This is a genomic window from Bacillus sp. FSL R12-0074 (assembly GCF_038005725.1).
In the GTDB taxonomy this organism is placed as follows: domain Bacteria; phylum Bacillota; class Bacilli; order Bacillales; family Bacillaceae_G; genus Bacillus_A; species Bacillus_A mycoides.
On the sequence record NZ_JBBOTR010000001.1, the window covers coordinates 753,874 to 811,544 of the forward strand.

Annotated in this window: 54 protein-coding genes, 20 tRNA genes, 3 rRNA genes, 1 pseudogene and 5 riboswitches (2 of these 83 only partly in view); of the genes and pseudogenes, 59 read left to right on the plus strand and 19 right to left on the minus strand. The window is 37.6% G+C overall.

Annotation, left to right across the window (positions count from 1 at the left end; translation table 11 throughout):
* From NSS97_RS03775 to NSS97_RS03790, 4 genes and pseudogenes are all read left to right on the plus strand, one after another.
* Positions 1-472: the 3' portion of a phosphate ABC transporter substrate-binding protein PstS family protein gene (locus NSS97_RS03775; RefSeq protein WP_000245113.1), read on the plus strand. It extends 428 nt beyond the left edge of the window; 472 of the gene's 900 nt are visible here — the last part of the coding sequence; its start codon lies off the left edge, out of view; it ends in the stop codon at positions 470-472.
* Between the two features lie 71 nt (positions 473-543).
* Positions 544-1,434 (plus strand): phosphate ABC transporter permease subunit PstC, encoded by an 891-nt coding sequence (pstC, locus tag NSS97_RS03780; protein ID WP_002090872.1) that lies wholly within the window; start codon positions 544-546, stop codon positions 1,432-1,434.
* A gap of 2 nt (positions 1,435-1,436) precedes the next feature.
* Complete coding sequence (gene pstA, locus NSS97_RS03785) at positions 1,437-2,357, plus strand: phosphate ABC transporter permease PstA (RefSeq protein WP_107887558.1); 921 nt, start codon at positions 1,437-1,439, stop codon at positions 2,355-2,357.
* Positions 2,358-2,406: 49 nt separating this feature from the next.
* Positions 2,407-2,811, plus strand: a pseudogene (locus tag NSS97_RS03790) (AAA family ATPase); the annotation flags it as partial.
* A gap of 49 nt (positions 2,812-2,860) precedes the next feature.
* Here NSS97_RS03790 and NSS97_RS03795 read toward each other — a convergent pair.
* Positions 2,861-5,905, minus strand: a complete 3,045-nt coding sequence (locus NSS97_RS03795) for an efflux RND transporter permease subunit (protein ID WP_107887557.1) — start codon at positions 5,903-5,905, stop codon at positions 2,861-2,863.
* Between the two features lie 673 nt (positions 5,906-6,578).
* Between NSS97_RS03795 and NSS97_RS03800 the strand changes: the two genes are divergently transcribed.
* From NSS97_RS03800 to NSS97_RS03920, 25 genes are all read left to right on the plus strand, one after another.
* Positions 6,579-8,130: ribosomal RNA gene (locus NSS97_RS03800) — 16S ribosomal RNA — on the plus strand.
* Between the two features lie 146 nt (positions 8,131-8,276).
* A 23S ribosomal RNA gene (locus NSS97_RS03805) occupies positions 8,277-11,198 on the plus strand.
* 100 nt (positions 11,199-11,298) lie between these two features.
* Positions 11,299-11,414: ribosomal RNA gene (gene rrf, locus NSS97_RS03810) — 5S ribosomal RNA — on the plus strand.
* Together the 16S, 23S and 5S rRNA genes with 20 tRNA genes alongside form the textbook arrangement of a ribosomal RNA operon.
* Before the next feature lie 5 nt (positions 11,415-11,419).
* Positions 11,420-11,495 (plus strand) — tRNA-Val (locus NSS97_RS03815).
* An 8-nt stretch (positions 11,496-11,503) separates the two neighbouring features.
* Positions 11,504-11,587: transfer RNA gene (locus NSS97_RS03820), tRNA-Tyr, on the plus strand.
* A gap of 12 nt (positions 11,588-11,599) precedes the next feature.
* A tRNA-Gln gene (locus NSS97_RS03825) sits at positions 11,600-11,674 on the plus strand.
* Between the two features lie 4 nt (positions 11,675-11,678).
* Positions 11,679-11,754: transfer RNA gene (locus tag NSS97_RS03830), tRNA-Lys, on the plus strand.
* 16 nt (positions 11,755-11,770) lie between these two features.
* Positions 11,771-11,851 (plus strand) — tRNA-Leu (locus NSS97_RS03835).
* 29 nt (positions 11,852-11,880) lie between these two features.
* A tRNA-Gly gene (locus NSS97_RS03840) sits at positions 11,881-11,955 on the plus strand.
* 16 nt (positions 11,956-11,971) lie between these two features.
* A tRNA-Leu gene (locus NSS97_RS03845) sits at positions 11,972-12,060 on the plus strand.
* A gap of 3 nt (positions 12,061-12,063) precedes the next feature.
* A tRNA-Arg gene (locus NSS97_RS03850) sits at positions 12,064-12,137 on the plus strand.
* Between the two features lie 10 nt (positions 12,138-12,147).
* Positions 12,148-12,221, plus strand: a tRNA-Pro gene (locus NSS97_RS03855).
* 15 nt (positions 12,222-12,236) lie between these two features.
* Positions 12,237-12,309 (plus strand) — tRNA-Ala (locus NSS97_RS03860).
* An 18-nt stretch (positions 12,310-12,327) separates the two neighbouring features.
* A tRNA-Ser gene (locus NSS97_RS03865) sits at positions 12,328-12,420 on the plus strand.
* A gap of 61 nt (positions 12,421-12,481) precedes the next feature.
* A tRNA-Ser gene (locus NSS97_RS03870) sits at positions 12,482-12,574 on the plus strand.
* A gap of 24 nt (positions 12,575-12,598) precedes the next feature.
* A tRNA-Met gene (locus tag NSS97_RS03875) sits at positions 12,599-12,675 on the plus strand.
* Between the two features lie 2 nt (positions 12,676-12,677).
* Positions 12,678-12,753 (plus strand) — tRNA-Asp (locus NSS97_RS03880).
* A gap of 9 nt (positions 12,754-12,762) precedes the next feature.
* Positions 12,763-12,838: transfer RNA gene (locus tag NSS97_RS03885), tRNA-Phe, on the plus strand.
* A gap of 20 nt (positions 12,839-12,858) precedes the next feature.
* A tRNA-Thr gene (locus tag NSS97_RS03890) sits at positions 12,859-12,931 on the plus strand.
* 6 nt (positions 12,932-12,937) lie between these two features.
* Positions 12,938-13,008: transfer RNA gene (locus NSS97_RS03895), tRNA-Trp, on the plus strand.
* An 8-nt stretch (positions 13,009-13,016) separates the two neighbouring features.
* A tRNA-Ile gene (locus NSS97_RS03900) sits at positions 13,017-13,093 on the plus strand.
* A 7-nt stretch (positions 13,094-13,100) separates the two neighbouring features.
* Positions 13,101-13,175, plus strand: a tRNA-Asn gene (locus NSS97_RS03905).
* A gap of 1 nt (position 13,176) precedes the next feature.
* A tRNA-Glu gene (locus NSS97_RS03910) sits at positions 13,177-13,248 on the plus strand.
* Positions 13,249-13,379: 131 nt separating this feature from the next.
* Complete coding sequence (locus tag NSS97_RS03915) at positions 13,380-13,799, plus strand: CBS domain-containing protein (protein WP_002125317.1); 420 nt, start codon at positions 13,380-13,382, stop codon at positions 13,797-13,799.
* Positions 13,800-14,222: 423 nt separating this feature from the next.
* Positions 14,223-15,374, plus strand: coding sequence for a DUF3965 domain-containing protein (locus tag NSS97_RS03920; protein ID WP_002125318.1), 1,152 nt, complete (start codon positions 14,223-14,225; stop codon positions 15,372-15,374).
* 241 nt (positions 15,375-15,615) lie between these two features.
* On the opposite strand, the gene NSS97_RS03925 is transcribed toward NSS97_RS03920, so the two are convergent.
* The gene (locus NSS97_RS03925; RefSeq protein WP_002010638.1) at positions 15,616-15,948 is read right to left on the minus strand and encodes a hypothetical protein; all 333 of its coding nucleotides are present in this window, start codon (positions 15,946-15,948) and stop codon (positions 15,616-15,618) included.
* A 5-nt stretch (positions 15,949-15,953) separates the two neighbouring features.
* Positions 15,954-17,114 (minus strand): SH3 domain-containing protein, encoded by a 1,161-nt coding sequence (locus tag NSS97_RS03930; RefSeq protein WP_002010641.1) that lies wholly within the window; start codon positions 17,112-17,114, stop codon positions 15,954-15,956.
* 259 nt (positions 17,115-17,373) lie between these two features.
* A riboswitch (TPP riboswitch) is annotated at positions 17,374-17,486 on the plus strand.
* A gap of 60 nt (positions 17,487-17,546) precedes the next feature.
* Positions 17,547-17,650: riboswitch (TPP riboswitch) on the plus strand.
* Positions 17,651-17,739: 89 nt separating this feature from the next.
* On the opposite strand from NSS97_RS03930, the gene tenA reads away from it, so the two are divergent.
* The 21 genes from tenA (at position 17,740) to NSS97_RS04035 (ending at position 34,841) form a co-directional block, all read left to right on the plus strand.
* On the plus strand, positions 17,740-18,435 hold the full coding sequence (gene tenA / locus NSS97_RS03935) for a thiaminase II (RefSeq protein WP_107887838.1): 696 nt from the start codon (positions 17,740-17,742) through the stop codon (positions 18,433-18,435).
* On the plus strand, positions 18,404-19,153 hold the full coding sequence (locus tag NSS97_RS03940; RefSeq protein WP_341111634.1) for an ABC transporter ATP-binding protein: 750 nt from the start codon (positions 18,404-18,406) through the stop codon (positions 19,151-19,153). Before tenA ends, NSS97_RS03940 begins: the two co-directional genes overlap by 32 nt.
* Positions 19,153-19,905 carry an ABC transporter permease gene (locus NSS97_RS03945; protein ID WP_341114600.1) on the plus strand — a complete coding sequence of 251 codons (753 nt, stop codon included), beginning with the start codon at positions 19,153-19,155 and terminating at the stop codon, positions 19,903-19,905. The genes NSS97_RS03940 and NSS97_RS03945 overlap by 1 nt, the downstream gene beginning before the upstream one ends.
* Positions 19,902-20,903, plus strand: a complete 1,002-nt coding sequence (locus NSS97_RS03950) for an ABC transporter substrate-binding protein (RefSeq protein WP_002140427.1) — start codon at positions 19,902-19,904, stop codon at positions 20,901-20,903. Before NSS97_RS03945 ends, NSS97_RS03950 begins: the two co-directional genes overlap by 4 nt.
* Positions 20,904-20,913: 10 nt before the next feature.
* Complete coding sequence (gene tenI, locus NSS97_RS03955; protein WP_044444600.1) at positions 20,914-21,534, plus strand: thiazole tautomerase TenI; 621 nt, start codon at positions 20,914-20,916, stop codon at positions 21,532-21,534.
* Positions 21,527-22,636 (plus strand): glycine oxidase ThiO, encoded by a 1,110-nt coding sequence (gene thiO, locus NSS97_RS03960; RefSeq protein ID WP_107887840.1) that lies wholly within the window; start codon positions 21,527-21,529, stop codon positions 22,634-22,636. Before tenI ends, thiO begins: the two co-directional genes overlap by 8 nt.
* Positions 22,637-22,651: 15 nt before the next feature.
* Complete coding sequence (thiS, locus tag NSS97_RS03965) at positions 22,652-22,855, plus strand: sulfur carrier protein ThiS (RefSeq protein WP_001049509.1); 204 nt, start codon at positions 22,652-22,654, stop codon at positions 22,853-22,855.
* Positions 22,856-22,857: 2 nt separating this feature from the next.
* A complete protein-coding gene (thiG, locus tag NSS97_RS03970) occupies positions 22,858-23,628 on the plus strand; it encodes a thiazole synthase (RefSeq protein ID WP_107887841.1) in 771 nt (256 codons plus the stop codon).
* Positions 23,621-24,640 carry a thiazole biosynthesis adenylyltransferase ThiF gene (thiF, locus tag NSS97_RS03975; RefSeq protein ID WP_107887842.1) on the plus strand — a complete coding sequence of 340 codons (1,020 nt, stop codon included), beginning with the start codon at positions 23,621-23,623 and terminating at the stop codon, positions 24,638-24,640. Before thiG ends, thiF begins: the two co-directional genes overlap by 8 nt.
* Positions 24,641-24,646: 6 nt before the next feature.
* Positions 24,647-25,468, plus strand: a complete 822-nt coding sequence (thiD, locus tag NSS97_RS03980; RefSeq protein WP_107887843.1) for a bifunctional hydroxymethylpyrimidine kinase/phosphomethylpyrimidine kinase — start codon at positions 24,647-24,649, stop codon at positions 25,466-25,468.
* Positions 25,469-26,025: 557 nt separating this feature from the next.
* Positions 26,026-26,173, plus strand: a riboswitch (cyclic di-AMP (ydaO/yuaA leader).
* Positions 26,174-26,266: 93 nt separating this feature from the next.
* Entirely contained in the window at positions 26,267-26,653 is a 387-nt protein-coding gene (locus NSS97_RS03985) for a hypothetical protein (RefSeq protein WP_131929383.1), read from the plus strand.
* Between the two features lie 16 nt (positions 26,654-26,669).
* On the plus strand, positions 26,670-26,900 hold the full coding sequence (locus NSS97_RS03990) for a hypothetical protein (protein WP_061675212.1): 231 nt from the start codon (positions 26,670-26,672) through the stop codon (positions 26,898-26,900).
* A 262-nt stretch (positions 26,901-27,162) separates the two neighbouring features.
* Positions 27,163-27,308: riboswitch (cyclic di-AMP (ydaO/yuaA leader) on the plus strand.
* Between the two features lie 95 nt (positions 27,309-27,403).
* Positions 27,404-27,508 (plus strand): SipW-dependent-type signal peptide-containing protein, encoded by a 105-nt coding sequence (locus NSS97_RS03995; protein ID WP_000887888.1) that lies wholly within the window; start codon positions 27,404-27,406, stop codon positions 27,506-27,508.
* Positions 27,505-27,585, plus strand: coding sequence for a K(+)-transporting ATPase subunit F (kdpF, locus tag NSS97_RS04000; RefSeq protein ID WP_000972378.1), 81 nt, complete (start codon positions 27,505-27,507; stop codon positions 27,583-27,585). The genes NSS97_RS03995 and kdpF overlap by 4 nt, the downstream gene beginning before the upstream one ends.
* Positions 27,586-27,604: 19 nt before the next feature.
* Positions 27,605-29,272 (plus strand): potassium-transporting ATPase subunit KdpA, encoded by a 1,668-nt coding sequence (gene kdpA / locus NSS97_RS04005; RefSeq protein WP_088294126.1) that lies wholly within the window; start codon positions 27,605-27,607, stop codon positions 29,270-29,272.
* A gap of 13 nt (positions 29,273-29,285) precedes the next feature.
* Complete coding sequence (kdpB, locus tag NSS97_RS04010) at positions 29,286-31,376, plus strand: potassium-transporting ATPase subunit KdpB (RefSeq protein ID WP_341111643.1); 2,091 nt, start codon at positions 29,286-29,288, stop codon at positions 31,374-31,376.
* Between the two features lie 16 nt (positions 31,377-31,392).
* On the plus strand, positions 31,393-31,974 hold the full coding sequence (gene kdpC / locus NSS97_RS04015; protein WP_016101775.1) for a K(+)-transporting ATPase subunit C: 582 nt from the start codon (positions 31,393-31,395) through the stop codon (positions 31,972-31,974).
* Between the two features lie 56 nt (positions 31,975-32,030).
* A complete protein-coding gene (kdpDN, locus tag NSS97_RS04020) occupies positions 32,031-33,185 on the plus strand; it encodes a KdpD-like non-kinase potassium sensor (RefSeq protein WP_100248418.1) in 1,155 nt (384 codons plus the stop codon).
* Positions 33,186-33,334: 149 nt separating this feature from the next.
* Positions 33,335-34,189, plus strand: a complete 855-nt coding sequence (locus tag NSS97_RS04025; RefSeq protein ID WP_044444609.1) for a patatin-like phospholipase family protein — start codon at positions 33,335-33,337, stop codon at positions 34,187-34,189.
* Positions 34,190-34,316: 127 nt separating this feature from the next.
* Positions 34,317-34,520 carry a hypothetical protein gene (locus NSS97_RS04030; RefSeq protein ID WP_000432819.1) on the plus strand — a complete coding sequence of 68 codons (204 nt, stop codon included), beginning with the start codon at positions 34,317-34,319 and terminating at the stop codon, positions 34,518-34,520.
* 48 nt (positions 34,521-34,568) lie between these two features.
* Entirely contained in the window at positions 34,569-34,841 is a 273-nt protein-coding gene (locus NSS97_RS04035; RefSeq protein ID WP_107887849.1) for a sugar ABC transporter ATPase, read from the plus strand.
* Positions 34,842-34,868: 27 nt separating this feature from the next.
* Here NSS97_RS04035 and NSS97_RS04040 read toward each other — a convergent pair whose 3' ends face one another.
* The 4 genes from NSS97_RS04040 to NSS97_RS04055 form a co-directional block, all read right to left on the minus strand.
* A complete protein-coding gene (locus tag NSS97_RS04040; RefSeq protein ID WP_001054978.1) occupies positions 34,869-35,864 on the minus strand; it encodes an ABC transporter permease in 996 nt (331 codons plus the stop codon).
* On the minus strand, positions 35,848-37,335 hold the full coding sequence (locus NSS97_RS04045) for a sugar ABC transporter ATP-binding protein (RefSeq protein ID WP_107887915.1): 1,488 nt from the start codon (positions 37,333-37,335) through the stop codon (positions 35,848-35,850). Before NSS97_RS04045 ends, NSS97_RS04040 begins: the two co-directional genes overlap by 17 nt.
* Positions 37,332-38,444 (minus strand): substrate-binding domain-containing protein, encoded by a 1,113-nt coding sequence (locus NSS97_RS04050; RefSeq protein ID WP_107887850.1) that lies wholly within the window; start codon positions 38,442-38,444, stop codon positions 37,332-37,334. Before NSS97_RS04050 ends, NSS97_RS04045 begins: the two co-directional genes overlap by 4 nt.
* 87 nt (positions 38,445-38,531) lie before the next feature.
* A riboswitch (SAM riboswitch) is annotated at positions 38,532-38,637 on the minus strand.
* Positions 38,638-38,729: 92 nt separating this feature from the next.
* Positions 38,730-40,031 (minus strand): NCS2 family permease, encoded by a 1,302-nt coding sequence (locus tag NSS97_RS04055; protein WP_002029878.1) that lies wholly within the window; start codon positions 40,029-40,031, stop codon positions 38,730-38,732.
* Between the two features lie 224 nt (positions 40,032-40,255).
* Here NSS97_RS04055 and NSS97_RS04060 point away from each other — a divergent pair, with 224 nt between their 5' ends.
* The 3 genes from NSS97_RS04060 (at position 40,256) to NSS97_RS04070 (ending at position 42,520) form a co-directional block, all read left to right on the plus strand.
* Positions 40,256-41,122 carry an SDR family oxidoreductase gene (locus NSS97_RS04060; RefSeq protein WP_044444677.1) on the plus strand — a complete coding sequence of 289 codons (867 nt, stop codon included), beginning with the start codon at positions 40,256-40,258 and terminating at the stop codon, positions 41,120-41,122.
* Positions 41,123-41,343: 221 nt separating this feature from the next.
* Entirely contained in the window at positions 41,344-42,105 is a 762-nt protein-coding gene (locus tag NSS97_RS04065) for a L,D-transpeptidase family protein (protein ID WP_107887851.1), read from the plus strand.
* 163 nt (positions 42,106-42,268) lie between these two features.
* Entirely contained in the window at positions 42,269-42,520 is a 252-nt protein-coding gene (locus NSS97_RS04070) for a hypothetical protein (RefSeq protein ID WP_002029881.1), read from the plus strand.
* Positions 42,521-42,551: 31 nt separating this feature from the next.
* Here the strand turns inward: NSS97_RS04070 and NSS97_RS04075 are convergent, their stop codons facing one another.
* The 9 genes from NSS97_RS04075 to NSS97_RS04115 all read right to left on the minus strand — a co-directional run bounded on the left by NSS97_RS04075 (position 42,552) and on the right by NSS97_RS04115 (position 49,353).
* A complete protein-coding gene (locus tag NSS97_RS04075; RefSeq protein ID WP_002029883.1) occupies positions 42,552-42,767 on the minus strand; it encodes a DUF1540 domain-containing protein in 216 nt (71 codons plus the stop codon).
* Positions 42,768-42,840: 73 nt separating this feature from the next.
* Entirely contained in the window at positions 42,841-43,293 is a 453-nt protein-coding gene (locus NSS97_RS04080) for a thioredoxin family protein (protein WP_002201704.1), read from the minus strand.
* Positions 43,294-43,305: 12 nt separating this feature from the next.
* Complete coding sequence (locus NSS97_RS04085) at positions 43,306-43,725, minus strand: disulfide formation protein C (protein ID WP_002140448.1); 420 nt, start codon at positions 43,723-43,725, stop codon at positions 43,306-43,308.
* A gap of 165 nt (positions 43,726-43,890) precedes the next feature.
* Positions 43,891-44,139, minus strand: a complete 249-nt coding sequence (locus NSS97_RS04090) for a YhdB family protein (RefSeq protein ID WP_107887852.1) — start codon at positions 44,137-44,139, stop codon at positions 43,891-43,893.
* Positions 44,140-44,260: 121 nt separating this feature from the next.
* Entirely contained in the window at positions 44,261-44,770 is a 510-nt protein-coding gene (locus tag NSS97_RS04095) for a PCYCGC motif-containing (lipo)protein (RefSeq protein WP_044444610.1), read from the minus strand.
* A gap of 45 nt (positions 44,771-44,815) precedes the next feature.
* The gene (locus NSS97_RS04100) at positions 44,816-45,925 is read right to left on the minus strand and encodes a GerAB/ArcD/ProY family transporter (RefSeq protein WP_044444611.1); all 1,110 of its coding nucleotides are present in this window, start codon (positions 45,923-45,925) and stop codon (positions 44,816-44,818) included.
* 12 nt (positions 45,926-45,937) lie between these two features.
* Complete coding sequence (gene gerYC, locus NSS97_RS04105; RefSeq protein WP_044444612.1) at positions 45,938-47,020, minus strand: spore germination protein GerYC; 1,083 nt, start codon at positions 47,018-47,020, stop codon at positions 45,938-45,940.
* Positions 47,017-48,522, minus strand: a complete 1,506-nt coding sequence (locus NSS97_RS04110; RefSeq protein ID WP_044444613.1) for a spore germination protein — start codon at positions 48,520-48,522, stop codon at positions 47,017-47,019. Before NSS97_RS04110 ends, gerYC begins: the two co-directional genes overlap by 4 nt.
* A 234-nt stretch (positions 48,523-48,756) precedes the next feature.
* Positions 48,757-49,353 carry a hypothetical protein gene (locus NSS97_RS04115; RefSeq protein WP_078176285.1) on the minus strand — a complete coding sequence of 199 codons (597 nt, stop codon included), beginning with the start codon at positions 49,351-49,353 and terminating at the stop codon, positions 48,757-48,759.
* A gap of 231 nt (positions 49,354-49,584) precedes the next feature.
* Here NSS97_RS04115 and NSS97_RS04120 point away from each other — a divergent pair, with 231 nt between their 5' ends.
* From NSS97_RS04120 to NSS97_RS04130, 3 genes are all read left to right on the plus strand, one after another.
* A complete protein-coding gene (locus NSS97_RS04120) occupies positions 49,585-50,145 on the plus strand; it encodes a nitroreductase family protein (RefSeq protein WP_044444615.1) in 561 nt (186 codons plus the stop codon).
* A gap of 117 nt (positions 50,146-50,262) precedes the next feature.
* Complete coding sequence (spoVR, locus tag NSS97_RS04125) at positions 50,263-51,678, plus strand: stage V sporulation protein SpoVR (protein ID WP_044444616.1); 1,416 nt, start codon at positions 50,263-50,265, stop codon at positions 51,676-51,678.
* Positions 51,679-51,784: 106 nt separating this feature from the next.
* A complete protein-coding gene (locus NSS97_RS04130; RefSeq protein ID WP_044444617.1) occupies positions 51,785-53,047 on the plus strand; it encodes a neutral/alkaline non-lysosomal ceramidase N-terminal domain-containing protein in 1,263 nt (420 codons plus the stop codon).
* 277 nt (positions 53,048-53,324) lie between these two features.
* Here the strand turns inward: NSS97_RS04130 and NSS97_RS04135 are convergent, their stop codons facing one another.
* From NSS97_RS04135 to NSS97_RS04145, 3 genes are all read right to left on the minus strand, one after another.
* Entirely contained in the window at positions 53,325-54,152 is an 828-nt protein-coding gene (locus tag NSS97_RS04135; protein ID WP_044444618.1) for a permease prefix domain 1-containing protein, read from the minus strand.
* Positions 54,139-54,489, minus strand: coding sequence for a PadR family transcriptional regulator (locus tag NSS97_RS04140; protein WP_044444619.1), 351 nt, complete (start codon positions 54,487-54,489; stop codon positions 54,139-54,141). The genes NSS97_RS04135 and NSS97_RS04140 overlap by 14 nt, the downstream gene beginning before the upstream one ends.
* Positions 54,490-54,676: 187 nt before the next feature.
* Positions 54,677-55,150 carry a MarR family winged helix-turn-helix transcriptional regulator gene (locus tag NSS97_RS04145; RefSeq protein ID WP_044444620.1) on the minus strand — a complete coding sequence of 158 codons (474 nt, stop codon included), beginning with the start codon at positions 55,148-55,150 and terminating at the stop codon, positions 54,677-54,679.
* A 152-nt stretch (positions 55,151-55,302) separates the two neighbouring features.
* On the opposite strand from NSS97_RS04145, the gene NSS97_RS04150 reads away from it, so the two are divergent.
* From NSS97_RS04150 to cdr, 3 genes are all read left to right on the plus strand, one after another.
* A complete protein-coding gene (locus tag NSS97_RS04150; RefSeq protein WP_002140455.1) occupies positions 55,303-55,887 on the plus strand; it encodes a DUF3238 domain-containing protein in 585 nt (194 codons plus the stop codon).
* 136 nt (positions 55,888-56,023) lie between these two features.
* Positions 56,024-56,608, plus strand: coding sequence for a DUF3238 domain-containing protein (locus NSS97_RS04155; RefSeq protein WP_107887854.1), 585 nt, complete (start codon positions 56,024-56,026; stop codon positions 56,606-56,608).
* A gap of 267 nt (positions 56,609-56,875) precedes the next feature.
* Positions 56,876-57,671 carry the start of a CoA-disulfide reductase gene (gene cdr / locus NSS97_RS04160; RefSeq protein ID WP_107887855.1) on the plus strand. 869 nt of this gene lie beyond the right edge of the window, so 796 of the gene's 1,665 nt are visible here — the first part of the coding sequence; it begins with the start codon at positions 56,876-56,878; the stop codon falls past the right edge of the window.

The window sequence follows — 57,671 nt, forward strand, 5'->3', positions numbered from 1 at the left end:
ACAAGTGCAAGATATCTTCACTGGAAAAGTGACGAACTGGAAAGAAGTAGGCGGAAAAGATGAAAAAATCAATGTAATTAACCGACCAGCTTCATCTGGTACACGTGCTACTTTTGAAAAGACAGTGATGAAAGACGCGAAGATTAATGATGGAACTGGTACAACACAAGATTCTAATGGTGCTGTAGAGCAAGCGATTAACTCTACTCCAGGTTCAGTTAGTTACTTAGCGATGTCTTACATGGTTGGTGAGAAAAAAGGTGCGTTACAAACGGTTAAAATTGATGGATCTGAACCGAAAGTTGAAAATATTTCTGCTGGTAAATATCCATTCTGGTCTTACGAGTACATGGTAACTAAAGGTGAGGCAAAAGAAGCGACAAAAGCTTACATTGATTATGTAAAAGGTAAAGATTTCGAAAAACAAGTAGAAGATATGGGTTACATCCCAATGTCTAAATTAAATAAGTAATAAAATTTTATGGGGCTGGCTGCAAGGCCAGTCCTGTTCAATGCAATCTATGAAGTGGGGTCTGTCCTGTGATGAAGGGGAAAAAACAAATTAATTACGTAAAGAGTGAATATATAGGTAGATCACTTGTTACGTTTTGCGGTATCTTTATTGTTTTTATTACATTAGCTATTATTGCGTTTATTTGCGGCAAAGGAATTCAATCTTTCACGCAAAGTGGTATCTCGTTTTCTGAGGTGTTAACTTCGACAAAATGGAATCCAAATGCTGATCAAGGTACGTATGGTGCTGTTATCTTTATTGTCGGTTCTACGCTTGTGTCGTTAGGTGCTGTTGTCATTAGTGCACCAATTGCTATAGCTCTTGCTATATTCATGAATTTAATTTCGCCGAAGTTTGGGAATAAAGTATTAAAGCCTGTTTTAGAATTATTAGTTGGTATTCCATCAGTTGTATACGGATTATTAGGGGTTACGATCTTGGTTCCTCTATTACGGGATTCGTTCGGTGGAGTGGGATTTAGTTTAATTGCGGGTATTATTGTCCTGAGTATTATGATTTTACCTACTATTGCTAGTATTGCCTCTGATGCAATACGCTCTGTTCCGTTTGATTACTTGGAAGCTTCTTACGGTCTAGGATCGACGAAATGGCAAGCGATTAGCCGAGTTATTGTTCCTGCTGCAAAACAAGGAATTTTAACAGGTATAGTTTTAGGGTTAGCGCGTGCTTTTGGTGAAGCGTTAGCGGTTCAAATGGTAATCGGAAACACGATTAAATTACCGGAAGGAATATATAGTCCAACAGCAACGTTAACAGGTATTCTGACAATGGACATGACGAATACATTGAACGGAACAGCTTGGAACAATGCGCTATGGACGTTAGCGATGATTTTACTTGTTATTTCATTCCTGTTTATTTTAGTAATTCGAGCGATTGGTCAAAGAGGTGAGCGATAATAATGAATGCAAGAACGGTAAATAAAGTTTGGACAGGTATCTTTTATGGGGTTGCAGCTTTAGTTGTAGCTTTGCTGGCTTTTTTAATGTACGAAATTCTGCAAAAGGGATGGGGATTTTGGGATCCTAGTTTCTTATTCGGAGAACCAAGCAATACAAGAGCTGGTGGGGGAATTGGTCCACAGTTATTCAATTCTTTCTACATGCTTGTTATAACACTTATTATATCTATTCCTCTTGGACTAGGGGCTGGAATATATTTAGCGGAGTATGCAAAACAAGGTCGTTTTTTAAGTTTTGTTCGTTTATGTATTGAAACAATGGCGTCTTTACCTTCTATTGTTGTTGGACTATTTGGTTTATTAGTATTTGTTACAATGACAGGCTGGGGATATACAGTAATGGGTGGAGCTCTTGCTTTAACTATTTTGAATTTGCCTGGTTTAACACGTGTTTGTGAAAATGCGATTTCTGAAGTTCCTCATAATGTAAAAGAGGCGAGTCTTGGACTAGGTGCAACGAAATGGCAAACAATTGCCCGCATCATTATCCCGTCTTCGTTACCACAAATCATTACAGGTATTATTTTAGCGGCAGGCCGTATATTCGGTGAAGCTGCGGCGTTAATTTATACAGCGGGTTTAACATCACCTATTTTAAATTCAGCAGCGGACTTCTCGAGCCCCTCGCATCCTTTAAATCCATTTAGACCAGCTGAAACGTTAGCTGTTCACATTTGGAAATTAAACTCTGAAGGGATTATCCCGGATGCGAAGTTAATTGCAACAAAATCTGCAGCTGTATTAATTATTATGGTATTACTCTTTAATATCATTTCTCGTTTCGTAGCATCTGTATTACACAAGCGTTTTACAGGAGCGAAAAAAAGTCGTAAAACGACGAAGAAGGTAAAAGTGGCATAAATATCCGTAAAAGAACTCTCTGTTTATAAACAGGGAGTTTTTTTACGGACATTTATTAAAATCATTAACGGTAAGGGGGAGTGAATCGACAGTTGTTGGGGGAGTCTCCTATGATATTGAGTGGAAACTGATAGGTTTTTTGTTGGAACAAGAACATAGTGTTATATTAGATAGCCCATGTCTCTATGAGGGGATGCTTGAAAAGGAATAGGTTTATGTCGGAAGTATGGGGCTACATATAAATATATTGAATGTTATCTTAATAATATAGAAGAAATTAATCGTAGGTTACAAACACGTGAACATAAGATAAGTCAGTAGAATCAGGAGTAGCGTTTGAAAAAAGTGGTTAGATGGCAGTAAAAGGCTTTTAAATGATGAATATCTTCTTGTAGATTCTGGTAAGCCACTAGAGCGATATACGAAAAAAGTGCTGGATTATATCGATAGGTAGGGAATTCTAAAAGGCGTTATCTTCAATTATGAAGATAACGCCTTTTAGTTTAAATATCAGGTGTTTCTGTAGAAGTGCTTATTTTTCTGCGGGAGCGTCTTTTTCTCCCGATTTTATCTAATAGTTCATACATAACGGGAACGACTACTAATGTAAGAACGGTTGAGACTGCCAAACCACCGATTACAACGACGGCCAGACTTTTCGATACCATACTTCCTGCTTGAGATTGCCCGAAGAGGAGTGGTAGCATAGCGACGATTGTTGTTATAGCTGTCATAATAATTGGGCGTAATCTAGTAGATCCTGCTTCTAGTAAGGCTTCTCTTGTTTCCATACCGTTTTCCCGATTTTGTTGCACTCTTTCTATTAATACAATAGCATTTGTAACGACAATCCCGATTAACATTAATGCGCCGATTAATGAATTTACGTCAACAGGTGTTCTTGAAATGATTAATCCTAAAATACCGCCGACAGCAGCTAATGGTAAAGAGAATAAAATCGCGAAAGGAGCACGTGCTTGCCCGAATGTGATAACCATAATTAAATATACAATCCCGATTGCGATCCCCATAATTTTGAATAAATCTGTGAAGTTCTCTTGCATAGATTCAGTAGCACCTGCGACATTTACTTTTGCTCCGTTAGGTAAATCTAAGTCGGCTATCGCCTTGTTTACTTCTGCGCTTACTTTGCTTAAATCTTCATTTGAAGCTTCTGCGGTAATTTGAATCGTTTCTTTCCCATCTTTATGGAAGATTTCCGTTTGAAGTTGTTTTTCTGAAATAGTTGCAATGTCTTTTAAAGGAATTGGTCCGTTAATAGGTGATAGTATGTTTGTGTTTAAAATATCTTCTTGTTTGTTAATGGATGCCTTTTTATGTTCTATCATAATGGTTGTTTTTTCATTATTGATTGAGATTTCCCCAAGAGGAGATTTCTTCATAAGGAATGATACTTGTTGTGCTACTAATTCTGGTGTTAAACCATGTTGTTCCGCTTTTGTTTGATCGATATGAATTTGCCATTCTTTTTTAGAGTCTTCTATATTTGTTTTTACTTTAGAGAGATCGTCCATACCTTTTAGTTTTGTTTCGACGATGTTAGCGGCCGTTTGTAAATTTGTTTCGTTAGTAGCTGTTACATTAAATTGTAAGTTGTTTCCGCCTCCGGAGTCAGAGTAACTCGTTTTTATATAATCAAGTTCAGCTGGTTCGAAAGCTGTATGATCCTTTTTTAATTCTTTAATATATTGGTCGATGTCAGATCCTTTTTTAAAGACTACAAATATAGTTGCAAGATTGTTTTGAGTTGTCTGTCCCCATTGTGCATCTTCTGCGCTAGATCCCATTCGCAAAATAACATCTGTTACATCAGAATTAGAGAGGAGTTTCTTTTCGAAATCAAAGGCTTTTTGTTTTTTAGCTTCAGAATCATAATCACCTGGAAATGTCATGTTAACGGAAAGCATTGTATCGTCCTCAGACTTTATGTTAGCTTTCGGAAGTAGTATGTAGGCTGCAATTGATCCTGCAAATAATAAAAAAGAAGTGAGTAGAATGATAAACTTATGAGAAAGAGCCCACTTTAATGTAGTGACATATCGCGGTGAAGAATGTGAATTGCGACGTTTTGTTTTTTTGAGCAGTAAAAAAGCCATAAGTGGAACGACCGTTAATGCCACAATTAAGGAAGAAAGTATAGAATACACAACTGCTAACACCATAGGTAACATTAGTTTTCCGATTACTCCCGATACGAGACCGATAGGTAAAAAAACGGCGACTGTCGTTAAAGTAGAAGAGGTAATTGCGACGGCGACCTCTTTTGTTGCATCGAGAATAATATCTTTAGAGAAAGATCCTTTTTGTAAACGACGGAAAATATTCTCGATGACAACGATACTATCATCGACGAGACGTCCAACTGCAACGGCTAAGCCACCAAGAGTTAGAATGTTAAGTGTGATGTTAGATTGATGGAGTAAAAATAGTGTTAATAAAATAGATAATGGAATACTAACGACAGCGATGAGTGTTGTTCGGAAGCTGCGTAAAAAGATTAAGATAATGAGAGTTGCAGCAATTGCCCCAAGGATTACTTCTTTTCCCATACTAGTAACAGCATTTTCAACTTGCTCATGAGTTGAAGCTAAAAGTTTAATAGAGAATTGATCTTTATATTGCTTGCTTATATCTTTAATCTTTTTATCAATCTCTTTTCCGATTGCAACCGCATTTTTACTCGGCTCTTTCATGATGATTAATCCTGTTCCTTCTTCCCCGTTTATGTGCGAGATTGTATCGTAATGTTGTTTTAATTCAATTTGAGCAACATCTTGTAATTTTACTTGAGGTGTAACGGTGATATTTTTTATGTCATTTACATTTTTTATATCCCCGATGACACGAAGATTGTATTCGGCCTTATTAACGGTAATTGCTCCGGCTGGAGTGGAAGTTTCTTTTCCTTGTAAAACTGTTAATACTTGCTGTGATGTTACGTTTTTATCTTTTAGTTGGTTAGGATCAAGTACGATGGATAATTCGGAAGTTGATTTTCCGAAAAACATAACATTGGCAACACCATCAATGCTTTCGAGTTGTGGTACGATTTCTTTCTCAATTTGTTTTTCGTCAGCTTTTGAAAATCCGTTTTGCTTCTGGATGGTAATTTGAGCGAGTGGAATCATAGAAGTGTTTAATTGGCTAACAACAGGTTTAGTTACATCTTTAGGTAATTTAATCGTATTAATTGTTTTTTCGACTTCGCGTGCCGCGTCTTTCATATTTGCCTTGGATGTATATGCAATGTCGATGCGTGATAATCCCTCATGTGTGGAAGAAGTGATGCCATCGATATGTTCTAAATTACGAAATTGTTTTTCAAGGGGGTCAGTTACGTCCTTGGTCATCGTTTCAGCATCGACCCCTTGAGATAATGTCGTAACAGTTATTGCAGGGTTATCGATGCTTGGTAAAAATTCCATAGGTAATTTAGAGCCGGAATAAACACCGAGTATGGAAATGAGAAAAACCATAATAATAATAGCGGCTCGGTTTTTTAATGAAAATTTTGTTAACCTATCCATAAAATAATTCCTCCATTAGTTTATTTATAGTTTTGTGGGCACTTTCTTACTATATAACAAAAATTGGATATCTTTCATTAATTAAATGTAAAAAAATTCTAACAATAATCTTAATTTAATATTTCGAGGGGAAGTTTGTTATTTGTGGAAGCAAAATTCCTGATTGGAGAGAAAAATCAGGAATTAAAGTTTTGCTCTAGTATAGTGGCTAAGTTTTTTTTTACTCTACATTTAAATGATTATTTGTCCTTCTTAAGCAGAACTATAGTAATTATAAAATTAAAAAAAGGAGAAGACTAAAGGTTAGGAAGTTATTGTGAAATACTGCCTGGTTGATGATAGTGTATAGTAACTTGTATACAATCAAAATGAATGTTTTTAGTAGAAAGGATAAGGGTTCTTTCTATAGAAGAAAGTAGGATAGATAACTTTTTGTATTTTTTTATAAAAAATACTTGTTATTTAAAAACCATGATGGTATATTAATAAACGTCGCTGATGCGGAAACGCAGAAAACGACAAAAAAGAAATTCAAAACATAGTTGACATCGAAAAATGAAGATGTTAATATGATGAAGTCGCTTTTGAAGCGGCAGACAAGTTCTTTGAAAACTGAACGAAACAAACAACGTGAACGTCAATTTTTATTTTTTAGATGCTAGACAAACTAACTTTATTGGAGAGTTTGATCCTGGCTCAGGATGAACGCTGGCGGCGTGCCTAATACATGCAAGTCGAGCGAATGGATTAAGAGCTTGCTCTTATGAAGTTAGCGGCGGACGGGTGAGTAACACGTGGGTAACCTACCCATAAGACTGGGATAACTCCGGGAAACCGGGGCTAATACCGGATAATATTTTGAACTGCATAGTTCGAAATTGAAAGGCGGCTTCGGCTGTCACTTATGGATGGACCCGCGTCGCATTAGCTAGTTGGTGAGGTAACGGCTCACCAAGGCGACGATGCGTAGCCGACCTGAGAGGGTGATCGGCCACACTGGGACTGAGACACGGCCCAGACTCCTACGGGAGGCAGCAGTAGGGAATCTTCCGCAATGGACGAAAGTCTGACGGAGCAACGCCGCGTGAGTGATGAAGGCTTTCGGGTCGTAAAACTCTGTTGTTAGGGAAGAACAAGTGCTAGTTGAATAAGCTGGCACCTTGACGGTACCTAACCAGAAAGCCACGGCTAACTACGTGCCAGCAGCCGCGGTAATACGTAGGTGGCAAGCGTTATCCGGAATTATTGGGCGTAAAGCGCGCGCAGGTGGTTTCTTAAGTCTGATGTGAAAGCCCACGGCTCAACCGTGGAGGGTCATTGGAAACTGGGAGACTTGAGTGCAGAAGAGGAAAGTGGAATTCCATGTGTAGCGGTGAAATGCGTAGAGATATGGAGGAACACCAGTGGCGAAGGCGACTTTCTGGTCTGTAACTGACACTGAGGCGCGAAAGCGTGGGGAGCAAACAGGATTAGATACCCTGGTAGTCCACGCCGTAAACGATGAGTGCTAAGTGTTAGAGGGTTTCCGCCCTTTAGTGCTGAAGTTAACGCATTAAGCACTCCGCCTGGGGAGTACGGCCGCAAGGCTGAAACTCAAAGGAATTGACGGGGGCCCGCACAAGCGGTGGAGCATGTGGTTTAATTCGAAGCAACGCGAAGAACCTTACCAGGTCTTGACATCCTCTGAAAACTCTAGAGATAGAGCTTCTCCTTCGGGAGCAGAGTGACAGGTGGTGCATGGTTGTCGTCAGCTCGTGTCGTGAGATGTTGGGTTAAGTCCCGCAACGAGCGCAACCCTTGATCTTAGTTGCCATCATTAAGTTGGGCACTCTAAGGTGACTGCCGGTGACAAACCGGAGGAAGGTGGGGATGACGTCAAATCATCATGCCCCTTATGACCTGGGCTACACACGTGCTACAATGGACGGTACAAAGAGCTGCAAGACCGCGAGGTGGAGCTAATCTCATAAAACCGTTCTCAGTTCGGATTGTAGGCTGCAACTCGCCTACATGAAGCTGGAATCGCTAGTAATCGCGGATCAGCATGCCGCGGTGAATACGTTCCCGGGCCTTGTACACACCGCCCGTCACACCACGAGAGTTTGTAACACCCGAAGTCGGTGGGGTAACCTTTATGGAGCCAGCCGCCTAAGGTGGGACAGATGATTGGGGTGAAGTCGTAACAAGGTAGCCGTATCGGAAGGTGCGGCTGGATCACCTCCTTTCTATGGAGAATTGATGAACGCAGTTCATCAATAAACGTTGACTTGTTTTGTTTCGTTCAGTTTTGAGAGAACTATCTCTCAAGTTTAAATGTATGTTCTTTGAAAACTAGATAACAGTGTAGCTCATATTTTTTTAATTTTAGTTTGGTTAAGTTAGAAAGGGCGCACGGTGGATGCCTTGACACTAGGAGTCGATGAAGGACGGGACTAACGCCGATATGCTTCGGGGAGCTGTAAGTAAGCTTTGATCCGAAGATTTCCGAATGGGGAAACCCACTATACGTAATGGTATGGTATCCTTACCTGAATACATAGGGTATGGAAGACAGACCCAGGGAACTGAAACATCTAAGTACCTGGAGGAAGAGAAAGCAAATGCGATTTCCTGAGTAGCGGCGAGCGAAACGGAATCTAGCCCAAACCAAGAGGCTTGCCTCTTGGGGTTGTAGGACATTCTATACGGAGTTACAAAGGAACGAGGTAGACGAAGCGACCTGGAAAGGTCCGTCACAGAGGGTAATAACCCCGTAGTCGAAACTTCGTTCTCTCTTGAATGTATCCTGAGTACGGCGGAACACGTGAAATTCCGTCGGAATCTGGGAGGACCATCTCCCAAGGCTAAATACTCCCTAGTGATCGATAGTGAACCAGTACCGTGAGGGAAAGGTGAAAAGCACCCCGGAAGGGGAGTGAAAGAGATCCTGAAACCGTGTGCCTACAAATAGTCAGAGCCCGTTAATGGGTGATGGCGTGCCTTTTGTAGAATGAACCGGCGAGTTACGATCCCGTGCGAGGTTAAGCTGAAGAGGCGGAGCCGCAGCGAAAGCGAGTCTGAATAGGGCGTTTAGTACGTGGTCGTAGACCCGAAACCAGGTGATCTACCCATGTCCAGGGTGAAGTTCAGGTAACACTGAATGGAGGCCCGAACCCACGCACGTTGAAAAGTGCGGGGATGAGGTGTGGGTAGCGGAGAAATTCCAATCGAACCTGGAGATAGCTGGTTCTCCCCGAAATAGCTTTAGGGCTAGCCTTAAGTGTAAGAGTCTTGGAGGTAGAGCACTGATTGAACTAGGGGTCCTCATCGGATTACCGAATTCAGTCAAACTCCGAATGCCAATGACTTATCCTTAGGAGTCAGACTGCGAGTGATAAGATCCGTAGTCAAGAGGGAAACAGCCCAGATCGCCAGCTAAGGTCCCAAAGTGTGTATTAAGTGGAAAAGGATGTGGAGTTGCTTAGACAACTAGGATGTTGGCTCAGAAGCAGCCACCATTTAAAGAGTGCGTAATAGCTCACTAGTCGAGTGACTCTGCGCCGAAAATGTACCGGGGCTAAATACACCACCGAAGCTGCGAATTGATACCAATGGTATCAGTGGTAGGGGAGCGTTCTAAGTGCAGTGAAGTCAGACCGGAAGGACTGGTGGAGCGCTTAGAAGTGAGAATGCCGGTATGAGTAGCGAAAGACGGGTGAGAATCCCGTCCACCGAATGCCTAAGGTTTCCTGAGGAAGGCTCGTCCGCTCAGGGTTAGTCAGGACCTAAGCCGAGGCCGACAGGCGTAGGCGATGGACAACAGGTTGATATTCCTGTACCACCTCTTTATCGTTTGAGCAATGGAGGGACGCAGAAGGATAGAAGAAGCGTGCGATTGGTTGTGCACGTCCAAGCAGTTAGGCTGATAAGTAGGCAAATCCGCTTATCGTGAAGGCTGAGCTGTGATGGGGAAGCTCCTTATGGAGCGAAGTCTTTGATTCCCCGCTGCCAAGAAAAGCTTCTAGCGAGATAAAAGGTGCCTGTACCGCAAACCGACACAGGTAGGCGAGGAGAGAATCCTAAGGTGTGCGAGAGAACTCTGGTTAAGGAACTCGGCAAAATGACCCCGTAACTTCGGGAGAAGGGGTGCTTTCTTAACGGAAAGCCGCAGTGAATAGGCCCAAGCGACTGTTTAGCAAAAACACAGGTCTCTGCGAAGCCGTAAGGCGAAGTATAGGGGCTGACACCTGCCCGGTGCTGGAAGGTTAAGGAGAGGGGTTAGCGTAAGCGAAGCTCTGAACTGAAGCCCCAGTAAACGGCGGCCGTAACTATAACGGTCCTAAGGTAGCGAAATTCCTTGTCGGGTAAGTTCCGACCCGCACGAAAGGTGTAACGATTTGGGCACTGTCTCAACCAGAGACTCGGTGAAATTATAGTACCTGTGAAGATGCAGGTTACCCGCGACAGGACGGAAAGACCCCGTGGAGCTTTACTGTAGCCTGATATTGAATTTTGGTACAGTTTGTACAGGATAGGCGGGAGCCATTGAAACCGGAGCGCTAGCTTCGGTGGAGGCGCTGGTGGGATACCGCCCTGACTGTATTGAAATTCTAACCTACGGGTCTTATCGACCCGGGAGACAGTGTCAGGTGGGCAGTTTGACTGGGGCGGTCGCCTCCTAAAGTGTAACGGAGGCGCCCAAAGGTTCCCTCAGAATGGTTGGAAATCATTCGTAGAGTGCAAAGGCATAAGGGAGCTTGACTGCGAGACCTACAAGTCGAGCAGGGACGAAAGTCGGGCTTAGTGATCCGGTGGTTCCGCATGGAAGGGCCATCGCTCAACGGATAAAAGCTACCCCGGGGATAACAGGCTTATCTCCCCCAAGAGTCCACATCGACGGGGAGGTTTGGCACCTCGATGTCGGCTCATCGCATCCTGGGGCTGTAGTCGGTCCCAAGGGTTGGGCTGTTCGCCCATTAAAGCGGTACGCGAGCTGGGTTCAGAACGTCGTGAGACAGTTCGGTCCCTATCCGTCGTGGGCGCAGGAAATTTGAGAGGAGCTGTCCTTAGTACGAGAGGACCGGGATGGACGCACCGCTGGTGTACCAGTTGTTCTGCCAAGGGCATAGCTGGGTAGCTATGTGCGGAAGGGATAAGTGCTGAAAGCATCTAAGCATGAAGCCCCCCTCAAGATGAGATTTCCCATAGCGTAAGCTAGTAAGATCCCTGAAAGATGATCAGGTTGATAGGTTCGAGGTGGAAGCATGGTGACATGTGGAGCTGACGAATACTAATAGATCGAGGACTTAACCATATAATATGAAGCAACGTTATCTAGTTTTGAGAGAATATAAAAAACTTATTGACTTTCTAAGTGAATCAAGTATAATAATGTTTGTCTCAATCGAATATAGTCTGGTAATGATGGCAGAGAGGTCACACCCGTTCCCATACCGAACACGGAAGTTAAGCTCTCTAGCGCCGATGGTAGTTGGGACCTTGTCCCTGCGAGAGTAGGACGTTGCCAGGCAAAATGGAGGATTAGCTCAGCTGGGAGAGCACCTGCCTTACAAGCAGGGGGTCGGCGGTTCGATCCCGTCATCCTCCACCATATATGTCGGAGGGGTAGCGAAGTGGCTAAACGCGGCGGACTGTAAATCCGCTCCTTCGGGTTCGGCAGTTCGAATCTGCCCCCCTCCACCATTTCTTAATTATTGGGCTATAGCCAAGCGGTAAGGCAACGGACTTTGACTCCGTCATGCGCTGGTTCGAATCCAGCTAGCCCAGCCATTAAGAGCCATTAGCTCAGTTGGTAGAGCATCTGACTTTTAATCAGAGGGTCGAAGGTTCGAATCCTTCATGGCTCACCATTTTCTTAAAAAATATGCGGGTGTGGCGGAATTGGCAGACGCACTAGACTTAGGATCTAGCGCCTTTGGCGTGGGGGTTCGACTCCCTTCACCCGCACTTTTAATAAAATAACTCAAACATGTCTTGCGGAAGTAGTTCAGTGGTAGAATACAACCTTGCCAAGGTTGGGGTCGCGGGTTCGAATCCCGTCTTCCGCTCCAATTTTCAGTATGACATGCCGGGGTGGCGGAACAGGCAGACGCACAGGACTTAAAATCCTGCGGTGGGTGACCACCGTGCGGGTTCGACCCCCGCCCTCGGCACCATATGCGCCCGTAGCTCAATTGGATAGAGCGTTTGACTACGGATCAAGAGGTTAGGGGTTCGACTCCTCTCGGGCGCGCTTTTATTAACGGGAAGTGGCTCAGCTTGGTAGAGCACCTGGTTTGGGACCAGGGGGTCGCAGGTTCAAATCCTGTCTTCCCGATTTTTCCAAAAACATGGGGCCTTAGCTCAGCTGGGAGAGCGCCTGCCTTGCACGCAGGAGGTCAGCGGTTCGATCCCGCTAGGCTCCACTTTATTTTTTATATGTCGGAGGTATACCCAAGTTCGGCTGAAGGGATCGGTCTTGAAAACCGACAGGCGGCGAGAGTCGCGCGGGGGTTCGAATCCCTCTACCTCCTCCATTTTTTTAAAAAGTGGTTTAGTTACATATAAAAATGAATAAGATATTAATTTTTTCTTCATGGAGGTATACCCAAGTTCGGCTGAAGGGATCGGTCTTGAAAACCGACAGGCGGCGAGAGTCGCGCGGGGGTTCGAATCCCTCTACCTCCTCCATTTATTTTTAAAACATAATATCGTCGCGGGGTGGAGCAGTACGGTAGCTCGTCGGGCTCATAATCCGAAGGTCGCAGGTTCAAATCCTGTCCCCGCAACCAATGGTCCCGTGGTGTAGTGGTTAACATGCCTGCCTGTCACGCAGGAGATCGCCGGTTCGACCCCGGTCGGGACCGCCATTTTATGTTGGCTCGGTAGCTCAGTCGGTAGAGCAGAGGACTGAAAATCCTCGTGTCGGCGGTTCGATTCCGTCCCGAGCCACCATTTTTTTGTTTTTTTTTTATGCCGGCTTAGCTCAATTGGTAGAGCAACTGACTTGTAATCAGTAGGTTGGGGGTTCAAGTCCTCTAGCCGGCATCATTTAGGGGCATAGTTTAAAGGTAGAACTGAGGTCTCCAAAACCTCCAGTGTGGGTTCAATTCCTACTGCCCCTGTAAAGTATGGGCCTATAGCTCAGCTGGTTAGAGCGCACGCCTGATAAGCGTGAGGTCGATGGTTCGAGTCCATTTAGGCCCACCATATATATTCCGCAGTAGCTCAGTGGTAGAGCTATCGGCTGTTAACCGATCGGTCGTAGGTTCGAGTCCTACCTGCGGAGCCATGGCCCGTTGGTCAAGTGGTTAAGACACCGCCCTTTCACGGCGGTAACACGGGTTCGAATCCCGTACGGGTCATAAAAAAAGAGTCAGCATATTGCTGACTCTTTTTTATTATGTATAAGCCTCTTTTTATCACCTTATTTTCCTGAAATAAATAAAGGGATTTAGGAAAAGCTATGGTATGTATTAAAAGGAGGAGATGAAAAATGACACAAGTTAGAGAACTTATGAGTACTCATATCGTACATTGTACACCATTAGACAATGTATATGAGGCAGCTGTAAAAATGAAGGAAGAATCGGTTGGATTGATTCCTGTTATTGAAAATAAACAAGTTGTTGGGCTTGTTACTGATCGAGACTTAGTTGTTCGTGGGATTGCTGAAAAACATCCTGGATCTAATCAAATTACAAATGTAATGACAACAAACATTGTTTCAGTTTCTCCAGATGATTCTATTGAAAAAGCTACAGAATTAATGGCACAATATCAAATTAGACGGTTACCGGTTGTTGAGAGCGGTCAACTTGTTGGGATGCTAGCACTAGGTGATTTAGCTATAAGAAAATCAGCTGATGATCAAGCAGGGTTTGCTTTAAGTGAAATCTCAGAGCATACGGAATAAATTATGTATAAAGATCAGATACATTATTCTAGTATATGCGGATTAAACTAATATATTAGCGTGATGTATCTGAGACATTATATAATAAGTATAGAGTCAATATTTTTGAAAGTTTTTTTAAATTTGTCATTCCTAATTTTTAATAAGAGAAAAAGTGATATACTGAGAGATATAAGTATTATGATAGAATTTGAATATAACAATATTCATTGTTAATGATGTAATAATGAATTAATATTTCCTACATAGATAAAGTGAAACTTTAATTATTGGGGGGTGTCCATCCCAAAATAATTATTAGTTGAACCAATCGGGCTTTTATGGGCAATTTTATCTCCTACCTAACTTCCTCGCATTCGCAGAATTTTGAGGTGGGAGTCTTACTGCCCGCAAATAGCGGGATAAAAAGGGAAGGGGAATTATATGAGGGCTGTACAGGGCGATCCAAATTGGAATTTGGTTACAGATACATATATAGAACCAAATGATTTCGCTGAGTTATTTTCTTTGCTTGTACCTTGTCATCCAAAAGGTGAAGGGAAAGAGCGAACTATATTAGTATGGAAAGAAAAAGAATTTTATAAAGAAGAAAATTTAGCGCCATTTATCGTATATGGCATGAATAAAGTAAAGAATTTACCGCAGTTTCATAAAGATGAAATTCCAACTCTAGTACGTATTCTTCGTTTATGTCAAGAGATTGGTTGGTATGAAGAGGCAAATGCTTTTATGATAACCCAAGGGCTAGATGAATTTGTCCGAACTTCATTGGAGTATGAAACATGGGATCTTTTGACGAAAGCAGTTGCTTTAAACTATTTAATTATTAAATATCGTATTGGTGAATTAACAGCTGAGGATGTAGAAATTTGGGATCGAGTTAAATTTAATGAGAAATGTATAACAGATTGCAAACATCTATTATCTCATAAAGAAGTATTGGAATTTACATTCTTTTATATGTGTAAGCGAGCTAAGCTACTGTCAAAAGAGCAATTAAATAGTGATATGATGAGTCTGGCAATGTATTGTAATACTTTTGTGTATGATTTATATACACATGACTTATTACGAAAGTATCGTAAGTGTACAGACTTCCTATCATATTATGGACCTAGTCAAGCGGTTTTAGCTTGTCAAAGAGCTGTACTTTCACAAATTTCCGATCGATTAGACCCTTTAAAGACAACTCATGTAGATGATTATTTATATGTGATGAAAGAAATGATGGAGCATATGACGATAGGGGTAATGGATCGGTATGGTCATTTTATTGGAAAGCTACTATCATATGTACCATTTTTCGAAATGATCCAAGTTCCACAGCATGCATATTATTGTGAAGAATTACTGTATATTTGTAAGGGAATTGAATACAAAGAAGAAATACTACGCAATTATATATTTATACAATTACATGATTGTTTACCATCATTCTTTAAACTATTTCTTAAAAATAAACGTTATGCAACGATTCATGATATTCTTTTCTATTGGTGCGACGATGAACAAAGAATGAGCTTAGAGAAAAAATATAATCTTAGTTTCATTTATGAAAAATATGCTTGTGGATAAACCATATTTTACATATTAAAAATTAATATAAATTAAAAAGGATCTCAAGTTTATGTGAGATCCTTTTTTTGTTAGTAAAGCAAGGAGAAAGTAACTAAGATAAGAAATAACATTCCATAAAGGAGAAATTGTGCAGTATAACTTCCTTGTATACCAAAAAAAGTATTCATTTTTTCATATAAATTCAATATATATTTCATTGGATTATCTTTGAAAGATTGGTACACAGTGTCTCCTCTTTCTAAGCTTCTTGTTCATGTTTTTGGTTATTAGGAACATGAACATATCTAGCTATGAATAATAAAACACCTATAAAGAATACAGGAAGTACGGTAGATAAATAAAAACCATTACTAATTATATTTGTTATAAGAGCACTTAAAAGAAAAATTACATTATAAATATGGGCAATTTTTTGTTTTAGCCGCATTTGTAATGCTTCCATAATGATTTCTAAAGCAACAAAAGCAATAATAATAGATAAAAATACAGTGTTCGTATTATAGATGATTAAACAACAGATTAAACCTAAAAAGGCCAGGTATTCAATAAAGAGAGGTATATTGCGTGGCATATAATTTACCTAACTAAATATGGCAGTGGGTTTACTGCATTTGTTTTTTCAAAATTCCATTCCCCATTATGTAATTCAAAATGGAGATGTTGCCCGTATGAATGACCTGTGTTTCCCATATGACCTACTAATTGTCCAGTTTGTACTTGATCACCAGCTTGTACAGTGCGATCCTTCATATGAGCATAAACTGTTGTATATAATTTCCCATTTATTTGATGGGCGATGAACACGACATTGCCGTAGCTAGCCGAATAATAAGATTTCACAACCTTACCTGCAGCAGCAGCTTGAATAGAGACATTTCCTTGTGCTGCTATATCTATACCATAATGCATTTGCTCCCAGCGCATATCAAAAGTGGAGCTGATTTTCCCTTGAGTAGGGAATTTGAAAACTGCTGGAATTGATGCAGGTGGAGCTGTTTTAGCGTGTGCTTGATTTTGATTTTGCACTACATAGTGTTTTGCTACATATCCGTATCCTGTGCCAAAACGAATTTTATACCAAGTACCTACCGTTTCTACTACTTGTACTTGTGTACCATTTTGTAATGAGCCAAGTAGAGTGCCACTTGTGCTAGCATTGCTACGTACATTTAATTTTGGTGTTGCAACAGTATACGAAGGAGAACCTTGTACTGTTACACCTTTTACTAGAGGTGTGGATCCATTAGATACAAATGTTTTTTGTACGTAACCAATTTGACCGTTATGTAATATTTTGTACCAATCTCCTTGTTCACCTTGAATGGTAATGAATTGACCATTTGGTAATATATCTAGAATAGAAGACTCTGTATTAGGTTCAGAACGAACGTTTAATGCGTTTGCATTTACGATATATTGAGACTTTGGTTGAACATTTTTTTTGAATAGAATTGCATCTTTTTTCATATAGCCTGTTTTGTTGTTAACAGATACTTTATACCAATCTTGAACTGTTTCAAGAATAGTAACCGGGCTATTAAATCGAATGGTATCAATTATTGCACTGTCTGTATGGCTATTTTGATGTAGTGCAACGTTGTCAATTTTTACATATCCAGTTTTTACTGTAGATGGTTGCTTAGCAGCCGCTGTTTGTATATCGGATTCTCCCATAGAAGGAAGTAAAGAAGCAATTGCGATAGTAGTTGCTGTTAAAGCTGTGGCTTTCATATTCATGTAATAAAGACCTCCTCTAGTTGTATAGTTGTAATTTTATTATAGTATAAAGATATAATATATTGGTCGTATTCACATAAATGTAATATGAAATCAATAAAAATAATGTCAGAAGAGAGATTCGTATATAAATATTGTATATATCATTTGTGAGGTCGCATTTATATTTGTTTAACATGTTAAGAATTAATTCTCAATTAAGAAAATTAAAACAGTTGATGATGTCTTATGGCGGTGTTATACTGACAGTGATAATTTTATAGTTTGCTAGGAGGGCTGGTGTTGCCAGCTGAGAGTAGGGCCGTAAGCCTTTGATCCTTTTTATTACCTGATCTAGATTATGCTAGCGTAGGGAAGCAATTCGGACATTAACAATGAGTCCCCGTTTCTTTGCGTATAGAAACGGGGCTTTTTTATTTGAAAATTTCATATTAACACCACTAGGGGTGCTTTTCGTGCTGAGAGAGGAATAATCCTTAACCCTTACAACACCTGATCTAGATAATACTAGCGAAGGGAAGTGGAACAACGAATAAATTATAATTTTATTTGCTGTAACCACTTCTTTTATACAGAAGTGGTTTTTTTATTGAGATAAATAGATATATAGGAAGGGGAATTATTAATGAAATTTTGTGAAAGATTATTTGATACGGTGCAGCCTGTTTGGGAGAAAAGTCATAATCATCCGTTTGTAGTAGGTATGGGGGATGGTACGTTGGAAAAAGACAAATTCCAGTACTATATTGTTCAAGATTATTTATATTTGTTAGATTATGCAAAGCTATATGCAATTGGGGTTGTAAAGGCAACGAATCCACAAGTTATGGCAAAATTTGCAGAGCAAATTGATGGGATTTTAAATGGTGAAATGACGATTCATAAACAGTATGCAAAAAGACTTGGCATTTCTGTACAAGAGATGGAATCTGCGAAACCATCTGCTAAAAATTTAGCATATACAAATTACATGATGTCTGTATCTCAAAATGGCACAATTGCTGAATTAATATCAGCTTTACTTCCATGTATGTGGAGTTATTGGGAGATTGGAAAGCGTTTAAATGATATTCCTGGAGCAAGCGATCATGAGTTCTTTGGAGAGTGGATTCAAGGATATAGTTCTGAAGAATACGGTAACCTTTGTATTTGGTTAATAGATTTATTAAATGAAATGGCAGTTGGAAAGTCAGAGAAAGAGCTAGACCGATTAGAGGAGATTTTCTTATATTCCAGCCGATTTGAATATTTATTCTGGGATATGGCTTATCGTAAGGAGATGTGGGGTTTTGAGGAGCAAGAACATACTACAGTTTCATAATGTTTCCTTTCATTATGATGAGAAACCAATCATCAATGAATTAAATGCTTCTATACAAGATAAAGAGTTTGTAAGTATTATCGGACCGAGTGGATGCGGGAAAAGTACTTTATTTCGCCTTATTACAGGCTTAGAAGAGGCAAGTACTGGACAGATAGAGCTGACAGAAACAAAGAGTCATTCTGTAGGGTATATGCCCCAAAAAGATATGCTCTTGCCGTGGAGGACGATTATTGAGAATGCGGCCCTGCCGCTAGAGTGCCAAGGTGTGCAGAAGAAAGAAGCGCAAGTAAAAGCGAAAGAACTGTTACATAAATTGGGTTTACAAGGGTACGAGAAAAAATATCCGAAAGATTTATCTGGTGGTATGAGGCAACGCGTATCTTTTATCCGAACTTTATTAACAGGCGGGGAGATATTATTGTTAGATGAACCGTTTAGCGCATTGGACGCTTTAACGAAGGCATCTTTGCAAGAATGGTTGTTTGAACAATGGAAAGAGTGGGAAAAAACAATTTTATTTATCACTCATGATGTTGAAGAAGCATTGTTTCTTTCTAATCGAATTTTGGTTGTAGAAAATCAACCGATAGCAACTTTAACTGAGCGAATTGTGCCGCTTGATCGTAACCGAACAAGAAAAGATTTATATATGCCTGAAGTGTTAGCGCTTAAAGAAGAGCTCCTTAGTATGTTACAAAGGCAGGTACTCGTATGATGAATCGTTTGAAGGAGTTATTACCTGCCCTTATATTAAGTGGAATTTTACTTGCTCTGTGGGAAGTAGGAGCAAGAATTGTAGATGAGATGTACATTTTGCCATCACCTTCTGCAATTGTAATGAAGATATGGGCGCTGAAAGATATATTATTTACGGTTCATTTACCTGCAACGTTGTACGTCGTTTCAATAGGCGTTGTTATTTCTATCGTACTGGGCGTAGGGCTAGCAATGTTAATGAATGCGAGTACGTGGATGGAAAGAGCATTTTATCCGTTATTAGTTGCTTCACAAACAATCCCGATCACTGCGCTTGCACCGCTCTTCGTTTTATGGTTTGGATATACCATCTGGAGTAAGGTTGTTGTTACCGTTTTAATTACGTTTTTCCCAATTGCGGTCAATACGTATGATGGACTGCGCAGTACGAAAAAAGAATGGGAGGAGCTATTAGTTACATATGGTGCAACGAAAAAAGATGTTTTTCTAAAGCTAAAGTTGCCATCTGCTCTTCCTTACTTTTTTTCAGCGTTAAAAATTGCGATACCACTTAGCGTTATTGGGGCAGCGATTGGTGAATGGCTCGGTGCACAAGCTGGGCTTGGATATTTCAGTAAAAGAATGATGACGCAGTTAGACGGAGCTGGTGTATTTGCACCAATTGTATTGTTATCATTATTAGCTATTTTCTTCGTCATACTTGTTTCGATATTAGAAAAGAAATTTATTAGTTGGAGGAAACATTCATGAAATTATTAAAACGCATCTTTGTGTTTACATTATTAGTTGCAATGATTGCAGGATGTTCGAGTAACTCGGCATCAGATAAGAATAAATCAGAAAAAGAAATAACAGTAATGCTTGATTGGTACCCGAATGCGGTACATAGCTTTATTTATACGGCAATTGAAAAAGGATACTTTAAAGAAGAAGGAGTCAAGGTGAATATTAAATTCCCTTCTAATCCGACTGATCCATTAACGCTAGCGGCGGCAGGGAAAGTGACAGTTGGTTTGTATTATCAACCAGATGTTGTCATGGCAAAAGCAAATGAACAAATTCCAGTGAAATCAATTGGAGCTGTCGTACGTTCACCGTTAAATCATGTTGTATCACTGAAGTCAGCAGGCATTCAATCGCCAAAAGATTTAGAGGGGAAAACAGTTGGATATTCTGGAACACCTTTAAGTGAGATGTATTTAAAAACGATGGTAAAAGAAGCTGGTGGTAATCCAGATACAGTGAAAGTAGTCGATGTTGGCTTTGATTTAGTACCAGCATTAATTACGAAAAAAGTGGATGCGGTAACAGGAGCATACATTAACCATGAAGTACCTGTTATGCGTCATGAAGGTCATGAACCAGCATACTTTAATCCAGCAGATTATGGTGTACCGAACTATCATGAGCTTGTGTTTGTAACGGGTGATAAAACGTTGAAAAAAGATAAAGAAGCATTGCAAGCCTTTTTACGTGGGGCACAAAAAGGGTATGACTTTATGAAGAAAAAACCCGATGAAGCATTAAATATTTTATTAGATCATCAAGAAAAAGAAAACTTCCCGCTTGTACCAGAAGTTGAAAAAGAAAGTATGAAAATTTTATTAGAGAAGATGGAAACGAAAGATGAGCCATTCTTATCGGATTCAAAAGAGTCATGGGAGAAACAAAACAAATGGTTGAAAGACAAAGGAATGACGAAAGAAATCGTTCCAGCCGATGAATTATTTGAAAACATTTTAAAGTAGGCGAATGAATATGAAAAATGAGCTCCATGTAATCTCAAATGGCCATATGCCATTCGAAGAGTTAGTGAATGTAGCGATGCAAATTGAGAGTGAGATCGATTATTTGCATATTCGTGAGCGTGAGAAAAGTACGAAGGAATTGTATGAAGGTGTGGAAAGTCTTTTGGGGAAAGGCTTTCCAGCATCGAAGATAGTGATAAATGATCGAATTGATATTGCTATTCTATTAAATATTCCGCGTGTGCAGCTAGGATATCGAAGCGCAGATGTAAGGTCGGTGAAAGAAAAGTTTTCTTATTTGCATGTTGGCTATTCAGTACATTCTTTAGATGAAGCGATAGTAGCATTTAAAAATGGAGCAGATTCACTCGTTTATGGTCATGTATTTCCGACAGATTGTAAAAAAGGTGTGCCAGCGAGAGGATTAGAAGAAATTGCTCATATGGCAAGTTGTTTATCCATACCAATAACTGCAATTGGTGGGATTATCCCTGAAAATACAGGTGATGTTCTTGCAAATGGTGTAAGTGGCATTGCTGTTATGTCCGGGATTATAAGCAGTAGTAATCCGTATAGCAAGGCGAAATCTTATAAGGAATCAATAAGAAAGTGGGCGGAAAAACATGTGTAAGAAGTATGATGTAGCGATTATTGGCGGAGGTGTAATTGGTAGTTCAGTTGCACACTTTCTAGCAGAAAGAGGGCATAAAGTAGCGATTGTAGAGAAGCAAAGAATCGCATCTGAAGCTTCGAAAGCAGCTGCTGGTTTGCTCGGTGTTCAGGCAGAATGGGATGCATATGATCCGTTGTTTGAGCTTGCTAGAGAAAGCCGTGCTATATTTCCACAACTTGCAGCAGTTTTACGTGAAAAAACAGGCATCGATATTGGGTATGAAGAAAAGGGCATTTATCGCATCGCTCAAAATGAAGATGAGAAGAAAAGAATTCTTCATATTATGGATTGGCAGCAGAAAACAGGTGAAGATTCCCGATTTCTAACGGGGGACCATTTACGGGAAAAAGAACCGTTTCTTTCCGAGTCAATTATAGGAGCGGTATATTATCCGAAAGATGGTCACGTTATTGCACCAGAGCTTACGAAAGCATTCGCACATTCTGCAGCAATTTCCGGAGCTGATATATATGAACAAACAGAAGTGGTTGATATTCGTATTGAAAATAATAAAGTGACTGGAATTGTGACAAGCGAAGGTGTAATCACATGTGAAAAAGTCGTTATCGCCGGAGGATCATGGAGTACGAAATTGCTACATTATTTTCAGAGTGATTGGGGTACATATCCTGTTAAGGGGGAGGTTGTTGCAGTAAGAAGCAGGAAACCTCTGTTGAAAGCTCCTATTTTCCAGGAGAGGTTTTATATTACGCCGAAGCGCGGTGGCCGTTATGTGATTGGGGCAACGATGAAGCCTCATACGTTTAATAAGTCTGTACAACCAGAAAGTATTACTTCCATATTAGAGCGTGCCTACACAATATTGCCTGCTTTAAAAGAAGCAGAATGGGAAAGTACGTGGGCTGGGTTAAGACCGCAGTCTAATCATGAAGCTCCTTATATGGGAGAGCATGAGGAAATAAAAGGTTTATATGCTTGTACTGGACATTATCGAAACGGCATTTTATTAAGTCCTGTTTCTGGTCAGTATATGGCTGATTTAATAGAAGGGAAGCAGGAGAATCACTTGCTAGATTCATTGCTTTCTAAAACGGTTTAGAAAGGGGATGGAAGTTTGAATTTGAAAATTAATGGTAACCAAATTGAAGTACCAGAGAGTGTAAAAACAGTAGCTGGGCTACTTACACATTTAGAGTTAGATAACAGAATTGTTGTAGTAGAACGTAATAAAGATATTTTACAAAAAGATGATCATAACGATACATCTGTTTTTGATGGGGACCAAATTGAGATTGTAACTTTCGTAGGAGGCGGTTGATTATGTTAAACATTGGACAATTTTCATTTCATTCTAGACTTTTATTAGGAACAGGGAAATTCCCTGATTTTGATGTGCAGCAAAAGGCAATTGATGTTTCTGAGGCTGAGATTTTAACATTCGCAGTACGTCGTATGGATATATTTGATGCGAAGCAGCCTAATTTATTAGAGAAACTTGATGTAAAAAAATATACGTTACTACCGAATACAGCAGGAGCAAAAAATGCTGAAGAAGCTGTTCGTATTGCAAAATTAGCAAAAGCTTCTGGACTTTGTGACATGATAAAAGTAGAAGTTATTGGTGATGATAGAACGTTATTACCTGATCCAGTAGAAACGTTAAAGGCATCTGAAATGTTACTAGAAGAAGGATTTATCGTTCTTCCTTACACATCTGATGATGTTGTATTAGCACGCAAACTACAAGAACTTGGTGTGCATGCGATTATGCCAGGAGCATCACCAATTGGATCAGGACTTGGTATTGTAAATCCATTAAATTTAAGCTTCATTATTGAACAAGCGACAGTACCAGTTATCGTTGACGCAGGTGTTGGTAGCCCAGCTGATGCGGCATTTGCGATGGAATTAGGAGCGGATGGTGTGTTATTGAATACTGCAGTATCTGGAGCGAACGATCCTATTAAAATGGCATACGCAATGAAATTAGGTATTGAGGCAGGACGATTAGGGTTTGAAGCAGGTCGTATTGCACGTAAACGTTGTGCAACAGCAAGTAGTCCTTTAGAAGGAATGAGCGTAGTTGAATAATCGATATTCTCGCCAAGAGCTATTTTCTCCAATTGGGGAAGAAGGGCAACAAAAGATAAGAACAAAGCATGTACTTATTATCGGTGCAGGCGCATTAGGTAGTGCAAACGCAGAGATGTTTGTAAGAGCAGGCGTTGGTCAAGTAACAATTGTTGACCGTGATTATGTCGATTGGAGTAATTTACAAAGACAACAATTGTATGCAGAGAGTGATGTAGAGAATAATCTTCCGAAGGCTGTAGCGGCAAAAAAACGTCTAGAAGAGGTTAATAGTGAAGTAAGAGTAGAAGCTCTCGTTCAGGATGTAACGGCTGAAGAGTTAGAAGAACTCGTTACAAATGTTGATGTAATCATCGATGCGACTGACAATTTCGAAACACGTTTCATTGTGAATGATGTATCGCAAAAATATTCTATTCCATGGGTTTACGGGGCATGTGTAGGAAGTTACGGGCTTTCTTATACTATTCTTCCAGGAAAAACGCCATGTTTATCTTGTTTATTACAATCGATTCCGCTTGGCGGAGCGACATGTGATACAGCGGGTATTATATCACCTGCTGTATCTCTTGTCGTTTCTCATCAAGTAACGGAAGCTCTTAAACTGTTAGTGGAAGATTACGAATCACTTCGAGAGGGACTTGTATCATTTGATGTATGGAAAAATGAGTATTCATGTATGAATGTGCAAAAGCTTCGTAAACATAATTGTCTATCGTGTGGTGAACGGGCAGTATATCCGTATTTAAATAAGGAAAACACTTCAAAAACAGCAGTGTTATGCGGGAGAAATACAGTTCAAATTAGACCACCTCATAAAGAGGAAATGGATTTTGAACAATATAAAAAATTGCTGAATAATCGCGTGAATGATTTGAATGTAAATTCATATTTATTATCATTTTCGGTTGAAGAAAAGAGATTAGTTGCTTTTAAAGATGGCCGTGTACTTGTACATGGCACGAAAGATATAAGCGAAGCGAAAACAATTTATCATCGCTATTTTGGGTAGAAAAGGATGAGTGGGATGAAAGTGAATAAAGCTTTAACAATTGCAGGGTCTGATAGCGGAGGCGGCGCTGGGATTCAGGCGGATTTAAAAACATTCCAAGAGCTTGGTGTGTATGGAATGACGGCTATTACAGCAATTACTGCTCAAAATACGCTAGGCGTTCAAGGGGTATATCCTGTTTCTTTAGAAGGGATTACGGAGCAGCTTAATTCAATTGGTACGGATTTAACGCCAGATGCTGTAAAACTGGGAATGTTATTTAGTAGTGAAATTATTCAAATTGTGGCAGAGCATATTAAGAAATTTGGCTGGAATAATATTGTGCTAGATCCTGTTATGATTGCTAAAGGCGGTGCGTCATTATTACAACAAGAAGCAGTACAAGCATTAAAAGAATATTTATTGCCAGTAGCAACTGTTGTAACACCGAATGTTCCTGAAGCAGAAGTGTTAACTGGAATGGAGATTCATAATGTAGAAGATAGTAAGGAAGCTGCAAAAGTATTGCACGAATTAGGTGCTAAATATGTTCTTATGAAGGGCGGACATGCAGAATATCAAGGTAATGAAGTAATTGATTTACTCTTCGATGGTGAGCAGTTTATTGAATTTAGAAGTGAACGAATTCCTTCGAAGCAAACGCACGGAAGCGGGTGTACATTTGCGTCTGCAGTTACAGCAGGACTTGCTAAAGGGTATTCAATTGAAGAGGCAGTTCAAGAGGCGAAACAATTTATTAGCATAGCGATTGAAGAGCCATTGAATATTGGAAGTGGTCATGGGCCGACGAATCATTTTGCATATAAATTGAATAAAGCGCGTGCATAAGTGAAAATTCAACCAGTGGGGCTATATCCTCACTGGTTATTAACGTTAATGATTAATAGAAGTTTAATATATGGTAGTGAATTTGATTGGGGTATCTTGTTTAAATGCGCCCTTTTAGATAAATAAAGTATATAAAAGGTGTGATGATATTAATATTAAAAATATAAGGTATGGAATCATAGCTTTCTTATTATTACTTAAGTATTTACTATAAATTAATAACAAACAAGAAATTTAAAAAATGATTTCTAGTGTAGTACGGAATTCAGTATAACTAGTAATAGTAACTAAAATCGCTAGAATTAAAAGTAACGAATTACTTAGAATGTTTATTATTTTAATAAAATTATTCTTTTTATCCTCGGTCATATAGCATCCTCGTTTCACGTTTGATTTTTAATCATTTCTTTATTTAGTATTATTACAATACGACTCATGAAAATTCCTATTGAATATAAATATTTATAATGTCTAGCAACAATGAAAAATCCATTTTAAGGATTTTTCATTGTTTACTTTTTCCAAATACAGGAGTAATATATCAGCCAGAATACATTTTTTGTAATACGCTGAATTCAAATTTATGGAGCGGAGGAACCAATTTGTGCGTCGTCACTAGGGGTGAATCTTTCAATGTTGAAAGTAGGGCTACTCTCAAAGTCCGAATCCGACAGCTAACTTCGTAAGCGTCTTGAGAGAGGACGGTGCCATGATGGATACATCACTTCATCGGTCTGATTAGTATAGGAGAATATCAATCTATGTTTGAGTTCTTTTATGCTAAGGAGGATGAGGTACATGGAACTAACACTTATTTGTGTTGGAGAAAAAAACAAGGTAAAGAGTTTAAGAGAGCTAGTAGCATTTCAGCATGAGTTAATTATTTTTACAGCAAATGAAGAGATAGCAGATCAAGTTAGAAATTGTGGATTTGATTGGACTTATAGCTGTACTAAGGAGCAGGATTTTACTAGTATTTGCGAGCATATTAAGAAGGTGATTTTACTAGGGGATGAGCTTCCGATAGTTAGTTTCTTCACAGAACACATTCGTTTTTCTTTTCAAGCGCCTATTACTGTTGTTACAAAGAATAAACGCTATCCGGCCAGGCTCTATGAAACAATTGGAGCTAAATTTGTAGTGTTTACGAACTGTGATAATATTTCTTTTTTATTTTTTGAATAAGGTGGGGGAAATGAAGATGAAAGTGTTGTTACTAGGAGATATAGCGAATCGTTGGGCGATATCGGTAGAGAGAGTTCACGAATTGGTAGTGCTCGATCCTCTTTTTCCAGGGCCATATATTATATTACCATCAAAAGATGTTTTGTATTTAGAGACGGATATTACCGAATATGAGCAGTTACATGCAGAATTATCACAAGTTTATATTCGAGGGAGAAATTTGCGTGCTTTTTTGCGTGGAGAATAAAGGTTGAATGAAAAAAGAGCGAATGCTGAGTGCAACAAGCTATGCACTTCATGTAATTCGCTCTTTTTATTTCATATTTAAAAGATCATTTTTATGAAAAAGAAAGAAAAGACAAGAAAACAGATGAAAAAATATTAATAACACTCAATGTAAACGCTTAAATGACGGAATGTTTTCGTATTTTAAGAAATTCTCCTCTTTACAAGTTAAATATAGAGGAGTATATTTACTCTCATAAATCATTCATGAAATTTCCAAAAAAAACCTAAAATCGCTGAGTTCCAGAAATGGAGCGGGGGAACCAATTTTGTGCATTGTCACTTGGGGTGAATCTTTCAATTTTGAAAGTAGGGCTACTCTTTAGGCCCGAATCCGACAGCTAACCTCGTAAGCGTTTAGAGAGGAGGTTTACTTTGTGTTGTTCGTTTCGAACACTAAGTAGAGCTTAGTGTTCTTTTTTTGATAACTAAATGGTAAATTTTAACAAAAGGTGAGGGGTAGTTATGTTAGATGTTGTAATGATCGGTATTTTTGTTGGGTTAGTCGCATCAATGGCAAGTCTTGCAAGTTGGTCAGATAAAGTTGTGAAAGAAGGGAAGCAATCATGATGATTGCCTTATCGGTTATTGTTGCAGCGATTACGGTGTACTTAGTGTACGCATTATTAAATCCAGAAAAGTTTTAATTAGGGGGAATCATTCATTATGATTTGGGTTGCAGTCGTTATTACAATGCTCTTGTTTATTCTAGTAGCAAAGCCAACGGGGATTTATTTAGAAAAAGCTTTTCAAGGTAGCAAAACGCTAGATAAAGTATTCGGGCCTTTTGAAAAACTTATTTTTAAAATTACGGGTGTAAAAGAATACAATCAAACGTGGAAACAGTACGCATTATCACTCGTTTTACTCAACGGATTTATGATTGTTGTTGTATATTTCATTTTCAGATTACAAGGTGTGCTGCCGCTAAATCCAGCGCATATTGAGGGAATGGAGCCTACGCTTGCTTTTAATACAGCAATTAGTTTTATGGCTGATACAAATTTACAGCATTATAGCGGTGAAAATGGTTTGTCTTATTTATCACAATTAATCGGGATTACATTTTTAATGTTTGCAGCACCAGCAACGACGTTAGCGCTCGTTATGGCTTTTATAAGAGGACTCGCTGGAAAAGAACTCGGTAACTTTTTCGTTGATTTTACGAGAGCATTAACGAGAGTTTTTCTTCCTATCGCATTTATTGCGGCGTTAGTCTTTGTCGCACTTGGTGTACCACAAACGTTAGACGGAGCAGTTACAGCACAAACAATTGATGGTGCGAAGCAAAGTATTTTACGTGGTCCAGTTGCATCATTCGTTTCAATTAAGGAACTTGGAAATAACGGCGGTGGATTTTTCGGGGCAAACTCTACACATCCTTTCGAAAATCCAGGGCAAATGAGTAATATTTTGCAAATGATGCTTATGATGTTATTGCCAACAGCACTTCCATTTACGTACGGACGAATGGTAGGAAATAAAAAACAAGGTCGTATCCTTTTCGTTTCACTATTCATGGTGTTTTTACTAGGATTTATAACGATTACAACATCTGAATTACATGGAAATCCAGTGTTAAATGGAATGGGTATCGAACATGTGCAAGGAAGCACAGAAGGAAAAGAAGTACGATTTGGAACAGTATTTTCTTCACTATACGCAACAGTAACGACAGCTGCTGAAACAGGGGCCGTGAATACGATGCATGATACGTTAACACCAATTGGTGGTTTAGTACCACTCGTAAATATGATGTTAAATACAGTATACGGCGGTGTTGGAGCAGGATTTGTGAACATTATTATGTATGCAATTATTGCAGTCTTTATATCTGGGTTAATGGTTGGACGGACACCAGAGTTTTTAGGTAAGAAGATTGAAGGTAAGGAAATGAAATTAATTGCGGTAACGATATTATTTCATCCATTGCTTATTTTAGGATTTTCGGCATTAGCTCTTTCAACAAGTTTAGGAACGGATGCAATTTCTCATTCAGGTTTCCACGGTTTAACGCAAGTTGTATATGAGTACACATCGTCAGCTGCGAATAACGGATCTGGATTTGAAGGTTTAGCAGACAATACACCGTTTTGGAATATTACGACTGGTTTAGTTATGTTTTTAGGACGTTATTTCAGTTTAATTACTATGCTAGCTGTTGCAGCTTCACTGAAAGAGAAGACGGTAGTACCAGAAACAGTCGGGACATTCCGTACGGATAATGGTTTATTTGGAGGGATCTTTATCGGAACAATTGTAATTGTTGGTGCGTTAACATTCTTCCCGATGTTAGTACTTGGCCCAATTGCAGAATTTCTTACATTGAAGTAATGGAGGGTAAATGATGAGACCGGTAGTAGTAAAAGAAAAAAGAGTAAATGAATCACAAATACATGCTGTAGAAGATGAGGTTAGACAAGCGAAAACGATGGATCGTGATATCGTGACACATGCGATGAAACAATCCTTTGCGAAATTGAATCCGAAAGTAATGATAAAGAATCCGATTATGTTCGTTGTGGAAATTGGATTTATCATTACGTTAATTTTATCCTTTCTTCCAAGTAGTTCTAGTAGTGTACCAGGGTGGTTTAATATAACAGTTTCTCTCATTCTATTATTTACAGTTTTATTTGCTAACTTTGCAGAAGCTTTAGCTGAAGGGCGTGGTAAAGCGCAAGCTGATTCTTTAAAACAATCGAAGAAAGATGTGTTTGCAAATGTTGTAAAAGAAAATGGAGATATTGTTCAAGTTTCAGCAACTGATCTGAGAAAAGGTGACGTTGTTATTGTAAAACAAGGAGAAATGATTCCAAATGATGGTGAAGTAATTAAAGGTTTAGCGTCTGTCGATGAATCTGCAATTACAGGGGAATCAGCTCCTGTAATAAAAGAGGCGGGTGGCGATTTTTGTTCAGTAACAGGCGGTACGATGGTCGTAAGTGATGAGATTACGATTGTAATTACGAGTAACCCTGGCGAATCATTTATTGATAAAATGATTTCTTTAGTAGAAGGAGCTGCGCGTCAAAAAACGCCGAATGAAATTGCCTTAAATACAGTATTAACGAGTTTAACTCTAATTTTCTTAATCGTCGTTGTGACGTTGCCGATTTTTACAAACTATTTAGGGTTTCAAATTGATACAGCTGTACTTGTAGCATTGTTAGTTTGTTTAATTCCAACGACAATTGGTGGGTTATTATCAGCGATTGGTATTGCTGGGATGGACCGCGTAACAAAGTTTAATGTATTAGCGATGTCAGGGAAAGCAGTAGAAGCTGCGGGTGATATTAATACGATTATTTTAGATAAAACAGGTACAATTACTTTCGGGAACCGGATGGCACATACACTGCTCCCTGTAGGGAATGAAACGATTGAGCAAGTAGGAAAATGGGCGGCGATTAGCTCAGTTTTAGACGAAACACCAGAAGGCCGATCAGTTATAGAATATGTACAAACGAAATCTATATCATATAATAGAGAACTTGCAGAACAAGGTGAATTTGTTCCGTTTAAAGCAGAAACGAGAATGAGTGGTGTTGATTTAAAGGACGGAACGAAAGTGAGAAAAGGTGCTGTTGGTGCCGTGATTGAATGGGTTCAATCGCAAGGCGGGATGATTCCAAAAGATGTGAATCAAAAAGCAGATTTAATTTCAAAAGAAGGCGGAACACCACTTGTAGTTGCAGTAGACAATCGTATTTACGGTTTAATATATTTAAAGGATACAGTGAAACCTGGTATGCGTGAACGTTTTGAACAATTGCGCCAAATGGGGATTAAAACGGTTATGTGTACAGGTGATAATCCGTTAACAGCAGCAACAATTGCAAAGGAAGCAGGAGTAGATGAATTCGTTGCTGAGTGTAAACCAGAAGATAAAATTGCGGTTATTAAAGCAGAACAAAAAAAAGGGAAACTTGTAGCGATGACAGGTGATGGTACAAATGATGCCCCGGCATTAGCGCAAGCTGACGTTGGGTTAGCGATGAATAGTGGTACGACAGCTGCGAAAGAAGCAGCAAATATGATCGATTTAGATTCGAATCCAACTAAAATTATTGAGGTTGTAGGAATCGGTAAGCAATTGTTAATGACACGAGGTGCGTTAACGACGTTTAGTATTGCAAACGATATAGCAAAATACTTTGCAATCATTCCAGCGATGTTTACATTAGCAATTCCGCAAATGGAAGCATTGAACATTATGAAATTAACATCGCCACTTTCAGCGATTTTATCAGCATTAATATTTAATGCAGTTATTATTCCACTACTAATTCCGTTAGCGATGAAAGGTATTGCATATAAACCGATGAGTTCTAATGCATTGCTTAGCCGAAACTTACTCATTTATGGGCTTGGTGGAGTTATCGTTCCATTCATTGGAATTAAAGTAATTGATATAATTGTCGGCTTGTTCATATAAGGAAGAGGGGAAAAAGATGGCGAAAAAACAAAGTATACTTTCACCAATTATTCGTATTACTTTTACATTTCTAGTTTTGTGCGGCCTCGTATACCCGCTTATTGTAACTGGTATTGCGCAAGCGGTAATGAAGGATAATGCGGATGGAAGTCTTATATATAATGATAAAGATGAAGTAGTTGGTTCAAAATTAATCGGTCAAAATTTCACAGATCCACGTTATTTTCATGGACGTGTCTCTAGTATAGAATATAAAGCAGAAGCATCTGGTTCAAATAACTATGCACCGTCTAATCCAGATTTAGCAAAACGAGTTGAGAAAAGTATTGATGACTGGAAGAAACAAAACCGGGCCGTTCCAGTTACAGAAGTACCGATAGATTTAGTGACGAATTCAGGTTCAGGGCTTGATCCTGACATTAGTCCGAAGGCGGCTTCCGTACAGGTAGATCGCATCTCGAAATTAACGAATATTCCGAAAGAAAAGCTAGATCAATTGATTAAGGATCAAACAGAAGGAGCTGCACTCGGTTTATTTGGAGAGGATCGTGTAAACGTCTTAAAGCTAAATTTAGAATTGCAGAAATTAATGAAATAGTAACAGTGCTACCTCAATCTAACGGATTGAGGTAGCGTTGTTTCGAAAGAAAGGTTGTGAGTGTTTTGTATGCGGATGACTATAAACCGACGTTTCAAAGGCGAACGCCAGAAGAGTATTTAGAATATATTCGGCAGCAAAATCGCGGAAAGTTAAAGCTATACGTAGGGGCTGCACCTGGAGTTGGGAAAAGTTATAAAATGCTATTTGATGCAAGAGAGATGAAAAAAGACGGTATTGATATTGTAGTTGGTTTAATTGAAACACACGGTAGAAAAGAGACGGAAGAAGCAATTGCTGATTTAGAAAAAGTTCCTTTAAAAGAAATAGATTATAAAGGGAAAGTATTTTATGAACTTGATGTAGAAGGAATTATAAAGCGGGCACCACAAATTGTTGTTGTGGATGAACTTGCGCATAGTAATATTCCCGGGTCGAAAAATAAGAAACGTTACATGGATGTGCAGGAATTGTTAGATGCCGGTATATCTGTATTATCAGCGTTTAATATTCAACATTTAGAAAGCGTTCATGATATTGTAGCTCAAATTACGAATGTCAAAGTACGAGAGCGTATTCCAGACTTTATTTTACAAAAAGCAAATGAAATTCAGCTTGTTGATGCAACACCTGAGGTACTCCGGAAGAGATTAATAGATGGAAAGATATATAAGGAAGAAAAAATTCAACAAAGCTTACAAAACTTCTTTACGATAAATAATTTAGGGGCATTAAGAGAGTTATCACTTCGAGAAGTTGCAGATGATATGGATGAGAAAATTAGCCAAACAGTAATAGAACCGATCGGTGTGAAAGAAAAAATTCTCGTTTGTGTACAATACAGTTCAACAGCAGAGAAATTAATACGGAGAGGTTGGCGCATGGCTGATCGGCTAAATGCTGAATTGTATGTGTTAAACGTTGAAAGAGAAAATATAGATTCTATTTCAGCAGGCAAAAAGCAAACGATTGAAGAATGGAAATCGCTAACGAATCAATTTGATGCGAGCTTTGTATTAGAAGAAGCAAAGGGAAGAAAGCCCGCTGATGTTATTATTGAAGTTGCAAAAAGACTACAGGTGACACAAGTTTTACTTGGGCAATCGGCGAGAACACGGTGGGAAGAAATACGAAAAGGTTCTATTGTAAATGAAATTATGAGACAAACGAAGTATATTGATATTCATATCGTTGCTGATCAAAGAGCTTAGAATAGAGACTGGATTGTTGAGGAGTCTCTATTTTTCTTTATTTCAAGCCTTTTGAATATAATTTCTGAAAGAACTCATATATAATAGAAAAAGATACTTAACATAGTGAATAATTAAAGAGTCAATATATATAAAGAGGAGAGAATAACATGCTTGAAAATACGGGGTTAGTATTAGAAGGCGGCGGTATGCGTGGTGTATATACGGGCGGGATATTAGAATATTTTATGGAACAAGATTTATATTTTCCATATGTAATTGGTGTATCAGCTGGTGCTTGTCATGCAGCGTCGTATCTTTCCAGACAAAGAAATAGAAATAAAACAGTAAATATTGATTATGCATCACATCCGCAGTATTTATCGTATAAAAACTTGTGGAAAAAACGTCAGCTATTTGATATGGAATTCATTTTTCATGAAATTCCAGAAAAGCATGTACCGTTTGATTTTGAAACATACTTTAATAGTCCAGAGCGTTTCCTTGTAGGAACAACTGATTGTGAAACAGGACAGTCTGTTTATTTTGAAAAAGAGGGAACGAATGATGATGCACTAAATTTATTGCAAGCATCTAGTTCATTACCTTTCATTGCACCGGCAGTAAACTACCGAGGTAAGCAATTGTTAGATGGCGGGATTTCAGATCCGATTCCAGTTCGTAAAGCACAGGAAGATGGATTTGAAAAATCAGTCGTTATTTTGACGAGAAATCATGGTTACGCGAAGAAAAAATCAAAATTTGGTTGGATTGCAGCAAAGGCTTATAAGAAGTATCCAAACCTTGTAAATACGATGCTGAATCGTTATGAAGTGTATAATGAAACACTTCACTACATTGAAAAAGAAGAGCAAGCGGGTAATTTATTTGTTATTCGCCCAGAAGTGCCGCTTCAAGTAGATCGTATGGAAAAGGATACGGCTAAATTACAAAGTTTATATGAGCAAGGCTATGAAGATGCAAAGAGACAATTTGCAGATTTACAGGCGTTTTTGCAAAAATAATAATTAGGCTGTGGAGAAGGAGTTCTCTGCAGCCTTTTTTATTATTGGTTTCAATACCGAATGTTGGTTATATACATTTTTGGGTTATGGTATAATATGGATAAAAGTATGTAGAGAGGTGATACATATGGAAAATGTATATAAAGGGCTTAGACATACTGGATTTACTATGTTGCTTATTTTTGGTGGCGTATTTCTACTGCGCTGGTTCATTCATGATGAAATGTTATTAGATCAGCTTATTGGTTTTAGTATAGGAATGGTAATGGTTATTTCATCAGTGTTCATTCAAAAGTATAGTAAAGAATTGCAGGTAAATGAGAAATATTAAAGGTTTCTAACCTCTTTTAAGTAGTTTGGTCGTAGAGGAGGCTTTCATATGACTTTTTTATTTGCGGTATATTTTGTTTTTATTATGACATTGTTAATTACATTTCTTCTTTCTAAAAGATCATTTGAGAAGCCTTTTATTAAATATATACCAGCGTTCATATTGTTTATTTTGGCTTTCATTTCTTCTATTATTTTTATATTTAATAACGGAATGGGAGAGCTTATGATAGCAATCTTCTTAGGTGTTACAGCAATAGCGAACGGTCTTTTGCTTTTTGCGTTGAAAGTAGTTAGTGTGATTGTTGCAAAAGGAAAGTAGCGCATCGGAATTCGATGCGCTACTTTTTTATTTACGCTTCTTTTTAATAAATGAAAAGGCTAAAGCTGCAATTAAAATACTGCCTTTAATGATATCTTGCGCATAATAAGGAACGTTCATCATTGTAAGGCCGTTTAATATGATTCCAATTAATACGGAACCAAGAAATGTTCCGATGACATTTGGTTTCTTAGCACCGAACATTGCATAACCGATATAGGCAGCTGCAACTGCATCCATTAATAATGGGGCGCCAGCTGAAACTTGTCCTGTTCCAACGCGGCTACATAGAATAATACCGCCAATAGAGGCAAGTAAACCGCTAATCATATAAGCATATACACGGTAACGATCAGTAGGAATACCAGCTAGTCTAGCAGCTTCTCGATTCCCACCTGTCATATAAAAGAAACGACCGTACGTTGTTTTTTCTAAAAATACATATGCAATTAAAACGACGATAAGCATGATAATGACAGGGACTGGAATTCCTAACACAGAACCTTGACCGATAAATAAAAAGGATGGAATAAAATGTCCTTTGGCACCAGACATTCCTTCATAAATAGAAGATCCTTTTGAAAATGTTAAGTGTAGTCCATTCACGATATACATGATACTTAATGTAGCTAGTAAATCTGGTAGTTTAATTCGGATAACGAGTAGTGCATTTAATAATCCAACTAATAGCCCACAAAGAATAGGAACAAGGAGTGTGACTAATAGTTCTTGTCGATATAAAACGAGACAGGAAGCAGCGGCAATGGTTGCTAAACTAGCGGTAGAGCCGACTGATAAATCAAATCCATCTACAATTAATGTAAAGGTAACACCAATTGCAAGTAACGTTACGATAGAAATGGAACGTAAAATATCACTAATATTGTTATATGTTAAAAAAGAATCGTTGACGATAGAGAAGAAAATTGTAACACCTATAATGATAGCAATCGTACTAAATTGATAAAAAAGATGAGTAGGTAAATATAGTTTCTTAGTTTTTGTTTTATGAACGAGATTCAATGGAATAACTCCCTTCAGATAAATGTAAAAGCTGTTCAGGAGATAGTTCGTCTGGTAAGTATTCACCTACAAATTCTCCGTTTGCGAGTATAAGAATGCGATCAGCGATATGTAGTGCTTCATCTTGTTCTCCTGTGAAGTAAATTACGGAACTTCCGTTTTCAGTAATGTTACGAATGAATTGAAAAATGTCTTGTTTTGCAGCTATGTCTACACCTTTAGTTGGCTCGTCCAAAAGAAATAGATTCGGTTTGAATCCATGCCACTTTGCAATGGAGACTTTTTGCTGGTTTCCACCGCTAAGTGAATGGATAAATGCTTTTGGGTCATTGGGTGAAATGCTGAAAGAAGAAATTGCTGTAGTAGCATTATTTACTTCGGTTTGCTTTCGTCTCCAACCTGATTGGTGTAAATTAGTGTGGCTTATAATATCTTCCGAAAGAAATACGCCTTGTTTTCTTCTTTCCTCTGGTACAAGTGCGATCTTTGCTTTAATCGCATCTCGCGGTGTTTTAATTGTTATTGTTTGACCATCTATTTCTGCGTGATAAGTATGACGAGTACCAAATAACGTTTCAGCAAGTGTTGTTTTGCCACTGCCAATTAATCCGTATATCACAACAGTTTCACCTTTCCGTACGGTGAGAGAAAGGGGAGAATGGTCTTTGTGTAATGGAAGTTCTTGTACTTTAAATAATTCTTCGTTCCCTCGTTTTGGCGCTGTATTAATAGGAAGTGTAAGTTGTTTTCCAGTCATCGCTTCCACAATTTGTTGATCTGTAACCTTTGTAATCGCTTCAGAAAGTGCAACTTTACCGTTATGTAATACGGTTACATCATCCGCGAAATTTCGAATCTCTGATAAACGATGAGAAATTAAGATGATGCCAATTCCTTTCAATGTTAAATCTTTTAATAGTTGCCCGAAGGTTTCAACTTCTTTCGGTCCAAGAGAAGAAGTAGGCTCATCTAATAAAAGATAATTTGTATTGTTGGATAAAGCTCTTGCGATAAGAAGTAATTGTTTTTCATGTAATGAGCAGTTTGAAACATCTTCCGAAACATTTAAATCAGCCTGTACAGTTTGCAAATGTTGTTTAGCGAGTGAGACTAATTTTGACTTTGAAAATAGTACTTTATTTTGCATTGCTAAATGATCGATTAGTACATTTTCTAATACAGATAATCCAGGAATAAGTCCGTGATCCACTTCTTGTGTTACGAAAGAAATACCATGCTTTTTTGCATCGCGTGGTGAAGTAAAGGAAATAGACTGATTATCAATTTTTATATTCCCAGCAACTGGTTGAATTTCACCAGTTGCTATTTTTAGTAAAGTACTTTTTCCTGCACCATTCATTCCTAGTAAAGCGTGAACTTTTCCTTTTTGTATGTTAATAGAAACATTTTCTAGTACAGGGGTAGAGATGTGATAAGAATGTGTAATGTTTTGAAGAGAGAATGTCATCATTTTTTCTCCTTCTCTAATTTTTTCATCCAAGGTGAATATGCATCTTTCGAGTCTCCCCAACCGTTTATATGTTTTGATAATTGATCCATCGTTATATTTTCTTGTGGCAAACTATTTTTCTTTACTAAATAAGGTTCTAGTGAATAAATATCTGGCGTTTGTTCACCAGCGATTTTCTTGTATAAGAAACGCACTTGAACTTTACCGACTTCAGCTGGATCGGTTGCAGCCGTAGCAGTCCAAGGTGAATTTTCTTTTTGCATGAGTTGTAAATCTTCATTACTTAAGTCAATGCTGTATACTTTTATATCTATACGACCAGCTTGTTCGAGTGCTTTGACGGCCCCCTTAGCAAACTCATCCCACGAAGCGAAAATAGCTTGTAAATCACCTTTTTTCGGATATTTTTTTAGTAAAGCCTCTACTTGTGTTTGCGTATCGAGTGGTGTGTTATTACTAGCGGTACCAAAGCGTGCAACTTCTTTTATATTTGGATAACGTTTATAAAAAGCATCAATGATAATATTGCGACGTTCCATTGGGGCAAATCCGCCAACCCATACGACGGCGATATTCCCTTGTCCATTCAAATCTTCCGCTAACGTTTTTAATGATTTCCATGCAAGACTATAGTCATCTTGATCAATAATCGTTACGCCTGGTAAGCGTAGGTCGTTATCAAATGCAACTACAGGAATATTCGCTTGTAATGCTTTTTCTACTCCGGGTTTTAGTGCTTCAGAGCGACCGTGATCAATTAAAATACCATCAACTTTTGAATTAATAGCAGTATCTAGATTTGCTGCCATTTTTGCTAAATCATTATCAGAATTGTAGACTTGCACACTGCCGCCGAATAGCTCGACTTGTTTTTTGACACCCTCAATATATTGAGAGGAAAAAGTTCCGATGGACATTTGCATAATTAATGCGATTTTTAATGGCTTTTTTACTTGGCTTGAAATTTCTGTTTGTAAATGATTTGCTGCTGTAGTAGTTTCTTTCTTCACCGTTTGTTGCTTTTGTGAAGAGATAGCATCTTGTTCATTTGTGCAAGCTGTTAATGCGAGTAAGAGAATAATGAGTACGGTGGAACATAATTTTTTCATAAAAAAATCCCTCCTAAATTAAGAAAAGAGAGGAGGGAGTGAAAATAAAAACGTCTTTTCATATAGAAAAGACGTCTTATCATATTACTCTTATCTTTCAACACAATGTGTTGTAAGAATTAGCACCGTGCCCATAAATGGGTCGGTTGCCGGGCTTCGTAGGGCTCATCCCTCCACCTGCTCTTGATAAGACATCGAATATTTAACTATTTCGAATTATTCCATAAGTGTATGCTGTTGTCAAATGTTTTTTTGTAAATAAAAAATCCCTCACAACGAGGGATTTTAATGTGGTAAGAAAACTAATTGATAAGCGAACAAGATCCCGAATAAATACACAAGTGGGTGAACAGCACGGAATTGTCCTTTTGCCACTTTCATAAGTGGGTATGAAATAAATCCAAGTGCAATACCTGTTGAGATACTTGATGTAAGTGGCATGCTTAAGATTACTAAAAATGCTGGGAATGCTTCATCGAATGTATCCCAATCGATGTGGCGAACTGAGCCCATCATAAGACTACCAACGATAATTAGTGATGGTGCTGTAATAGCTGAAACGCCAGAAACAGCGCTCACTAACGGTCCGAAGAATGCTGCTAATGCAAATAGAACAGCTACTGTAACAGTTGTTAAACCAGTACGACCACCAGCTGCAACACCAGCAGATGATTCAATGTAAGCTGTTGATGGTGTTGTTCCGAACATAGCTCCAATTGTTGCTGAGAATGAGTCAGATAGAAGAGCTCGTCCTGCTTTTGGAAGCTTTCCATCTTTCATAAATCCACCTTGTTGTGCAACGCCAAGTAGTGTACCTGTTGTATCAAATAGTGTAACAAGGAAGAATGAGAACACAACGCCGTATAATCCGTAGTTAATTACATCAGATACAGCAGTAATTGGATTTGAAACGATAATTCCTTCTGGTAATCCAGGCATTGATGTAACGCCGCTTGAGAATGTTAATTGACCTGTGAAGTAAGCGATAATACCAGTTAATAACATTCCGATAAATAGTGCCCCGTTTATATTTAAAGACATAAGGATAATTGTAATTCCAAGGCCAGCTAATGCTAGTAGAACTGGAGCAGAGTGAAGATCGCCAAGCCCAACTAAGTTTGCATCATTTTTTGTAACAATTCCCGTTAAGCGCAAACCGATAAAAGCAATAAAAAGACCGATACCAGCAGTAAGTGCATGTTTTAAGTTCTCAGGAATTACTTCCATTAATTTCGTACGGAAAGATGTGAATGATAACAAAATTAAAATCATACCTGCTACGAATACAGCAGAGAATGCAATTGCGAAAGTCATGCCTTCATGGGCTTTTACAACAGAATAAGAGAAGTAAGCATTTAATCCCATACCTGGTGCAATTGCGATTGGTAAATTAGTAAAGATCGCCATAAATAATGTTCCGACAACAGCAGCGATAATTGTAGCTGTAAATGCTTGTTCAAACGGAACACCTGCATCCCCAAGGATGACAGGGTTTACGACAATGATATATGCCATTGTTAAAAAGGTAATAATACCTGCCATAATTTCAGTTTTAATAGAAGTTTTATGTTTTGAAAGGTTAAACATATAAACATCCTTTCTTTTTACGAATAATTTTCACAACAGTTATATATAATATTCGTTTTTTAACTATTTTGCAATAGTTTTGCATAAAAACTTTAGAACAACTCATATTTTATGTCGTAAATTCGAATATTAATCGTAAAACTGTGTGTGAATTGCGGTTCTTTAATGTGTAAGTAGTTTTTTTTATTGTGCGCATTATAAGGGGAAAGGAGTTGAAGGAAGTTATGCCGCAGCAAAAAAACTTTTTAACAATGCCAGCACAACATCAAAATAAACAACCTGGTATTGAATCGTTAATGAATCCTCTTCCAAAGTTTGAAGATCCTAATTATAAAGGAAGCGAAAAGTTAAAAGGAAAGAATGTATTAATTACAGGGGGAGATAGTGGGATTGGGAGAGCAGTGTCCATCGCTTTTGCAAAAGAGGGAGCAAATATTGCGATTGCTTATTTAGATGAGGACGAAGATGCGAATGAGACGAAACAACTTGTTGAGAAAGAAGGCGTGAATTGTGTATTGCTGCCGGGGGATTTAAGTAATGAGCAACATTGTAAAGATATTGTGGAAGAGACCGCCCGGCAGCTGGGGAGTTTAAATGTTCTTGTGAATAACGTCGCACAGCAATATCCACAGCAAGGGCTAGAGTATATTACAGCGGAACAGTTAGAAAAAACGTTCCGTATTAATATTTTTTCTTATTTTCATGTTACAAAAGCAGCCCTCTCTCATTTAAAGCAAGGGGATGTAATTATAAACACGGCATCTATCGTTGCGTATGAAGGAAATGAAACGTTGATTGATTATTCTGCAACGAAAGGAGCGATTGTCGCTTTTACAAGATCGCTATCTCAGTCGTTAGTACAAAAGGGAATTCGTGTAAATGGTGTTGCACCAGGCCCAATTTGGACACCGCTTATTCCATCCAGTTTTGATGAGAAAAAAGTATCACAGTTTGGGAGTAATGTTCCTATGCAAAGGCCTGGTCAGCCATATGAATTAGCGCCTGCATATGTATATTTAGCGTCTAGTGATTCGGCATATGTAACGGGACAGATGATGCATGTAAATGGTGGAGTAATTGTGAATGGATAGTTTTCATTTATAAGAGCAAAGTAAAGTTAATTGTATTTATCCCGCTATTTGCGGGCAGTAAGACTCCTACCTAACAATTCGGTGAATACAAGGAAGTTAGGTGGGAGATAAATGTCCGTAAATGCTCGATTGGTGAAGGCTAATCCTCAGTGGGGATGGACAAAATCCCCCAACGAGTAAAGTTTTACTTTATTATGATGTTAGTGCTAGGGAGGATTTAGATGAAGAAAGTATGGTTTATCGTAATCCTATTTTTCTGCCTGCCAGCTAGCGTTTTTGCTAATACAGATCATTTAATATTAGTTAACCTTACGACGAATCAGCTGTCTTTTTTTGAAGATGGAAACTATACTAAGACATTTCCGATAACGACAGGAAGAGACAGGACCCCGACGCCTGAGGGTAATTTTTGTATTATAACTAAATATAAAAATAAAGAATACCATCGTAAAAAAATAGCTGGGGGTGCTCCGAATAACCCTCTCGGTACGAGGTGGTTAGGTCTAGATAAAAAGGAATATGCAATTCATGGAACAAATCGGGAATGGACGATTGGAAGCAGGGAGTCGAATGGTTGTATTCGCATGCACGATCGGGACATACAATGGTTATACGACAGGGTACAATTACAGACGAAAGTAATTATTTCTCGTTTTCATACGAGTCCCGAATATGAAGCGTATAAGCTTGGTTATCGGGTTGTGAGTTGGAATGGTCGTAAAGTAGAAGAAGAACAAATTGGAATGCTTACGTTAGTAGATCGTGTAAATATATATTGGCAAGAACCAAATGGACAATTGACGAAAGTAAAAACGGTATTGCCAAATGAAAAATATACAGTGTATTCAAAACGAAAAGATGGAACCTATTATATAGGAAACAATTTGTATATTGTAGATGTAACGGGAGAAAAAATTCGTTATGAGCAATTACCTTATTCGATTTTAAGTAACATATATAAAAGGAAATATAATGTTCCATAATAGCTACCGTGTATAGGCGGTAGCTTATTTGTGATGAAGTTTAGTTGGTTTTAATGATTTCATACCAATCGAGCGCCTGTAAATAGTGAGATAAAAAAATTGAAACAGCAACTATTATGTTTTGCTGAATATAATACAGTACAGACTGGGGGGCGGTCACATTATGAAAAGTGAATTTGCATTTAAAATTTTCTTAATCACGACTTGTTTATTTATCGTGTATTTATATGCGTTACTCGTCTTCTCCTTTTATGTTCCATATATTGATTTAATATTGTTCGTTGGATTTATTTGGGCATTTGTTAAAGCGAGGGAAGGGGAGAAGAGTGTATATCGGCGCATTACTTTATGCGGGACGGTCCTTCTCGTTATTTTGTACTTTTTTATGATGCATGATGTTTGGAGAGGAATGTAAAAAAGCATACGACAATCGTATGCTTTTACGTTTAATATTTCGGTTTAAATGTATGACAACACGTTTCTACACTCGTTGTTACAGAACTTTCAAGCGTCTCGTTTGTTAAAGTAGCGTTTGTATATGAACTGTTTTCAATTTGACCTGCTTCTTGTGCATCAGGTTGAACAACGATTGCACTTGCTTGACAAAGGTTACCTTGTCCCCAAAATGAACAATTGGAAACAGAGCATTTCACTTCTGGCATAAAACCCCCTCCTCATACATTAGTGTGGGGATTTTACGCCCATTTCATGTATAGAAGGAGTTTCCTTTTCTTATTATTTTTTCGTTTGCTCAAGCCACTCTTTTAATTTGTCTTCCGGTTGTTCGCCGCTAATACGGCTCACTTCTTTACCATCTTTAAAATGAATGATTGTTGGAGTTCCTTTAATTTTATATTCATCCCAAGGAGCATCTAATTTTTCAATATCCATAACTTTCATATCAACATTCAAGTCTTTAGCCATTGGTACTACGATAGGAGATAATTTTTGGCAATGAACGCAAGATGTTTGATAAAAGTATACTGTTTCTTCTTTTTTCTCTTTTAAATTCTTTTGGAGATCTGAAAGAGAAATTTTGTTTGTGTAGTAGTCAGGACCATCTGATTGACTAGTAGCATTATCAATTTTTTGGCTTGTTGAAGCATTTTTTTCTTCCATTTGTGTTACAGCGAAAATTGCTGCAAACAAGGCGATAATAATACCACCAAATATAAGCATTTTTTTCATTCTTTCATCTCCTTATTTGTTTTTAATTACAATAAAGCTGCAAATAGCGATTGTGATAAAGCCAATAAGAGCTAAAAACGGGATTGTTACAAAGCCGAACCAGTTTATGTATTCTCCCGTACAAGGTACGCGGCCGCAAGCTGCCCCAGCAGCTGAAAATGCTGCGATTTTTTGAATTGCATAGTGATATAAAGAAATACAAGCACCAATACTTGCGATTGGTAAAGAATAACTTGCAATGCGATAGTCTTTCTTTACTACAGCGATACCGAGCCATAAAACAAATGGATACATAAAAATACGTTGATACCAACAAAGGACACAAGGCTCAAATTTCATAATTTCGGAAAAGTATAGACTTCCTAATGTAGCAATAAACGAAGCTCCCCATGCAGTAAGTAAAGCATATTCTTGCTTTTTTTCTCGTCCCATATTTTATACCTCACTTATAATAGTTACATACTAAATTATAGTATGAAGTAGTAGGGAAAAGAAAGAAAAAATATGTTTATCAATAAAAGTTTTATAAGGAGAAACTTTTATTGATATAAACATTTTAAAAAAGCGCTATTCTCATAAAGAGAATAGCGCTATATTTTACATTTGAAATTGCTCTACTTCTTCTACATGTGACTTTTGGGATGCGTGGTCAATATATTGAAATAGGAGCTGCAATTGTTTATCAACTTCTGGTAGTTCTTTACTGTATTGATAAGCGTGTAAAAAATGCTCAATACGCTTAGAAAATAATTGATCGTTCGTTTGAACCATGAGAACGAGTAATTTATCCCAATTACAGCAATACGTGTAATAGAGAGCTTTATCATAGTCGTTATATGTTTGCACTGTGTACCCTCCTTACCGAGGAGTTATATATAGTGTGTGACAAGTAAGGAGAAATACACTTGAAAGAATTTGTTAAGAAAAAAGGTGAATGAAAAGAGAAAAACGAGGGATTTCCTCGTTTTTATGCTTTTGGCATTGGCGTAGGTGTTGGCTTGCCATACCCTTCTTTGTATTTATTGTCGATATAGTTACGAATTTCGAGCGTTGATTTTCCTTTTTGTTTCATGGAAGCCGATTCAACCGCGATTTCTAGGCAGTTGACACAAGTTGTTGCGTGGGAATCCCAAACAACTTCACCATTCTTTTTAATTTCACGAATAAAGCAGTTTTTATTGTTTTTATGTCCTACACTCTCACCGCAACCGCAGTAACATGGAATCCAATCTAATAGCTCTGCATTTTGTCCAGCGACAGTGTAGATATCTTTCATTTGCGGATCAAGCTTGTCTAGGAAGGTAGGGAGTGTGTCGACTCCTTTTGTCTTTTCTTGAATATCAGCTTGCTGAGTGTGCGTGGCATGATCATGTTCTTCTTTTGATTCAGAAGATTTTTTTTCATTTGTACCAGTACTCCCGCATCCAGCAAGGATTAAGCTTAGTACTACAAGTAAAGAAAATACATACTTTTTCATTCGCTTGTCCCCTTTACAAATGTATTAACCAAATTGTATCAAATATCATGGTGTGTCGGGTGAAGATTTTTTCGACTGATTTTTGAAGCGCCATCGTAGTGAATGGAATAGAAATAAAATTGGTACATAAACGTAGACAATATACAGACCAGCTTGAGATAGTATTGTATTTAATGTATTGATACTCTCACGGTTTGTGAAAAATAAGGATGAAATAAATATAGCTGCAATAAAAAATGGAAGTGTAATTTTAAATGGTACGTGAAAAGACCTTTTACTAATGCAACAAGAAGACCAAATTGTTAAACAAAGATTAGGTAAAATAATAAGATACCACATGAAAATAATGATGTACTCAAACCTTTGGATAAAAGGAATCTTTATGATTTTTAGCATTGTTAATGTTGGCCAAATTGTATGATGTAGTTGTCCTTGGCTATAGTACATAAGGGAAACAATGGCTAGTATTACGTATAGAATTGTTGTAAAAGCAATACCACCGTGCGCCCATTTATTTAATGATTTTTCTTTTTTTATAAATGGATAAAAAACAAGAATTGCTTCAAATCCAAGAAATTCTAATGCAGATGATTTCGCTGCAGTTAGAATTTCTAAAGGTGAATGAGTTAGAATTGGGAGAATGTTACGGACATGCGCGTATTTCATTGGGAAAACTAAGAAAAATAGGACGAAAATCGGTATTACGACGCCCCAAAAACACATTCCTGTTACAGAGCGAAAACCACCTTTAATTATGTAGTAAGTCACAAGTAAAAATAATAAAGTTAATTTCCACGGTTTAATTGTAGGGAAAACCCAAACTTGAATGACTTCAATATATGTACGAAGGACAGTAAGGCAAAATAATAGAAGGTATGCAGCAAAGCATACGGACAAAAATGTTCCAATCCACTTTCCGAAACATGTCGTATGAATATTCATTAAATCATTATCTTTTTCTAACATTTTAAGCATGCAAAATAGCACGATATGAGTTGCAATGCCCGCAACAATAAGAGAAATCCAAGAATCATAACCGGCATATTGCGCAATAATCCTTTGGTATCCTAACACACCTACTCCAATTTGAAGGGAGTGTAATAGAAGAAATGTGAAATAAGGGGAAACAGTATGTGTTTTATCTTGTCCAGCCATTACAGCACCTCACTATTCTCCGATACCAGATTGTACGACATTAATTTTCACATTAACTGCAACGTCTACGCTAGGATACATTTCTTGAATTTGTTTCATGCTCCATTTTCTTGAGTGACTACGAATTTCTTCACGAATACCGATTGGATCGATTTCTTGTTCTTGGAATTGTTTTATTAATTCGTTCAAATGTTTTTCAAGTGTCTTTTCTACATGTTTTTTTACGTAAGTTACATTTTCGCTCTTTGATAAATCAAGCCAGTCAGGGGCATTTTTTATAAGTCCATTTAATTTCAGTCGAATGTGAACTTTCGGAATGTCACCGGCGTCGGAAAGGGAACAAACACTATTTCCAGATAAGTTTTGGGTTGCGATTAAGCCTTTATGTTTACCTTGACGTATCGGAACTTCGTAACGTCCATTGTTAGTTGGATTAATGAGTAATTTAAATAAAAAAGATCCTGTTTTATCTGTATACATAGCTACTTTATCCTTTTTTAAAAAAGCGAGTCCTTTAATGGAAGCAGACTTGTCTTCTGCAACTTGAATGTAAGGAAGAAATGGATCACGGCCAGATGAATAAAAATCATATAGAAAAATATTTAAAGCCATCCGAGGGATTGTCTCCGTTTCTATATTTTGCTCCAATAAATCAGATAGATATAGCGATCCATTTGTTTTGACATGTTTAAGTAATTCTTCTGTTGAACCGTCTACAAGCGCTAGCTGCACATCTCGGCCAATGTTAGGGTCACGTTGTAAGTTGTTAATAATATCTCCGATTCCACGTTCACCGAATGATTTTCCAAATAGGACAACGCGCATTTGACCTACAGCAATCGTATGTGGTGATTTTGCGTTTAGAAGTGAAGAGATTGTTTCAATGGTACCAGCAGTAGTGGATTGAGTTTCTGGTTTTGATTGCACTCCTTTTGTGTAATCTGGATAGAGAATCGTCCCACGAAATTTCTTCTCTTTCGTTATATCGAATCCACCCACATGAATAATCCGCTGTGTATCTACTATGTTAGGTTGTGTACAGCCAGATAGAAAAATTAAAATGATGATGGAAAAGCGTAATAAAATATTTTTCATTTTTCCTCACCGTCGCGTTTTTCTTTCGCTTGGTTTGGATCATAGCGCCATTTCTTCTTTGGTCTTAGAAAAGAAGCCCGTCCTGCAGTTTGACTAAATGGAAGACGAAGGAGCCCCTCAGCTGTACCTAACCCGCGAAATGGATATAAAGGTAATAAATAAGGTGATCCAAGTGATTTTAAGCGAATTAAATGAGCTAATATGAATACAAATCCGACGATTAGCCCTACACCTCCAAATGCTCCAGCTAAAATGATGAGAGGAAATCGTAATATCCGGATAGTGGAAGACATTTTTACTGTTGGTGTTGTAAAAGAAGCAAGTGCAGATAACGCAACCGCAATTAATAAAATAGTACTCGTTAAAGCAGCCTCAACAGATGCCTGGCCAATGACAATCCCTCCAACAATACCAATCGTTTGACCAACTTTAGTCGGTAAACGAGCTCCAGCCTCGCGCAGTAATTCGATTGTAATTTCTAAAAAAAGTGCCTCCAAAACAGGTGGAAATGGTACATTGGCTCGGGAATAAATAATTGGTCCAAGTAAATCTGCGGGAATCATTTGATAGTGATACGTTAATACAGCTGTATAAATAGCTGATGAAAATAGAGAGAATGCTGCTCCGAAAAAACGAACCAATCTAAGAAATGAGCCTGCTATCCATGGTAAATAATAATCTTCTGGAGATACGAAGAAATCGAGTAATGTCGCCGGTCCAGCTAATGCGTATGGTGAACCATCTGTTAAAATGACAACACCACCATTAATGAGTGCATAAACAGAACGATCTAAGCGCTCTGTAGGTAGTAAAACAGGGAAGGGAGAGTTACTATTATCGCTAATAAATTGTTCGATCATAGTCGCATCGAAAGGAACATCAAAGTCAATGCCTTGTAGGCGCTGCATTGCAGTATTGACGTGCTGATCATTTGTAATGCCTTCGATGTAAGCAACTACGACCTTTGTTTTTGATATAGAACCAACTATAACTTCTTTGAAAACTAATTGTTCTGTTACGATATTTCGCCGAAGTAAGTGTATATTTGTATCGATATTCTCAACGAAGCCGACTTTTGGACCGATGACACTATATTCATTCTCTGTATCGTTATATAACCGTGTACCTAAAACCGAACTTTCAGCACGAATAAGTGCATATTCTGCTGAGTGAGAATCATTTTTTAGCTGAATAAGTACATACCCACTTAATAATTTTTCACGAATATCATCAATAGAAGGGTTGGTGATGATGTCCTCGAGTGTTACGATATTTGCTATATCACTTATATTTTCAATGTGATCTAATTCTCTTTTTATAGGTGTTAAAATGAACCGATTAATGAGGAGTGATTCGGCTGTAGATTTATAATAAAACAAACACAATGTTCCATCGTCTACTACGTTATAAGACACGAAATCACTGGATTCTTTCATAGTGTGGATAAACTCTGGAATAGAACAGAGTGCTTTTTTCTTCTTTTTAGATGATACACGGAACATTTCCTCACCCCTTACACACATCATTTACTTGTGTTAGTTTTTGGGAAAGACGGGAATTTATACTTGAAAATTGAAAGTTCATAAAGTGAAGGCTAATAATAGGGATTTTACGGGTAGCACGACTCCCACCTAACTTCTTTGCTCCAGCCGAATTTTGAGGTGGGAGTTTTACTACCCAGAAATAGAGGGATAAAGAAAAGGAAGAGTATTGAATATCTCTTCTTTTTTGACAGGCTAATTTGTTTTCTTTTCTTTAATAGACTTCACTAATTTAATCATTTCTGCCCGTATATCTTCTTTTTTAACATTTAATTTTTCCGCAATTTGTTTAATATCCATCCCATCTTTTTTCATTTTTAGTACATCGTCAAGAGGGGTATTACTTTTTTGAGAGATGATTGTTAACACGGTAAGTTGGCGTAAGCCGATGTTATATTCTTTCATTTTTTGTTTCAGTCCATCTGGTGTGGACTTTTGCATATTTGCTAATTTTTGCAGTAGTGCTTTTTTCGTTTCTTTATTCATATGATGCTTTTTCAATTTACTTGGGTCTACACCGAAATGCTCGGCTGTTTTCTCCCAAGATTTATTTTGCTTATAGTAAGCTAAAACGTCCTTAATTTCTTTTTTACTTATTCTTGCAATGTGGGCAGCTTTCCAAATTTCATGTTTATTATAGCCGAGTTTTTCGAGCGACTGCATTTCTTCTTCTGAAATAGGCTTATGATGGTGCATTGTTACTTCTTTTGGCGTGGCAGCGGAAGTAGGAAAGACAGATATTCCGCACAATAATGCTGCCATAGTCATACTTACTGCGATTTTCTTGTACATATAAACTCCTCCTAGATGGGTAATGTGTAAAACTTACACATATCATTTCCATAAAATGTGAAAAACTTGTGAACAAGTTAAGTTTTTTTATTCACAGTATAAAAAGAAGTTTTTCATGGTTTTCCAACATAAAACATTGATTAATAGTGAAAAACTAGGTTATAATCGAAATTGAAAATCAATATCAATGACGGATTTATACATATAGATAAAAATAAGGGAGAGAAAAATATGACTACATATACTTCCATCGCAAACGTTATTAAAGAAAGACGTTCTGTTCGTACATTTACAAATAAAGCAGTAGAAAAAGAGCTATTAATTGAACTATTAAACGACGCAACATGGGCACCGAATCATAAACACCGTGAACCATGGAATTGTAAATTATACATTGGAGAAGGCCGTCAGAAATTAGTAGATGCAGTATTAAACTCTTTCACAGAAGAAGAAAGAGCGAAACGCGGCAAGATTTTATCTGATCGTTTCTTAAGCACACCTGCACAAATCGTTGTTTACATTAATGAAGATCCGCGTCAAATTCAACGTGACGAAGATTACGCTGCAACATGTGCATTTATGCAAAACTTCCAATTACTTGCTTGGGAACGCGGCTTAGGGTGCGTTTGGAAATCAGGTGGATTAAACTACAATCCACTATTTATAGAAGGAATTGGTTTAACAAGAGGTCAACGCATCATTGGAATTCTTCATATCGGCTATTTCGATAAAGCACCAGAAGGAAAAGCTCGTACACCGATTACGGAGAAGATGGAGATCATTGAAGGTTAATTAGAAAGAGGCATTCTCGTTTTTTTAGAGGGTGTCTTTTTATTATGCAATCAATCCTCATGAAAGCTTGTTCCTCATCATACACTTTCTTAAGGGAAAGTGTAAGGAGGGAAAATAATGAGAGCAAGTGATGATAAAGCACTACAATATGCGATTGCTGAAATTACGGAAATTGCGACTGGATTTGGTCTTGATTTTTATCCGATGCGCTATGAAGTATGTCCAGCGGAAATTATCTATACATTTGGTGCATATGGGATGCCGACGAGGTTTTCGCATTGGAGTTTTGGAAAGCAATTTTTCAGAATGAAATTACAATACGATTTAGGACTTAGTAAAATTTATGAACTCGTTATTAACTCTGATCCATGTTACGCCTTTTTATTAGATACGAATTCTTTAATTCAAAATAAATTAATCGTGGCGCACGTTTTAGCACATTGTGATTTCTTCAAAAATAATATTCGTTTTTCTAATACGAAACGCGATATGGTGGAGAGTATGGCAGCGACAGCAGATCGTGTGAAGGCGTATGAACATAAGTATGGAAGAGAAGAGGTAGAAACATTTTTAGATGCCGTACTTGCCATTCAAGAACATATTGATCCATCGCTTATGCGTCCGAAACTTGCATGGAGTATTGAAGATTTAGAAGAGGATGTAGAAAAGAAAAAGATATCACAGTACGATGATTTATGGAATTTAGATGATCGAAACAAAAAGAGAGAACGACCTAATATGCATAAAAAGAAGAAAATCCCACCGCAGCCAGAAAAAGATTTACTCCTCTTTATTGAAGAATATAGCCGTGAGCTAGAAGAGTGGCAGCGCGACATATTAACGATGATGCGTGAAGAAATGTTATACTTCTGGCCACAGCTTGAAACGAAGATTATGAATGAAGGTTGGGCTTCCTTCTGGCATCAACGCATACTTCGTGAAATGGACTTAACATCTGGTGAAGCAATTGAATTTGCGAAATTAAATGCAGGTGTCGTACAGCCATCAAAAACAAGTATTAATCCATACTACCTCGGTATTAAAATGTTCGAAGATATTGAAGAGCGCTATAACAACCCGACAGAAGAAATGAAACGACGCGGTGTGAAACCTGGTTCTGGTCGTGACAAAATCTTTGAAGTACGGGAAATTGAATGGGATGTATCGTTCCTAAGAAACTATTTAAATAAAAAACTTGTAATGAGAGAGGATATGTACTTATTCCAGCGCCAAGGAAAAGAATATAAAGTAATTGATAAAGAATGGGAGCATGTGCGTGATCAACTCGTAAATATGCGTACTAATGGAGGTTTCCCGTACTTAGTAGTAGAAGATGGAGACTACTTAAAGAATGGGGAATTGTACATTAAACATAGCTATGAAGGAATTGAGTTAGATTTAAAATACTTAGAAAAAGTATTACCTTATCTGCATCAGTTATGGGGTAGAACGGTGCATATGGAGTCCATTGTGGAAAGTAAGGGCGTTGTGTTTTCTTATGATGGGAAGATGGTGCATCGGAAGTATGTGTGATGAAAAGAACGGACATAGAATTTCTTGTCCGTTCTTTTTATTTTGAAAATGGTAAATATGCTATTCTTGAAGAGAGGGAGTTACATAGAGAAATGGAGCGATTCAAATGAGCAAAGTAGGGGTATGTCAGGTGGATATTACGCCGCCTTTAGGTATTGATTTTATTGGATACCATAGAGATACAGGAATTAATAATATTGAAGAGCACATTTACGGGACAATCTTTGTATTTGAAAAAGATGAAGTGAAGACTGTATTTATAAGTATTGATAATATCGGAATGTTAGTAGAAGATACGAATATTATTCGTGAACGAGTAGCTAGTGAGCTTCATGTACCATTTGAGCAAATAACTGTCGTTTATACACATACTCATTCTGGTCCGGAAACAGTCGGTGATCATCCTTTAATAAAGTCGTATAAAACGATTTTACTAAATAATGTAGTGCAGGGTGCTATTACTGCGAATAATAATATGCGGTCATGTGAAGTTGGGTGGGATGTTACGACAGGTGATATTGGAGTAAACCGAAGAGAGAGGACACCTGATGGAAAAGCAAAGATGGGCATAAATATAGAGGGTATTGTAGATAAAAGAATTGGTGTTTTAGCAATGAGAAATGCTGAGTCAAAGGAGTTAGCTGGGGTCATTGTATTTTGTACTGCTCATCCGAATGTTTTAAAAGGGGATAGCGATGTATTATCAGCAGATTATCCTGGAATGACGCGAGAGATTCTGGAGAAAATAGTAAACTGTCCTGTTATTATTGTTCAAGGTGCCACTGGAAATGTGAATGCGAAGTATCGTGGTTCACAGGAAGCATTAAAACAAATGGCTTACGTAATCAGTGGACATGTGTTAACGATATTACCAACAGTTACATATAGACCAATTGTAAATCTAAGAACTATTTCGACGATGATGCAAATGAAATTGAAGGATATTCCTGAAATTGAAGAGATAGAAAGAATGGCTCAATTAGCTGAGAAGCAGTGGGGCGTGAATACTGATGAATGGCTTACTATCGTTTTAAATAAATATAAGCAAAATATTCGGCAGTTAAATATCGATTTAGAAATTCAAATGTTTCAAATTAATGATGGTATGTTCTCGGGTATACCGATGGAACCTTTTTCAGAAACAGCGTTAGAAGTGAAAGAGAGTCTTCAAAATGACCTAGCTTTCTTTGGTGGCTATACGAATGGATATATTGGTTACTTACCAATAAAAGAGGAGTATGCATATGGTGGATATGAAGTGGAATTAAACCCAATTGTGTATGGAACGGTTACAAACTTGTTGATGCCGCCAGAGGAGAATACGACGGGATTGGTTGTGAAGAGAGTTATGGAATTATATAATGCGTAAAATATGTTATCTCATATATTTAAAACAAAATTTAAAGAAATCTATTTTTATATTTAAGGGGAAGTGAAGAGGATTAAAAAGTAATAAAATTTGAGAAAACAAGTGGATTATACATAAAAATAATACATGTAATCATTAGAGTAATCGTTAAGATTATTAATAATCCATTCCCGCTATATAAATTTTTCACAACATTCACCTCGATTTTTCCATTTATACTAAGAAAGGTGAACTCCCCTCAAAATTTGGGGGAGTTCATTAATATATACTTTTTAAATTAATTTATAGACTCTTTCTTGCGAGAAAAATAATAAGCAAAGTATCCTAATACATTAAATAAAGCAAATAAAATTACCCAACCAATGGTGAATCGTTTCTGATGATACGCATTGATAGTTGCCCAAATAGTGAATAGAACCGCATATACTGCAATACCTACGAATAATAATAGATCCATAAAATTGCGGACATCTTTGAATTCTAAATTGATATACCATCCTGCCTCTGTTTTTCCAGAATGTATAAGATCAACAGGTAACCATCTAGAACCCCATGTTGTTCTTTTATATTGATAGTTTGGTTTTACTTCCCCTTTATAGTCAAATATAGATGTGAAACTTTCAGCCTGTTTTTCAACATCTTTTACGTTATAAACTTCAACTTTTGAAATGTAGTTTGTATCGTTTACTAATTTGGAAATTTCATTTTTCATATCTTCAGAAATTATATCTTTGTTGCCTAGGATTTTTGATGTTTTTGTAAGAACAATTGACTCTTCTTTTGCAATTTTTTTGTCTGTTACCTTAATAAGTCCAAACACAATTGAACTAAGAACTAGAAACGTTATTGCTAGATAAAGCACCCATTTTGCAAAGGTTTTTTGTGCTTGAAACAATTGACTAACAGTAGCACGCATTACTTTTTCTCCGCCAAATCGGTTGATAGCAATTTCAATCGCTTCTTGCTCAGTCTTTCCTTCTGCTTTTAATTCGTGAACAGCTTCTACCAAATGACCTTTCATCTCTGCTTTTAACTCTTGTATCTCTTTTTTATTACCACCAACATTTTGATAAACAGAATCTATAAATACATCAATTTCCTTCAAGTTTTTTTCCTCCTTCTAAAAACGAATCAATAATTTTCTTTACAAACTGCCATTCTAAACGCTTTTCCTCAAAGCCCTCTTTACCTATTGAAGTAATTTTATAATATTTTCTTCTTCCGCCAGGTCCTTGTTCACTTCCCCAATAAGATTCAATCCATTTATTTTTTTCAAGTCGCTTTAAAGAAAGATATAACGTTCCTTCCTTTAATTCGAATTGCTCCTCACTTTTTTCGCGTACTAATTTTGCTAATTCATAACCATACATGTCCCTGTCATGCAATAAGGAAAGGATTATTGTATCAATATGACCTTTCAAAACTTCTTTATTAATTTCCAAGACTGTCACCTCCGCATATATTTATAGCATCAAATACCTAATAATGCAAGGTATTCATTTTGTTGAAAATCACTCCTTGTTTTCATGGAGTGATTTTAACTACTTTTTTTAAATTAGGTCTTAATTAACTTTGAATCAAAACAGATCCGTTTTTATAGGAGTTTGGTTAATTTAAGGTAATTGTTATTTACCAAACAGGTCGTATGTTTGATGATAATTTCCCTGTATCTTCTTTAGTAACGAATGTTGTTAAATCCTCTTTAAGCATTTGCATTCGTTCTGCACCTATGTTTTCAATCCATCGCTGTTCTATTTCAGCTACTATTTCTTCTTTTGCTTTCATTACTGCTAAACCACGCTCGGTTAAAACAATAATTTTACCTCTTTTATCAGTAGGATGCGTTTGGCGCGTGACATAACCACTGTTCTCAAGAGAATCTACCATTTTACTTATGGCTTGTTTTGAAACCCCTAAATATTCAGCTAGTTCTATACCGGTTGCTCCATTAGGAAGGATGCGTTTGAACATAAAACCATGCGCTGGCCTAATATCTTCAAATCCTAATTCACTTAATTTGTCATGTAGTTCAGTAATTAATGTGCTGAAAGATAGTGATAAAAGTGATGTAAGATCTAGTTCGTTAAGTGTTTGATGATCCATATATATAACCTCCGTGATTATAGTCAATCAAGTTGACTATAGGTGGAACCTATTGTACTATATAGGATATAGTCAATCAAATTGACTATATGTTAGTGATAGAGCAAATAATGATTTATCTAAATAAAATCAATGAATTATGGAGGTTTCACATGGTTAATATCGTTAAAATTAGAGGGAGTGTATTTGCACCGTATGCTTTGCTGAAACCTATTCAGGATCCTGCGACGGGAAGAGTGTTTGAATATGCCGGAGATGCACGTGAATTTACACCATACGCTGTGAACACAAAGCGTTCAAGATTAGAACAAGAAGTGGTTGTTGATTTTTATAAAAGAGAAATTTTCACATATGCAGATGCTTGTATCGTTACTGTGAAAATTACAAATCCAGATGGCTCAATTGAGTATCAAAAAGGAGAAACAAGTACAGAAAACATTGCATGTACAAATATTGTATGGAGTGAAGATGAAGTTTCCTTTGAAATGAGAGCAAGTGCAAGTAATCCGTTAAACGCGGCAGCACCTGCAGCTGATTATTTTTTGACTATACGAGTTAATGAAAGTGGTACTGTGCATGTTGAAGGTTTACATGATGGTTTTCCTTGCTATGAATTTTATAAACAAATCGACTTTGGTTCATTTGAATTAATATATACACATGATTTCAGGAAAACGGATGATACCCCAGCAGCACTAGCTGGAGAAATGGAATATAGCTTTAAAACGAAAATCTAGATATAAATATAGCGCTATTTTTTAGAAGGAAGTAGCAAACGTAAAAGAGAAAGCTATTGGTTCTAGGATTGAAATTGTGGTCTATTTTATTCAATAGTATGCAGTATATAAAATTAGAATTACAGGGGTGTTTCTTATGACGAATATCGTTAAAATTAGAGCCAGTGTATTTATTCCAATGTCTTGGACAGAACCACAGAAGGATGTACAAACCGGAAAAGTAATCCAATTCGAAGGTGATTCACGTGAATTTACACCACATGCGGTAAATACTATGCGCTCTAGAGTTGAGCAAGAGGTAGTAGTGGACTTTTATAAAGAAGAAGTGTTTTCATATGCAAACACGGGTATTACGACAGAGAAGGTCACAAATCCAGATGGTTCTGTGAATAAAAGAACAGGAAAAGCGAGTACTAAAAATATTGTGTGTACGGATATTTCATGGAATTCTGACGGTGTGCAATTCAAAATGAGTGCAAGCGCTAGTAATCCGTTAAATATGTATGCCCCTCCTGTGGACTATTTATTAACTGTATGTGTGAAAAAGGATGGTAGTATTGATATTCAAGGAGAACATGATGGATTCCCTTGTTTCGAATTTTATAAGCAAGTAGATTTCGGTTCATTTGAACAAATTTATACACATGATTTTAGAGAAACTGGTGATACACCTGAAGCGTTAGGTGGAGAAATGGATTATAGTTTTACAAAGAGTTTATAGGAAGTATGACAAATTACTTCATTCGTAAATGAATTCAGCCGTCAAAAATAAGTATTACTCTATACTACGCCGCCTTTAGGCATGGATTTAATCATACAGAAAGGAACCTGGAGATATCTAGGTTCTTTTTTGTTTCGAATTTGTGAACAAAAGATATATATATTGAAAATGATTTTTGTATATTTTATTATATACCCATACGGGTATGAGTTTTTTGTTTGTAATACATGGAGAAATTAAATAATAAACAACATGGAGGTTTAAAATATGTCTAGAAAAATTGTTGTAGTAGGTGGAGTTGCTGGTGGAGCATCAGTAGCTGCAAGGCTTCGTCGCTTAAGTGAAGAAGATGAAATTATTATGGTTGAACGCGGTGAATATATTTCATTTGCAAACTGTGGATTACCATACTATATTGGCGGTGTAATTACAGAAAGACAAAAACTATTAGTGCAGACAGTTGAAAAGATGTCAAAGCGCTTTAATTTAGATATACGTGTATTGAGTAAAGTAGTAAAAATTAATAAAGAAGAGAAAACAATTATTATAAAGAATGTAACTACAAATGAAACATATAACGAGGAATATGATGTTTTAATTCTTTCACCAGGGGCGAAACCAATTGTTCCACCTATTCCGGGTATTGAAGAAGCGAAGGCGTTGTTTACGTTACGAAATGTACCTGATACAGATCGTATTAAAGCGTACATTGATGAGAAGAAACCACATCATGCGACGGTTATTGGTGGTGGATTTATTGGAGTAGAAATGGTTGAAAACTTAAGAGAACGAGGAATTGATGTTACTCTCGTAGAGATGGCCAATCAAGTGATGCCACCGATTGATTATGAAATGGCGGCATATGTACACGAGCATATGAAAAAGCACAATGTTGAGCTTATTTTTGAAGACGGTGTAGATGCATTAGAGGAGAATGGGAGTATTGTACGTCTAAAGAGTGGGTCAATTATAAAGACAGATATGCTTATTTTAGCAATTGGTGTACAACCAGAGAGTAGTTTAGCGAAGGATGCAGGATTAGAGCTAGGAGTTAGAGGAACGA

Bases quoted from the DNA above. Each gene is read 5' to 3' on its own strand.
- pstC (WP_002090872.1), top strand. From the start codon at position 544: ATGAAGGGGAAAAAACAAATTAATTACGTAAAGAGTGAATATATAGGT.
- pstA (WP_107887558.1), top strand. From the start codon at position 1,437: ATGAATGCAAGAACGGTAAATAAAGTTTGGACAGGTATCTTTTATGGG.
- NSS97_RS03795 (WP_107887557.1), bottom strand. From the start codon at position 5,905: ATGGATAGGTTAACAAAATTTTCATTAAAAAACCGAGCCGCTATTATT.
- NSS97_RS03915 (WP_002125317.1), top strand. From the start codon at position 13,380: ATGACACAAGTTAGAGAACTTATGAGTACTCATATCGTACATTGTACA.
- NSS97_RS03920 (WP_002125318.1), top strand. From the start codon at position 14,223: ATGAGGGCTGTACAGGGCGATCCAAATTGGAATTTGGTTACAGATACA.
- NSS97_RS03925 (WP_002010638.1), bottom strand. From the start codon at position 15,948: ATGCCACGCAATATACCTCTCTTTATTGAATACCTGGCCTTTTTAGGT.
- NSS97_RS03930 (WP_002010641.1), bottom strand. From the start codon at position 17,114: ATGAATATGAAAGCCACAGCTTTAACAGCAACTACTATCGCAATTGCT.
- tenA (WP_107887838.1), top strand. From the start codon at position 17,740: ATGAAATTTTGTGAAAGATTATTTGATACGGTGCAGCCTGTTTGGGAG.
- NSS97_RS03945 (WP_341114600.1), top strand. From the start codon at position 19,153: ATGAATCGTTTGAAGGAGTTATTACCTGCCCTTATATTAAGTGGAATT.
- NSS97_RS03950 (WP_002140427.1), top strand. From the start codon at position 19,902: ATGAAATTATTAAAACGCATCTTTGTGTTTACATTATTAGTTGCAATG.
- tenI (WP_044444600.1), top strand. From the start codon at position 20,914: ATGAAAAATGAGCTCCATGTAATCTCAAATGGCCATATGCCATTCGAA.
- thiO (WP_107887840.1), top strand. From the start codon at position 21,527: ATGTGTAAGAAGTATGATGTAGCGATTATTGGCGGAGGTGTAATTGGT.
- thiG (WP_107887841.1), top strand. From the start codon at position 22,858: ATGTTAAACATTGGACAATTTTCATTTCATTCTAGACTTTTATTAGGA.
- thiD (WP_107887843.1), top strand. From the start codon at position 24,647: ATGAGTGGGATGAAAGTGAATAAAGCTTTAACAATTGCAGGGTCTGAT.
- NSS97_RS03985 (WP_131929383.1), top strand. From the start codon at position 26,267: ATGGAACTAACACTTATTTGTGTTGGAGAAAAAAACAAGGTAAAGAGT.
- NSS97_RS03990 (WP_061675212.1), top strand. From the start codon at position 26,670: ATGAAAGTGTTGTTACTAGGAGATATAGCGAATCGTTGGGCGATATCG.
- NSS97_RS03995 (WP_000887888.1), top strand. From the start codon at position 27,404: ATGTTAGATGTTGTAATGATCGGTATTTTTGTTGGGTTAGTCGCATCA.
- kdpF (WP_000972378.1), top strand. From the start codon at position 27,505: ATGATGATTGCCTTATCGGTTATTGTTGCAGCGATTACGGTGTACTTA.
- kdpA (WP_088294126.1), top strand. From the start codon at position 27,605: ATGATTTGGGTTGCAGTCGTTATTACAATGCTCTTGTTTATTCTAGTA.
- kdpB (WP_341111643.1), top strand. From the start codon at position 29,286: ATGAGACCGGTAGTAGTAAAAGAAAAAAGAGTAAATGAATCACAAATA.
- kdpC (WP_016101775.1), top strand. From the start codon at position 31,393: ATGGCGAAAAAACAAAGTATACTTTCACCAATTATTCGTATTACTTTT.
- NSS97_RS04025 (WP_044444609.1), top strand. From the start codon at position 33,335: ATGCTTGAAAATACGGGGTTAGTATTAGAAGGCGGCGGTATGCGTGGT.
- NSS97_RS04030 (WP_000432819.1), top strand. From the start codon at position 34,317: ATGGAAAATGTATATAAAGGGCTTAGACATACTGGATTTACTATGTTG.
- NSS97_RS04035 (WP_107887849.1), top strand. From the start codon at position 34,569: ATGACTTTTTTATTTGCGGTATATTTTGTTTTTATTATGACATTGTTA.
- NSS97_RS04045 (WP_107887915.1), bottom strand. From the start codon at position 37,335: ATGATGACATTCTCTCTTCAAAACATTACACATTCTTATCACATCTCT.
- NSS97_RS04050 (WP_107887850.1), bottom strand. From the start codon at position 38,444: ATGAAAAAATTATGTTCCACCGTACTCATTATTCTCTTACTCGCATTA.
- NSS97_RS04055 (WP_002029878.1), bottom strand. From the start codon at position 40,031: ATGTTTAACCTTTCAAAACATAAAACTTCTATTAAAACTGAAATTATG.
- NSS97_RS04060 (WP_044444677.1), top strand. From the start codon at position 40,256: ATGCCGCAGCAAAAAAACTTTTTAACAATGCCAGCACAACATCAAAAT.
- NSS97_RS04065 (WP_107887851.1), top strand. From the start codon at position 41,344: ATGAAGAAAGTATGGTTTATCGTAATCCTATTTTTCTGCCTGCCAGCT.
- NSS97_RS04070 (WP_002029881.1), top strand. From the start codon at position 42,269: ATGAAAAGTGAATTTGCATTTAAAATTTTCTTAATCACGACTTGTTTA.
- NSS97_RS04075 (WP_002029883.1), bottom strand. From the start codon at position 42,767: ATGCCAGAAGTGAAATGCTCTGTTTCCAATTGTTCATTTTGGGGACAA.
- NSS97_RS04080 (WP_002201704.1), bottom strand. From the start codon at position 43,293: ATGAAAAAAATGCTTATATTTGGTGGTATTATTATCGCCTTGTTTGCA.
- NSS97_RS04085 (WP_002140448.1), bottom strand. From the start codon at position 43,725: ATGGGACGAGAAAAAAAGCAAGAATATGCTTTACTTACTGCATGGGGA.
- NSS97_RS04095 (WP_044444610.1), bottom strand. From the start codon at position 44,770: ATGAAAAAGTATGTATTTTCTTTACTTGTAGTACTAAGCTTAATCCTT.
- NSS97_RS04100 (WP_044444611.1), bottom strand. From the start codon at position 45,925: ATGGCTGGACAAGATAAAACACATACTGTTTCCCCTTATTTCACATTT.
- gerYC (WP_044444612.1), bottom strand. From the start codon at position 47,020: ATGAAAAATATTTTATTACGCTTTTCCATCATCATTTTAATTTTTCTA.
- NSS97_RS04110 (WP_044444613.1), bottom strand. From the start codon at position 48,522: ATGTTCCGTGTATCATCTAAAAAGAAGAAAAAAGCACTCTGTTCTATT.
- NSS97_RS04115 (WP_078176285.1), bottom strand. From the start codon at position 49,353: ATGTACAAGAAAATCGCAGTAAGTATGACTATGGCAGCATTATTGTGC.
- NSS97_RS04120 (WP_044444615.1), top strand. From the start codon at position 49,585: ATGACTACATATACTTCCATCGCAAACGTTATTAAAGAAAGACGTTCT.
- spoVR (WP_044444616.1), top strand. From the start codon at position 50,263: ATGAGAGCAAGTGATGATAAAGCACTACAATATGCGATTGCTGAAATT.
- NSS97_RS04130 (WP_044444617.1), top strand. From the start codon at position 51,785: ATGAGCAAAGTAGGGGTATGTCAGGTGGATATTACGCCGCCTTTAGGT.
- NSS97_RS04145 (WP_044444620.1), bottom strand. From the start codon at position 55,150: ATGGATCATCAAACACTTAACGAACTAGATCTTACATCACTTTTATCA.
- NSS97_RS04150 (WP_002140455.1), top strand. From the start codon at position 55,303: ATGGTTAATATCGTTAAAATTAGAGGGAGTGTATTTGCACCGTATGCT.
- NSS97_RS04155 (WP_107887854.1), top strand. From the start codon at position 56,024: ATGACGAATATCGTTAAAATTAGAGCCAGTGTATTTATTCCAATGTCT.